We start from the raw sequence: 57,671 nt of genomic DNA on the forward strand, positions 1-57,671 counted from the left end.
TCGCGGTCAGGTTCATCTTCACCACGAGGCGTTTGTTATCGAAGAAAGACTCCTCTGCATTCAACCTGGCAGTCGTCCTTTTAAAGCTGCTGTTCAGCACAATACCTTCCTGGTCCATGTGGGAGAGGGAGGCTATGTAGCTGCCGGAAGGGGTGTTTTTAGCAAATGAAACGTTGTGGTTCTGCACGAACGCATTGCGGAAAATCACATCCTGCCAGTCGGTGTTGCCACCATGATCGAAAGCCGGGTTGGCCACCGCTTTACGGTATTCGTCGGCATTCATCACGTCCAGCTTTTTAATCACTTTAGACGTACCTACATAGGTGTCGTATGTAAGCGTGGCAGCACCTTTGCTACCGCGTTTGGTGGTGATGAGCACCACACCGTTGGAGCCTCTTGCGCCGTAAATAGCAGCGGCAGAAGCGTCTTTCAGGATGGTGATGGTTTCAATATCGCTGGTGTTCAGAAAGTTCAACGGGTTTTTAGGCTCGGAAGTACCCAAACCTACGTTCGGGCTGCCTGCGCTTACGTTATCGTTGCTCAGCGGAACACCGTCTACCACGAACAAAGGCGTGCTACCGCTACGGATAGAGCCTACGCCGCGGATAAATACGTCTACACCTGCTCCAGGCTCGCCGCTCGATTGTGCAATACGTACGCCGGATACTTTACCCTGCAGCATATTGTCTACGGAGATGTTTACGCCCTGTTTTATGTTATCTGCTTTCAGTTGTGTTAAAGCGCCCGTTACGTCGGCTTTGGTCTGGTTACCATAACCTACTACCACGATCTCACCCAGCTGGCTGCTGCTTTCGGTGAGCGTTAAACGCATGGGCGTGGTGGTGGCGGCTACTTCGAGCTGCGTATATCCCATGAATGTGATCACGAGTTTTTCACCTGCGGCCGCGTCGATGGTGAATTCGCCACGTTCGTTGGTGGTGGCGCCTTTTTTCGTGGAAAGGGATTTAACCGTTGCCCCGGGAATTGGTGTACCGTCGGCGGCTACCACGACGCCTTTTACAGGCACCTGTTGGGCGGCCTGTGCGTACATTCGGGAAACTGGCGCATTGGCCATCGCTGGTCCGGTGGCAGAAAGCCACGCTGCTACCATTACGAGAAACTGTCTGTTCATTGGCAAGCTACTATTGTTAAGAAAAGAATGATAATTCGTGGCCCTAAAAGGACTTTACGAAATGGTTGAGCAGTGTTGATTCGATGTCAGGTTCTTCTGCGATACTTACAGTACTGTTCCGGAAAGGCACGGGCAGAAGATGGCAGTGATTTGTTGCGTAATTACATTTGATTGTTGCTGAATAGCTAATTCGGATGCAATGATAGAACGCTTTCGGAAATCCCCTGTTAAGCCAAGGTTACGTTTATCTTACTAAAATGTTTCCTGCTGTTGGATGATGGCTGCGCGATAGTGGTGATGCCTGACTTGGATGGGCTTTTCAGGGATATTTAAGGGAGGCCCGTGAAGGCCTCCCGGATGTTTAGTGCACTTTTTTATAAGTAATATTCATCTCGCCACTGTAATCATTGAAGTCGAAGAAGAGTCCAAACGTATAAGGATCGTTCGCCTTGGTAAATTTCGTCGGGTAGCCTGCCTGGTTTACGGTCACTACCGGCTGCCTGCTGTTCACACTGAAGTCCATGGATAACAGCTGCCATACAGGATGGGTGCTGAACAGGCTTTTGGCGGAGCCGTAGGTGTAGTTGTACTCCACCGGACCGTGAGGCCTGTCTGTATGGATCAACTTGTACAGGTTGCCCGCCTGGTTGTACTTGAATTCGTACAGGCGGCTGTCGTGGTACACTTCCTCCAGGCGCGTAATACGGCCTTTAAAGTCATACTGCATGTTCCATACAATGTTGAGGAACAACGAGTCCTGGCCCTCTGGTACCTGTGGCGTCCAGTCGGGGCCAATGAAACCGAGACTGTACACGGTGTCGGTACTCGGTAGTTGCTGGAAGCCTTTGTAACTGTAACGGTGCCAGGTGTTGAACCAGTTTTCGCCTTTCCAGTAATACACGGCATCGGTAAGGCGGCCAAAGTGGTCGTACTTGAGGTGTACCTGGGTTTGTTCGTAATAATTGAGGTTACGGGTTACATCTACCGGCAGACCGCGATGGTCATAATGGTACACAAGGGTGTCATACCCTACACCCGTAAAATTGCCCCAGATCTTGTCGATCTGTTTGCTTTTGTGGAAGGGGTTCGGCTCTTTGCCGCAGGAACTGATGGCTGCCAAACATACGGCAGCAGCGAACATCCTGAGAAATGTTTGTTTCATTTGCAATTTGGGTTTAAATGGTAAAGCATGGATTGATGAATTATATAGCTGTCGCGGGCGTTAGCTTTGGGGTAACGGGCACAACAGGGAACAATGACGACAAATACGATGATGCGCTTACTCAGGGTCCTATCAATAAATTTCAGGCAAAATTTGGAGGCAGATGTATCGGGTGTTAACGCAAATAAAGATAGAGAAAGAAATAACAAATGCAAATAATATTTGGCCGAAATGCCAGTTTTTGAGGGGAAATAGGGCTTTACAGGATTAAGCGTTAATTTTGCAGATAAACCTGAACGATTTTGAGTGCGTCCGTTTTCCTGATCACACCGCCTTTTACGCAGCTGAATACGCCTTACCCGGCAACAGCTTACCTGAAAGGCTTCCTGAATACTAAAAATGTTTCCTCCTTTCAGGCGGACCTCGGTATAGAGGTAACGCTTGCGCTTTTTTCCCGCAAGGGACTGGAGGCGCTGTTCGCACGCATTCAACCACGCGAAGGTATCACTGATAATGCCGCCCGCATCCTGGCCTTGCAGGATGATTATATTCATACGATCGACGATGTGATCCTGTTCCTGCAGGGTAAAAATCCCACGCTGGCACACCGCATCTGTAAACGTGACTTCCTCCCGGAAGCGTCCCGCTTTGCGCAGTTAGAAGATCTTGACTGGGCTTTCGGCTCGATGGGCACGCAGGATAAGGGTAAACACCTGGCTACGATGTACCTCGAGGATTTGTCCGACCTGATCATGGAATGTGTGGACGAGCATTTTGGTTTCAGCCGCTATGCCGAACGTCTCGCGCGTTCTGCCAATAGTTTCGATGAATTGTACGCAGCGCTGCAAAAGGAATACACGTTTGTAGACGAGCTGATGATGCAATTGCTGGAAGAAAAGATGCAACGGGTGCAGCCGCAACTGGTGGCTATTTCCGTTCCGTTCCCGGGTAATTTATATGCCTCGCTGCGTTGCGGACAATGGATCAAACGTCACTTCCCGCAAACCAGGGTAGTGATGGGCGGCGGTTTCGCGAACACGGAACTGCGTTCGCTTTCCGACGCCCGTGTGTTCGAGTTTTATGATTTCATCACGCTCGACGATGGCGAAGCGCCGATCGAAAACCTGTTGAAACACGTACAGGGCGGAGCAGGGCAGGAGTTGCTGAAACGCACGTTCGCGCTGGTCAATGGCGAAGTCACGTACTTCAACAATGCTTCCTGCGCCGATTACAAACAAGGCCAGGTCGGTACGCCCGATTACCGCGACTTGTTACTGGATCAATACATATCTGCGATAGAAGTCGTAAACCCCATGCACCGCATGTGGAGTGATGGCCGCTGGAACAAGCTGACCATGGCGCACGGCTGCTATTGGGGCAAATGTACTTTCTGCGATATCTCTCTCGATTACATCCGCGTATATGAACCCATTGCGGCTTCGTTGTTATGCGACCGCATGGAGGAAATTATCGCCCAAACCGGGCAAAATGGTTTTCACTTCGTGGATGAAGCCGCCCCGCCTGCACTGATGCGCGCCCTGGCATTGGAAATCATCCGCAGGAAACTAAATGTCAGCTGGTGGACGAACGTGCGCTTTGAAAAAAGCTTTACCCGCGACCTTTGCCTGTTGCTGAAAAAATCGGGCTGCATCGCCGTTTCCGGTGGACTCGAAGTAGCCTCCGACCGCCTGCTGGAACTGATCCAGAAAGGGATCACTGTTGCGCAGGTCGCGCAGGTGAACCGTAACTTTACTGAGGCTGGCATTATGGTGCACGCCTACCTGATGTACGGCTTTCCGACGCAAACCGAGCAGGAAACGATCGACTCGATGGAGATGGTGAGGCAGATGTTCAAAACGGGCATCCTGCAATCTGCCTTCTGGCATTTGTTTACGATGACGGCACACAGCCCGGTGGGCATGGATCCAGCCAGGTATAAGGTGAAAAAGGAAACGGAACTGATAGGCGCTTTCGCTAACAACGATATCGTACACGTCGATGAAACCGGCGCAGATCATGAAGCATTTGGTTTCGGTTTGAAGAAGTCGCTGTTCAACTACATGCACGGCCTCTGCCTCGACGATCCCTTGCAGAAGTGGTTTGAGTTTAAAGTACCCAAAACCAAAGTAGCAACGGACTACATCGAAAAGAGCCTGGTAGAGGACATTTACGTAGCTCCGAAACCTACTACCAAAGTGGTTTGGCTGGGCAAGAAGCCGGGCGTAGAACACTTTACGAAATCAAAGAAGGGCCAGAGCTGGGAAATGACCTCACTCACCTTCCAGGACCGTAAAGAGAAAGCCAACATCAGCGTGAGCCAGCCGCAGGGCATATGGCTGGCGGAAATGCTGGAGAAGTTATCTGTCAATAACCCCAAAACCTACACCCTGCAGGAAGTAAAAGACAGTTACGCCGCCGCCGGTTTCGACGACTTTGAATTGTTTTGGGACAATAAGCCGGTGAGCACGTTGTATAAATTTGGTTTGTTAAAATTATGAGGATCAATAGGTACGCGCAGGAAGGTAAATCCGACAACTACCAGCATGCAGAAGCCCGCGGCCTCCTGAAGGCCGGAGAAGCCGCCGCGTTGCTGACAAAACGTTTCGGTACAAAGATCGCCGCCGCCGAGCTGACCGTCTTTTCCAAAGAATGGCACCACGCCGGTGTATTCAGCGGAAAGGGTGGGAGCGTGAAAGGTCGCCGCGTGTACTTCTTTTCCCCGGAACAGCTGGAACAGATCTCCCTGAACGCTATTCTCGCTAACCGCCTGAAAACGAAGCCCGAGCCCGACAACGAGATCGTGCAGGGATGGTACATCCAGTTCTTCAAAATGACGGATCCTGCTACGTATAAGCGGTATTCCAAACCGTTCGTCGGCATCTACAAAGGCCCGGCCAGTAAGAAGCCGAAAGGATTCAGACCCCTGTCGGACGAAGCGTTCGAAATTGCGTTGAAGCAGCGGGGCAAGGCGTTGTTGCCGGGTGAAGTGCCGAAGTTTTAGGTGGTTTCGCGAAGGCAGCGCACGAGGTTTGAAGACATTCGCTCGTCGTCATTATAACCGCAGGGAAGCAAATATCCGCTTCAGTCTTCGCGTTTCGAACAAGGGGTGACGACTCGCGGCTCGATCGTCCTAATCGTCGTTACCGCTCCGGTCTCCACGAATGCCTACCGTAGATCTAACACACGAGGGTGGCTTCACTGCGTTCGCCATGACGAATGATGGCGAGAGCGTGATTTAGTCCCCCCATAAGCCACTCCATCCAGCCGCTCGTCAAATAATCCTATTTTCTGAGCAAAATTTGTAACAGACACTTGCTAAAGTGTCGCATACCGTTTAGCCCCACGCCACCACTATATTTTCCGGGATCACCAGTAGAAAATCGGTTTAGCAGCGGATTAAGTGTTTAGTTGCCGATATAAAAATACGACCACTCATCAGGATTAATTCTTGTTACAGGAAGAGTATATTTATTTTGCCGTCTATGGTACTAAGATCGAAAAACAATTTTATTGGCCGATCGCTCCGGATCGGCTTTTTATGTGCATGCGGCGCAGGCTTCGCTTTTTCGCAGGCCAGTGCGCAAAGCCAGTTGCCGCTGCAGGATTTTTCCTCTTTCAAAAATGCCGGTAAAAGCTGGCAGATTGTGGGCGATGTGAATACAGAGCAGGGAAAAGAGAACAGCTTCAAAACCACCGGCGGAACCGGTATCCTCGTTAATCAGCCTACAAAAAAGGCACATGGTGAAGACTTGTTCTTCAACCTGGAACATGGCGACATCGACCTGGAACTGGAGTATATGATGGCGGCAGGTGCCAACTCCGGTATTTACCTCCAGGGCCGTTACGAACTGCAGCTGCTCGACAGCTGGGGTACAGTGGCTCCCAAACCCGGCGACAACGGCGGTATCTACGAACGTTGGGACGATAGCAAACCAGAAGGTCAGAAAGGTTACCAGGGCTACGCTCCCCGCCAGAACGCCAGCAAGGCGCCCGGCCTGTGGCAGAAACTGAGAGTGTCTTTCCAGGCGCCGCGTTTCGACGCTTCCGGTAAAAAAATAAGCAACGCCAAAATGCTCCGCGTAGAGCTGAACGGTGTGCTGATCCACGAAAACATCGAACTGTCTGGCCCCACCCGTGGCGCTGTTGGCGGTAACGAAGTAGCTGCCGGCCCGCTCCGCATCCAGGGCGACCATGGTGCCGTTGCGTTCAGGAACATTATTATCAAACAATACGATAAAGCCCGTCCGGAACTGTCGGCCCTGCAATACAAGGCTTACAAAGGCCGTTACAGCCGCGACACGGACTACAGCAAAGCAAAAGCGGAAGCAACAGGTACATCTAACCTGCTCACCGCCAATGCTTCTCATCTTTCCCAGGAATACACCCTCGTTTACAAAGGCACACTCAACGTGAAAGAAGCCGGTGAATACCAGCTGGAAATGGCGGTGCAGGGTGGTAACGGTTTCATCATCGTTGATGGTAAACCGGTGCGTAACAGGGTTACATTGCCTGCAGGCAACGTTCCGGTGGAAATTATCTACTCCCGCACCGGTGACTGGGGTAACCCGACACTGGGGCTGAACATCGCTGGTCCGGGTGTACGCTCGTTCTACATCGGTGATGTGATTACGCCGGACGATACCGATCCGATAATCTTATCTGCCAATACCAACACGATCCTGAGAAGCTTCATCGACGTACCGGGTTCGCAAAAGATCACCCACGCCGTTTCTGTAGGCAGCCCGCTGAAGGTAAACTACACGTACGACCTCGATCACGGTATGCTGGTGCAGGTGTGGAGAGGCGAGTTCCTCGAAACTACGCCGATGTGGCACGAACGCGGTAACGGTACTTCCCGCCCGATGGGGGCACTGCAGCGTTTAGGTAAACCGTTCTTCCAGCTGGGTAAACTGGCAGGTGAACAGGCTGCCTGGACCGCCGACTCCACCGGCAGCGGCTATCGCCCTAAAGGTTATGTACTCGACGAGCAGGACAGGCCTACGTTCAAATACCAGGTATATGGCGCTTCGGTAAATGACCAGGTGCGTGTATCGGAAGATGGCCATGGCATCGTACGCGAAATCAGCGTAACAAACGCTCCATCCGACCTGTACGCTAAACTGGCAGAAGGCGCACAAATTGAATCCATAGGAAAGGACCTCTACCTGGTGGACGGTAAAGCTTACTTCCTGCAGGTGCAGGACGCAGGCGGCGCTAAACCACTGGTACGCGAATCCGCAGGCGTAAAGGAACTGATCGTTCCGGTACGCGGCAAACTGAGCTACTCCATCCTTTTCTAACTTTTAAGACCGAATCAACATAATGAAAAATATAATCAGGAAAGCAGCCTGTTTCTTATTGCCACTCGCTGCCACCCTTACACAACTGCCTGCCTTTGCACAGGAAACGCCGAAGGAAGAAGACTATTTCAGGATCATGAAGCTGAGCGCACCCGAAGGCATTTTGCTGGAAGTGGGCGGTCTCACCGTTCTGCCTGGTGGTGAACTGGGCGTGGCTACCCGCCGCGGCGATGTTTACATCGTTGAAAACCCGACGAGCAATCGTCCGTTCTTCCGCAAGTTCGCAAGCGGCCTGCACGAAATCCTCGGCCTGGCCTGGAAAGACGGTGCACTGTACTGCGCACAGCGTGGTGAGCTCACCAAACTGGTGGATTCTAATATGGACGGCAAAGCCGACATTTTCGAAACCGTATATGCCTGGCCGTTATCCGGTCACTACCACGAGTATAGCTTCGGCCCGAGACTGGCCCCCGATGGCTCTTTCTTCGTGAGTGGCAACGTAGCTTTCGGTAACGAAGAGTGGTGGCGTGGTGAAAGCCGCGTTCCATGGCGTGGTTGGATGATGCACATTTCCGCAGACGGCAATATGGAGCCTTGGGCTACCGGTATGCGCTCTCCCTGCGGTTTGGGCATGATCGACGGTGAACTGTTTTACTCAGAGAACCAGGGCGACTACATGGGCTCCGGTGGTGTTTGGCATGTAACTAAAGGCGCCTTCGTAGGCCACCCTGCAGGTTTACGCTGGACCGGTATGGCAAACTCCCCGCTGAAACTGACTGCGGAGAAGTTCAACTCCATCGTGGACGAACGTAAAGTGAAAAACGAACAAGGTCGCTATATCAAACCAGAGAACGTACAGAACGAAAAGTTCCAGATGATGTTCGAAGTAAAAAGCCAGGTGCCAGAACTGCGCACGCCAGCTGTATGGCTGCCGCACGGTATCCTGGGTATCTCCAACTCCGAGATCCTGCCTATCCCCGAAGGTAACTTCGGTCCGTTCGGCGGACAGGTACTCGTAGGCGACCAGGGCCAGAGTAAGATCATGCGTGTGGTAATGGAAAAAGTAAACGGCGAATACCAGGGCGTAGCATTCGACTTCCGCCAGGGCTTCCAGTCGGGCGTACTGCGTATGGCATGGGCTCCGGACGGCTCCCTGTTCGTTGGTGAAACTAACCGTGGCTGGGGCTCTGCCGGCGACGCGAACGAAGGTTTGCAGCGCCTGGCCTGGAACAACCGCATCCCGTTCGAAATGAAAACCGTAAAGGCCATGCCTGATGGTTTCGAGATCGAGTTCACCCTGCCGGTTGATAAAAAATCAGCACAGGACCTCGCATCTTACGCGGTAGAAAGCTTCTCTTACAAATACCACCCGGTATATGGCAGCCCGACTGTAAATACCGAGAAATGTGAAGTGAAAGGTGTGAAAGTATCCGAAGACGGCCTCAAAGCCCGCATCATCGTTGATAACCTGCGCCAGTACTACATTCACGCGATCACCCTGAATGGCGTACGTGCGGAAGACCTGTACTATTCACTGGTACACCCAACCGGTTACTACACACTGAACAACATCCCAGCCGGCGCTAAACTGTCGATGGCTGGCGTAAGCACCCGCAACTCCGAGAAGGAAGCTGCTGCTAAGGCTAAAGCCTCCGAAGCTGCAAAACCTAAAACAACGCCTGCTAAAACGGATGCCGCTGCTAAACCAGCTGCCCCGGTAGCTTACACCTACGAGCAGGTAAAACCGCTGCTGGCCAAATACACTTGCGCCGCTTGTCACAATGCTGATAAAAAGCAGGTAGGTCCATCTTTCCGCGACATCGCCAAAAGAAAGTATAGCAACGAAACGATCGTAAAACTGATCTACAATCCTAAGCCTGAAAACTGGCCTGGCTACGCGACAGAAATGCCGCCAATGCCGCAGGTCCCTAAAGCCGATGCATTGAAGATCGCGAGCTATATCAACTCTTTGAAATAGATCGCTGGTATCCAGATATTAGAAAGCCCCGCGCGTTTGCGCGGGGCTTTCTTTAACGGCGAAGGTAAAGCTACTTCAACTTATAAGCCGCCACCGTCTTCGCATTAAACGTCGGTACATACACGATCCGTTTCTTCGCATCATACCCGATATCCGCCGCATTGATCTTCTCCGCAGATGTATTCAGCAGCGTTTCCACTTTACCATTGGCATGCACGTAAAATATCCAGCCGCTCCAGGATGTAACGAGGTAATCGCCTTTACCAACAGGCTCGATGCCGTCGCCGCCTTGTGGTAACGATGCGATGTTGGTGATCTTTTTATCTTTATCAGCTTTCACGAAAGACTTGCCGGCAGCGATGATCAGGTCGGTGCCTGCCGCTTTGAGGCCGTTAAGACCTTCGAGGTTTTCGAGGTAAAGTGTCGGATTATCGTTCTCAATGCGCCATACCTTGCCGGACTTGGAGTCGGACACGTATACGATGCCGTCAGCATCCACCGTGAGGTCGTTCAGGCCCTGCGCTTCTTCCCAGGCAATGTTTTTCTCGATCGCACCTTTCTTCAGATCTACTACGACCACCGCGTGTACATCAGCCACATACAGGCGGTCGCCAAAGATGGCCAGGCCTTTTGGAGAGTGTAAACCGGTAATGAAAGTAGAGTCGTAGCCAGTACCATCGGGCTTTAAACGGGCAACGCCGCCGGTAGCATCGAGCGCCCATGGCGAACCATTAATCAGGGAAACGTATAAAGTGCCTTTGCCATCGTCCAGCACAGATTCAGGTACGGCGATGATGGGCTTCGTTTCCCATATTTTTTCAAGTTTGTGCTGGGCAGTCGCAGAAAGGGAGAAGGTACTTAGCAATAAGAGTAATGTCTTGTTCATAACGCAGATGAGGTTTACCGGTAAGATAAGCTTTCTGCCGCTTAACCGCAAGCATTGCGCCAGCATTGCATATATGATTCGTGCGCGTTATATTACAGTATTCAAATCCTCGTTATGACCAATACGGTTAACCTTCGCCCCTGGACCTACGGAGAAATGTTCGCCCTGCGTTTTTGCACGGTGTTTTTTGTTTTCTATATCATCCCGTTCCCGCTGGATATCATTCCTGGGGTGGAAGTGCTCTGGGAAACTATCATGCAACACCTGGTTCCCTGGGTGGCCCAGGCAGTGCTGCATGTGGAGATCACGGTTTTCGAAAATGGCAGTGGAGACACCACTTATAACTATGTAGAAATATTACTCATGTTTTCTACCGCGCTGATCGCTGCGAGCTTATGGTCGCTGCTGGACAGGCGGCGCTGGAGTTATCATGCGCTGCATTACTGGCTGCGTGTGCTGGTACGGTATTACCTCGCCTACAATATGTTCCGTTATGGCTTTATCAAGGTGTTTCACCTGCAGATGGGCACGCCTTACCTCACGCAGTTGATCCAACCTTTCGGGGATAAGTCTCCCATGGGACTGGCCTGGTCGTACATGGGTTTTTCCCCTGGTTTCAGCGCATTTACGGGTTGGGCGGAAGTACTGGCCGGGGCGTTGTTATTGTACCGTCGCACGGTAACGATCGGTGCAATGGTGGGCATTGTGGTAACGATCAATATCATGGCCGTGAACTACTTTTTCGATGTGCCGGTAAAGCTGTTTTCCACCACGTTGTTCCTCATGTCGGTGTTCCTGCTGGTGCCGGACCTGCAGCGGCTCGCCAATATGCTGCTGTTCAACAAACCGGTTGAACCTAAGGTGTTTCAAACCCATATAAAACAACAATGGTTAAAGGTGGTGTTGATGACGTGCAAAGGGCTTTACATCAGCTTCGGCATATTTATGCTGCTGGAAATGGGGGCAAGTGGGGTGCGCAAGTATGGCGACAGGCGCACCAAACCGCCGCTATGGGGTATTTACGATGCATATCTCGTGGTGCGTAACGGCGATACCATACCGCCGCTTCGTACAGATTATACCCGTTGGAACCGTATTGTACTTGATTTTAATGATTGGGCCACGGTGTATTTTACCAACGATAGTATGAAAGGTTTTTCTTTTGAGGTAGATACATTGAAGCATACCGCGGTCGTATACACGCCGGATGCGCCGGATTATAAGTCGACGTTGCATTACATAGCGAAGGGCGACAGTCTTACGTTAACGGGTAAGTACTTTAATGATTCGATTTTGATTAGTTTTACAAGACGCGATCATCGCTCTTTCCAGTTGATGAACCGCGGCTTTCACTGGATCAATGAATATCCGTATAACCGATGACGCAGGAGCACACAGAATATGATGCAATTATTGTAGGTGCAGGGCCTAACGGCTTGTCCGCCGCCATTACCATGCAGCGGCAGGGACTGCGTACGCTATTGCTCGAAGCCAAAGAAACCATTGGCGGCGGTGCCCGTAGTGCGGAACTTACGCTACCCGGCTTCGTACACGACATCTGTTCCGCTGTGCATCCACTGGCTGCGGGTTCGCCGTTCTTCCGGCAATTGGACCTGGAGCAGTTCGGTCTCGAATATATTCGCCCGCCTGTACTGGCCGCCCATCCGCTGGATGATGGCTCCGCAGGCGCCTTATACCGCTCGTTCGATGAAACTGCCACAGGCTTCGGTGCGGACGAGCAGGCCTACCGCGACTTATTTGCGGATATGAACGAATACTGGCCATCTATTGCAGGGGATGTGTTAGGCCCGCTGTCCATACCCCGCCACCCGTTACAGATGGCGAAGTTTGGGTTAACGGCTTTACGCAGCGCGGCGAACGTGGTGAAACGTTTTAAAACACCACAGGCACGGGGCTGGTGGGCGGGTGTTACCGGGCACTCAATGTTGCCTTTGTCTGCCGCCACTACGGCCGCCGTAGGCAGCGTACTGGCCATGGCGGGTCATCATTATGGCTGGCCGGTGCCGAAGGGCGGTTCGCAAAGCATCGCTAACGCGCTGGCTGCCTGTTACACCGCGCTGGGTGGCGTCATCGAAACCAATGTGAAGGTGAACAGCATTACGCAACTGCCTTCTTCCAAAACGGTGTTCTTCGACCTTTCGCCCAAACAGGTATTGTCGATCGCAGGCCCGAAATTATCGGCTTTGTATCAGCAACAACTAAAGCGCTACCGCTACGGCATGGGCGTGTTCAAGATCGACTGGGCATTGGATGGACCGGTGCCTTTTACATCGGAAGTATGCCGCAACGCGGGAACGGTGCACCTGGGCAATACTTTCGAAGAGATCTCAGCCGCAGAGCAGGCAGTGTGGAACGGGCATTACACGGAAAAGCCTTTTGTACTGCTCGCCCAGCAAAGCCTGTTCGATACGGGCCGCGTGCCGGCCGGGAAGCAGGCGGTATGGGCCTATTGCCACGTTCCCAATGGCTCCGCGCGCAACATGACGACGGAGATTGAAGCGCAGGTAGAACGTTTCGCACCGGGCTTTCGCGATCGTATTTTACGCCGGCATACGATGAACGCACCACAAATGGAAGCCTACAATGCCAACTACATCGGGGGAGATATTAACGGCGGTGTACTGGACATCACGCAGCTGTTCACCCGACCGGCTTTAAGATTATCACCTTACCGCACAAGTGCTAAAGGATTGTATATTTGTTCGGCTTCCACACCGCCCGGCGGAGGGGTGCATGGCCTTTGTGGTTACCATGCTGCCAAAAGGGCTTTGAAAGATATTTTTAATACAGTTTTATAACCACGCTTGACTACTCATGAAACGACTACTCGCCAGCATTGCTGCGCTATTCCTGTGCACGACAGTTTTTGCACAAACCGAAACCTTTACCAATCCATTATTGCCCGGTGGGGCCGATCCTTATGCGTTTTACAAGGACGGATTTTATTACTACACGCATACGACGGGCAATCGTATCATCATTAAAAAAACAGATAATCTCGCCCGGCTGAAAGATGCGGAACAGGTAACGGCGTACACTCCGCCAACCGGAACGATGTATTCCAAAAACCTCTGGGCGCCGGAAATCCTTTTCCTGGAAGGGAAGTGGTACATCTACTTTGCGGCAGATAATGGCAGGAACGAAAACCACCGCATGTACGCCCTGGAAAACAGCAGCGCCGACCCGATGAAAGGCACCTGGACGTTCAAAGGTAAAGTAGCGGATGCCACCGACAAATGGGCCATCGACGGCGATGTGTTCAAATGGAAGGGACAACTGTACATGATCTGGTCCGGATGGGAGGGTGATACCAACGGGCAGCAGAACATTTATCTCGCTAAAATGAAAAACCCCTGGACTATCACGGGTAAAAGGGTAAAGATAGGGGAGCCTACTTACGATTGGGAAAAACATGGCGACCTGAATGCAAAGGACGACGTGCCGCATGTGAACGTAAATGAAGGCCCGCAGGCGCTGGAACATAACGGCCGCCTGTTCATCGTATTCTCCGCCAGCGGCTGCTGGACTGACTACTACGCGCTCGGTGTCATGAGCCTAAGCGGCAAGAACCTCACCGACGCGAAATCCTGGAAGAAATCACCACAACCTTACTTCAAGCAAAACAAAGAGAACGGTGTATATGCGCCGGGTCACAACTCCTTCTTTAAATCGCCCGATGGTAAGCAGGACTGGATCCTGTACCATGCTAACGATGAACCGGGGCAGGGTTGTGGCAGGCATCGCTCACCGCGTATGCAGCAATTCACCTGGGATAAGAACGGCTTTCCCGTATTTGGTGAGCCGGTAAAAAGGGGCGTGGTGCTACCCATTCCCACGGGTAACTAAGCTACCCTGAATTTGACAAGTGATGCCTTGATCCGGTCAAAATTGGCGCGGAGGGGAGATGTACTTTTGTGAGGTGAACACCCGGTTTTGTGTAATACTGACCATCATCAAATTAATTGTATGTCTTCTATCCAGTCAAAAACCATTTTGTTCGTAACCGGCTGCTTTGTAAGTCACCATTGCTGGGACAACTGGGCCGCATTTTTCGAGAGCAGCGGGTATAAAACCGTGTTGCCTGCCTGGCCGAATAAAGAAGGCGAACCTGCCTCGCTCCGTAACAGTATGCCTGCTCATTCCATCGCTGGTTTGCGCATGACGCAGGTAGTGGAACACTATGCCGCCATTGCCCGCCAGCTGCCGGAAAAACCGATTATCATCGGGCATTCGTTTGGTGGGTTGATGACGCAGATCCTGATCAATAAAGGCCTGGGCGCTGCAGGCATCGCTATTCACTCGGTGCCGCCACAGGGCGTGCTGCCGATCGAATTTAGTTTTTTGAAATCGACATTCGGTGCCCTCGGGTTGTTCACGCCATTGAACAATGCCTACCTGATGAGCAGGAGCACCTGGAAATACGCGTTCACGAACGGCATGCCGCCGGAAGTGCAGCAGTCCACGTACGACGCGCTCACCATCCCGGAATCGAAACGGCTGGCCCGCGACGGTTTAACTAGTGCTGCGCACGTAGATTTCAAGAAGCCGCATGCCCCGCTGCTGATCCAGGCCGGCTCAAAAGATCATTGTATACCGGCATCGTTAAACAGGCGCAATTTTAATAAATATAACACCCCCGGCTCCGTAACCGAGTTCGTAGTGAAGGAAGGCAGGAATCACTTTGTACTGGGGCAATCCACCTGGAAAGAAGACGCCGCGTACATACTGAATTGGATTAAAAAACATTAGTTGGTGAGGAAGTAAAAAGGGCTGACCAAAAAGTATTGGTCAGCCCTGATTTATTCGGATACCTGATGGAGACATGTCATCGCTAAGCGGTGCACAAAGCCTTCATTTTACTTTTGGTCAGGGCCTGATAGGTTAGAAATCGCCCGTAGCGCCACCGCCAACACCAGAGCCGCCACCAAAGTTCCAGGGCTTTTCCGGTGTAGTGGTCGTACTCATGGTTTGTGCAATGACGAGCGATTCGAGGTGTAGTTTCTCCATTTGTTCCGAAGCATCGTCTTCTTCTTTTGTAAAGCCGTGTCTAGGCGTTTTCAGGTAACGGATGGCGCCCAATGCAATAACAACAAGGCAAATGCCGGATAGCAGCATGACCGTTTCGATCGGCATGATCTCATGATAGTAGCGTACCGTATAAACCGCAGCGGCTACGAGCAGCATGCCGGCACCGAGCATTACGCGGTTTTTGTTGCGGAGTCCGAGCAATAAGTATATAGCAGGGATGGCAATTGTTGTGATCCAGAAAAGCCAGGCCAGTGGCGGTACATATGCCGATTGGCTGCCGCCGGTTGCGACCTCGTACGCGGCTGCGTTGTAGTAATCATCGCGGGCCAGTTCGGTGACGATGAAGTAATTCAGGCTGCCGTACAGCGACAATAATGCGCAAAGCTGTAATAACAGTAAACAATTACGATAATGCCTGAAGCGCCATGGGCGGGATAACCGGTGGAAGAGCAGATAAGCACCCAGTGATACGATAGCGATGATAAATGGCGCGAAAGCGCTTAATACGGCGCTTGTATCCAGCGAAAAATATACTGTCGCAATGAGTGCTGCGTAAGCAATGACGCTCATCGGGAGGTCTGCAAAACGCAGGGCCAGGTAGGCCGCGCCGATCATAATCACTGCACTTATCTGTGATTCGCTGTTTGCAATTTCCTGTGCAAAAAAGAAGGTGACGAAGGCCAGGCCCGCGCCCCACATCAGCGCTGTATCTACGCCTGATTTATGATGCTTGGTTCCGCGGATGAAAAATTCACAGGCGGCATACAATGCGATGGTCAGAAAGATGCAGAAATTGGCCACGCTGTTCGCGCTGCGAACGATGTCCATCAACAACATCAGTCCAACAGCAGCCAGTATGGCCACTGCGGTAACAATAAACAGCCCCGCGCGGATAAAGATGTGGGGACTGTAAAAATCGTCAGGATACGCAGCGTTAACGGCATTACGTTCCCCGGCGGTGATCAGGCGTTTTTTGTAGGCGCGTTCCACTTCGGAACGCATCAGTACCTGGTCGAGTGTTTGATGGTTATATGCGATCATGTAATTTCAAACGTTTATGTTCTCCCATCAGCCAGGCAATACAGCCGATACCGGAAAAAAGGAAATAGAAGAGGATGGCGAGCACGTCCCAGTCCATGTACCTGCCAATGGACATCAGGATGGTGATGGTTAGCGCAACATAGGAGTAGAGAATCGTTATCAGGACGAAATAAAACGACCGCTCTTTACGCGCCTGTAACAGGAAAAACACTGTCAAAGCCACAAGAGGCAAAAACCACAGCATGTTCTCAAAATACAGTTCAGCCGCTATCAATGCGATAAACATAATGTGTACGCCGAAGTTAGCATACGTAAACGAGAAATGCTGTTTCAGATCGCGTTCGCGGCTCAGGTAGGAGAGGGCCAGTAGTAAGGCCCCCAGTATAATGCCTGTAAAGATCAGCTGCTGGTCACCGAAATTATTGGCATTCAGTATATCCAATGGCGTTAGTGCGATGCCCATCCACGAACCCAGCGTAGTAATGGCCAGGCTTAGCACGCCGAGGTGATCGAAGTAATAGGCCGCAAAGAACAATATCACCATCGGGATGAAGGTGGAGGCACTGTAACCATAACCGAATACCGTGTACTGGGCCTGCAAGTACGTAATGAACGTGATCATGGTTAAGCAGCCCAGCAGCAGGATGTAGTCGAAAAATACGTTCGGCGACAATACTTTATGCCAGGAGAAGGGACGCTTCTGCCGGAAACAATAAAAGAAACATCCCGCGCTGATAACCGCAATCAGGAAGATGATCGCCAGGTGGCCAATGGTGTCGATGTTTTTGTAAATAAGCGTGCCCAGTCCGCCGCTTAATAGCAGCACGCCCAGGTACAGGAGGGTTTTTAGCTCCCAATGCAGGGAAAACAAGCGGTGCTTTTCTGCCGTTTTCACGTTTTGCAAAGAGGCGTCAGACAAATGTCCTTCGCGGTGGAGCCTTTCGAAAAGGTGCAGTTCCATAAGGGCGAATATATAGAACTTTATCTTAACCCATACATTTATAAGGCTTCACTCGTGCTGCTAAAGACAGTGAGCTGCCGGTGAAGGATGTCGGCATTGACGGTATATACTTTGCCCAGGTATTCGCCATCCAACTGGAAGTGCGCTTTTTCTTCGTGTGGATGGATACCTGCCTGGCCGATATGATCTCCGTTTTGGCCGGGTCGAATGGGCGGTGGCGAAACAACATTTTGAGCAGTTCCAGCACGGATATCTTTTTGATCAGCACCACTTCGAAAATGCCGTCGCTCAGGTCGCCATCCGGATTGATAAAGGCGCCCGTACCATACTGCCGCGCGTTGCCAAAAACGACCATAAATGCTTGTCGCTCCAGTTTTTCCGTACCATTATCGATGGAAATGTCCAGCAGTTGCTGGTGATACAGCGCCTTCAGGGCTACGCGGGCATAGCCGATTTGCCCACGGATGCCCGAGCGTTCAAAGTACTTTACCATCAACGCGTTAAGGCCGATGTCGCCCAGGTGAACGCAGTATTGGTCCTTATCCACCCTCACGACGTCTATCTTTTGGGTAATTCTTTTCACAATCACCTCCAGCGCTTCGGGCATGGTAAGCGGGAGCGACAGTTCGCGGGCCATACCATTGGCCGAGCCGGCAGGCAGTATACCCAGGGGGATGTCTGTACCGATCAACACTGTCGCTACACTACGCACGGTACCGTCGCCACCAACGGCTACTACGCCGTCTGGCTGCAGATCTCGCACCACTTGTTGCAGCGATAAACCTTTTTTACGGGCGGTGTGTAAATTAAAGAAGTGCAGGTCATAGGGTTTGTCCTGGAAAAAAGTGTGGATCAGATTTTGAGGATCATCTTTTCCACGGCCCGATTTCGGGTTGATGACAAATAGTAATTTTAACTTTTTGGCGCTTTCCATCAAAGTGGTTTAGGTATTGAATAGCTGGTTTTGCGTATGCAAATAAACAATGGATCAGATAATATCAAATTTAAAGCCGTAAAAAAAACGTTCCGGGAACGGCTGTTCGACTGGCTGCGATTAACCAGCCGCACCACGGTGCGTGTGTACCGGGGCTATGGCCGCGACGGACAACTGCAACTGTTCGGCCATGTGCTGGAACTGGGGCCGGTGCCGCCTAAACGTTACTCCCGCAACATTATCCGCAACTTTTTCGGCCTGATCCGCCTCTTTATTGTGCGCCCCAAGCCTAACGCCCGCGTGCAGCTGGTGTGGCAGCAAAAAACGATCAAGGCCGTAACTGCCGCCGATGGTTTCTTCCACTTTCAATGGACGCCCGAAATGCCCACCGATGCGGGCTGGCACGAGGTGAAAGTCGACCATATATCGGCCACCGGCAATACCGTGCTGGCTTCGGCGACCGGCAGCATTTTCATCCCGCACCGCACACAGTACGGCTGCATTTCCGATATTGATGATACCTTCCTGATCTCTCATTCTTCCCGCCTCGGCAAACGCCTGTTCGTGTTATTTACGCACAACGCCCGTACCCGTAAGCCCTTCGCAGGTGTGGTAGAGCACTACCGGATGCTGAGTTATGCGGGCAGCCATGAGGATACGCCTAATCCGTTCTTTTACGTGAGCAGCAGCGAATGGAACCTGTTCGATTACATCGTGGAGTTTACCCGTACGCACAAGCTGCCCAACGGTGTATTGTTGCTCAGCCAGCTCAAACACTGGTACCAGCTCCTGAAAACGGGCCAGAATAAGCACGGTACCAAGTTTACCCGTATCGCCCGTATCCTGGAGAGTTACCCAAACATGCGTTTTGTGCTGCTCGGCGACGATTCCCAGGAAGACCCCAATATATATAATGCCATCGTGAAACACTTTGGCAGCCAGATCATCTGCGTATATCTTCGCAACGTACGCAAGGCCAGTCGCCCGCACGTGGAAAACGTGAAAAAGGAAATCGAGACTGCCGGCGTTCACTGCTGCTATTTCCAGCATAGCGAAGAGGCCATAGATCACTCTCTCAGCATTGGCCTGGCGGAAAAACAAGTCAGTATTTAAAAAGGCAGGTAAACCAGCCTGGTAACCGGGTGCTGATCGGTAATGAGCAAGGCGCCTTGCCGGTATTGCAGCATACCTTCCCAGTTGTCGCAGTTGAACGTGAACGGCGCTATGGGCTTCACTTTGATGCCATTTGTCTGTACTTCCAGCTGGATGATGCGGGCCACGCAGTCCTTGTCCCAGTCTGCATATTTACCGTTCGGTTTCATCAGCTTTTCCGCTGGTTCATATTCTTCAAACTCGCCGTGGTAGTTGTAGTTGATGCCATATAATCGGCCATCCTTTTCATGCATATCGGTGATGCGGAAGTCGAAAGGCTGTACCGGAATGGTTTTCACGGTGGTCAGTGCTGTATCGATCAGCCAGCCAGTGCTTTTCTCCGCGAAATGGTTGAACTCGAACATGACGAGCAGTTTGTTTTGTTCCGGCAGATAGGTGATACTTTCATGGCCGGCTTCCGATAAGGGTTTGCCCTGCGCCTTCTTCAATTTGGGAAGGGCAATGATATGGGTAGTATCCATCCAGATCTTCTTCCCGCGGATGTGCCCTTTGATGACATAACCGCTGTCGTTGAACTCCGTTTCCACGGTCATGAACAGCTGATCGCGCACCACTACGCAGCCTTCCACGCCCTGGTAGCCTTTCAGCCTGGCGAGTACGGGGTAAAGGTTCTCAAACCGCAGTTCGTACAGGGTGTCCTTTGGTGTACGGCCGTCGAGCACGTCATTAATATAGGCTGTGTCGATCGCATAAATGTAGCGCGCGGGGTACTGCGGCATGAGGATGATACGGTCGCGGTAGGCAGCCATGCCTGAATATTCATGGTTGCGGTGAGCAATGGCACAGGGAAGCGGGATGTCTTTCAGCGACTTCTGCGCCGAGGCGGCGGAGCTGAGGAGCAGCAAAAACAGCAGGTATCTCATCCCGCCAAAATACACAATTCGCCCATCAACCGCATTCGTTTGTACCGTAGCCGATGTTAATTTAGTATAACCATTTTCGCTGCAATGACTCTTCAGTGGCGCTCGCGGGTGAAGGAATAAAAAAAATTGTTTACATGGAAAGTATTTATATTGCGGCAGAATACTCCCTGTAAATTTTGACGAAAGTTCCGGTACATATTAGCGAAGACTATCTGGTAGCACAACTGGTGGCGGGCGATCAGGAAGCCCGGCAGTTTGTCTATGATAAGTACTCGCCAGCTCTGTACGGGGTGATCCTCCAGGTGATCCCGGAAGAGAAGTTAGCCAACGATGTACTGGTTAGATTATTTGTTCATGTTTTTAAAAATGCAAAACTCTATACGACCTCCGGCCATTTTACCCTATTTGGCTGGTTAATGAAAGTTACCAGGGAATTTGTCACACAGGCCATTCCACCATCCATTAGTACGTCAGTGAACACCCAGAGCCCTATACTACGGCCGAAAGAAAATTCGTTAATTCAGTTCATGCGAAATCTGCCACCCGACGCCCAACGTATATTTGAATTATGCTACCGTAAAGGACTTTCGCAAGCTGCGGCAGCCAACGTGGTAGGGCTATCGGAAGAGGAAGTCTCTGTACTGTTACGATCGGCAATGGTGGAACTAAGAAAATTCATGCAAAAATAATTGGAAATCAAGGAATACATAGAGAGTGGGATCATCGAAAGTTTCCTGCTTGGACTAGCCACCCCCGATGAAGAGGTGGAGTTGCAGCAATTGAGAAGGGTATTCCCCGAACTTAATGTGGAAATAGCGATGGCAGAGCGTAGGTTAGAAAAACTCGCCTTCGAAGACGCCGTAGAACCGCCGGCAGTCGCCTGGGATAATATTCTCCAGCGCGTAAACTGGGAGGAAGATAACCGCGACTTCAAAAAGAAGACAAAAGATCAGCACAATTACTATATCAATGTGGAACCCCGTAAGGATGAACTCATTACGGTGCATAAATATTGGAAGTACGCGTTCGTTACCATTTTTATTCTTTCTAAAATATTCCTGCTCGGGGCCATCATCTACGGCCTGAAATATTATCGCGAGGTGAATGAAAACAGCCGTAAGCAACCCGCACCTGCACAAATAGAGCGAACAAGATAACTTTTACTTACAGCCAGCTTTCAATACCCGCTGCAATCTTTTGCAATAGCGGTACATCCGGATTTTTATATTCCGGCGGCACAATCACGCGCAGGCTGTTTTCCTCGTCTGGCTCAAATGTGACCCTTATTCCATCAATATTTACATAGAAATGTGCGGTATAACCCACTAAAGATGGTTGTACCTCAAACTGTTGTTCGCTGCCTTTGTGGGTGATGGTGAGCATAAACGGGTCCATACGGCAAATATACTACGCTGTGGCATATTTGTGCAGTAACACGATTTGCCCCAGGTGATAGGCCGCATGTTCCACCACGCCCTGCATGTAATAGTAGGAGCTGTGTTGCGTGTTGGGCACGAGTCCGTACAACTTTTCCTCCGGGTAATTCCGCATGGCGTCGGCCATCAGCTGAACAGAATGTTCCAGCCGTTTCAGGGTGTTTTGCCAGTTTTCTTCATTAGTATTCTCCGGCAGGTAAAAATCGGGCAGGTCGCCTTCCTGGTCCGGATTTTCGCCCCGCAACTTACGCATCACGTTCTGGTGCCAGAATATCAGGTGGTTCACAATTTCCCAGGTGTTGTTGCAGCCGTTCAACCGACGCAGTGCCTGTTCCGGCGTAATCGACTGTAAATGTTCGAGCAGGGTTACGTCCAGCCAGGGCTGACCACTATATAAATGTTCAATTGCTTCCGCCAGTACAATAGTGTGTGATGACATAAAAGGGTTTTTTTATTCATCGGTTGATCCAACAATTAAGCCATAATTACACTAAATTGAGAAAAATAACCAACTACGTTATGGAGCATCAGCAACTGGAAATCAACAAGAACGAAGACCAAATGCGTTTGATGGTAAGCGCCATGAAGCAGCGACTCGCCGTCATAGAACTGGGCGGCGGTAAAAAGAACCTCGAAAAAGTAAAGCAGCGCGGCAAGCTCAATGCCCGCGAACGTATCCAGTACCTGGTTGACCAGGACAGTCCATTTACCGAAATAGGCGCTTTTGCGGCTTATGAAATGTATGCCGAACATGGTGGTTGCGCAGCAGCAGGTACGGTTGCGGGCATCGGTTATGTAAGTGGCCGCCAGTGCATGATCGTGGCGAACGACATGACCGTAAAAGCGGGGGCCTGGTTCCCGATGACAGGCAAAAAGAACCTACGCTTGCAGGAAATCGCCATGGAGAACAGGCTGCCTGTTATTTACCTGGTCGACAGTGCCGGTGTGTACCTGCCCATGCAGGACGAAATATTCCCGGATAAAGAACACTTCGGCCGCATTTTCCGCAACAACGCGCGTATGAGTGCAATGGGTATTACCCAGATCGCCGCCGTAATGGGCAGCTGCGTGGCCGGTGGGGCGTACCTGCCGATTATGAGCGACGAGGTGTTAATGGTAGAAGGCAACGGCTCCATCTTCCTCGCGGGCCCATACCTTGTAAAAGCAGCGATCGGGGAAGATGTTGATGCCGAAACACTCGGCGGCGCGGTTACGCATACCGAAATATCCGGCATTGCCGATTACAAGTTTAAAACCGACGAGGAATGCCTCGATCATATTAAAAAGATTGTCAGCAAACTGGGTAAGCCGGAAGATGCAGGCTTTGATCGCATTAAACCGGTAGCTCCCACGAAACCAGCCGCAGACATTTACAGTGTATTGCCGCGCGATGGCAGCAAACCTTACGACATGAAAGACCTGATCGCACAGCTCACCGATGGGTCGGAGTTCGATCAGTATAAAGAAGATTACGGCAAAAGCATTTTATGTGGTTACGCCCGCATCGACGGTTGGGCGGTGGGTATTGTGGCTAACCAGCGCAAGATCGTAAAAGCCGCAAAGGTGAAATGCAGATGGGTGGTGTAATCTATAATGATAGTGCCGATAAAGCCGCCCGTTTCATCATGAACTGTAATCAAAAGAAAATACCACTCGTGTTCTTGCAGGATGTAACCGGCTTTATGGTCGGCAGCCGCAGCGAACACGCGGGCATTATTAAAGACGGGGCCAAGTTGGTAAACGCCGTCGCTAATTCCGTGGTGCCGAAAATTACGATCATCGTGGGCAACTCCTACGGCGCGGGCAATTACGCCATGTGTGGCAAGGCCTACGATCCACGGTTCATCTACGCCTGGCCCAGCGCGAAAATTGCGGTAATGGGCGGGGAGCAGGCGGCTAAAACCCTGCTGCAAATACAGGTCGCCGGACTGAAGGCCAGAAACGAAACCATTTCTCCGGAAGAGGAAGCGCGTTTGCTGAAAGAGATTACGGATAAATACAACGCACAAACCACTCCCTATTATGCCGCTGCGCGGTTGTGGGTAGATGCGATCATTGATCCGGCGGAAACGCGCAGTATCATATCCGAATCGCTGAAAGCCGCGAACCAGGCACCGGTGGAAGAGCCGTTTCGTACAGGCGTGATACAGGTATAGCACGTTCCGTATTTTTGGCTATTTTTGCCCGCTTAACTCAGGAAATTTGGCAAACCAGCAATTAGTTATTTATACAGATGGATCCTCCAGGGGAAACCCGGGACCGGGTGGTTATGGCGTAGTATTATTATGGGGCAGCATCCGTAAGGAAATGGCCCAGGGCTACCGCAAAACCACCAACAACCGCATGGAGCTGCTCGCCGTGATCGTTGCACTCGAAGCATTGAAAAAGGATGGGCAGGATATCATCATTTACACGGATAGCCAGTATGTCGTGAACTCGGTAGAAAAGGGCTGGATATGGGGCTGGGTGAAAACTGGTTTCAAAGACAAAAAGAACAAAGACCTGTGGCAGCGTTTTATCCCATTGTACCGCAAGCATAAAGTAAAATTTGTGTGGGTAAAAGGCCACGCCACCAATGCCGAAAATAATCGTTGCGACATACTGGCCACCGAAGCGGCCGACGGAGGTAATCACCTCGTAGATGTCGGCTACGAAAGCGGCGAAGCCAATTGATCGTTTAGCATACAGCATATGGACCGTAAGCATTTCTTATCAGCCCTTGTTACTGCCGGCGCGGCCATGCCAGCCTTTGGCGCCGTGGCTACTTTGTCTGACGAGCGCCCGACGCAGGTGCCGCCTTACCTGAAGGCTGGCAGCACGGTGGGTATTACTTCTCCCGCCGGCCACATTACCCGCGACGAAATAGCGCCTTCGGTAAAGCTGATGGAAAGCTGGGGATTTAAAGTAGTGATAGGCGATACGATCGGCAAAAGCGACTTCAGTTTCGGCGGTACCGACGAAGAACGTTACCGCGATCTGCAAAGGATGCTCGATGATCCGCAGATCGATGCGATCATGTGTGCCCGCGGCGGTTATGGCAGCGCGCGCATCGTCGACCGGCTTAGCCTGGAGAAGTTTAAGAAACACCCCAAATGGGTCATTGGTTTCAGTGATATTACGGTTTTACATAGCCACATTGCGAAACAGTGCAGCATCGCCACGCTGCACTCTAAAATGTGTAACAGTTTCCCGATCGACTTTTCCGCGGCAGACAGCATGGTGCAGGATACGATCCTTTCCATTCGGGATGCGTTAACCGGTAAAGCGATGCGTTACAACGCCGCTGCCGATCCAAACAACCGGATTGGCAAAGCAGATGGGGTGCTCGTAGGCGGTAACCTTTCCATGCTGGTGAGCGTGGCCGGCACCCGCTCCGAAATGGACACCAAAGGCAAAATACTATTCCTGGAAGAGGTGGGAGAGTACCTGTACAGCCTCGATCGTATGATGGGTAACCTCCAACGCTCCGGCAAACTCGATCAGCTGGCAGGGCTCATTATCGGTGGTTTCAACCGCATTAAACCGGATGATCCGGGTGAGGAGTTTGGTCGTACTTTGTACGACATTGTTTATGAGAAAGTAAAAGACTATAAATATCCTATTTGCTTCAACTTCCCGGTTGGCCACCAGCGTAACAACTACGCGTTGAAGTGCGGCGTGCGTCATCGCCTCGACGTAACGGCCGGTGGCGTGAAGTTGGAAGAAGTAAAACGCTAACCGTTACTTAGTTCCCTGCGGCAGCGGTTTACGCGGCAGTTTTTCCTCCCTTTGCGCGGTGTTGTATACAAACGCGGCCACAATCACAGCAGCTTGTTTCAGGTCATCGGCCACCAGGTGGTCATACGTATCCATATTACTATGGTGCGTACGTGTATTGTATTCTATCGGGTCCTGTATAAACTGGAAGCCGGGCAGGTTAATTCCGTCAAAAGCCTGGTGGTCGGTACCGCCGGTATTGTTGATGGTAACGGTGCCGGCACCCAGGTCCTTAAACGGTTCCAGCCAGGCGGAAAAGATCGGGCCGCAGTCTTTGTTTTGCTGCAGGTAGATGCCTCTTATTTTCCCGGTGCCGTTATCGAGGTTATAGTAAGCGGAAAAGTTCTGTCGCGAAGCCTCGTCCGGAAAGGTGTTGCGAACATACGCCCGCGAACCCAGAAGTCCTTGTTCCTCGCCACTCCACAGCGCAATACGGACGGTGCGGCGCGGCTTCACTCCAATCGCCTGTAAAATGCGCACGGCTTCCATCATCACCGCACAACCCGAGGCATTATCGGTGGCGCCGGTGCCCGCCTGCCAGCTGTCGAGGTGGCCGCCGAGCATCACAAGTTCCGGTTTCAGTTTAGGATCGCTGCCGGGTATTTCCGCGATCACGTTATAAGCTTTCGTATCCGCCGTGAAGAACTTCGTCGCCACGTCGAGGTCGAGTTTTACAGGGATGTTAGCTTTCAACAGGCGCACCAGCGGCATGTAGTCTTCCAGGGTGAGGGAGAGGGTGGTAAAGTTCTCCGGGTCAGCCGCCGCGTAACTGCCGCCGCCTTGTACGAAGATGGTGCCGTCGTGGTTCCGGCCGCCTGTCACCAAAATCGCCAGCGCTCCCTCAGCGGCCGCCATTTTGCGTAAGGCCGGGGTAATGATAACGGTCGTACGGTACTGCGCCCTCGCCTGTTCCAGCTCCCGACGGCGGGCAGCCGTATCGCCACGTACTACGCGTACGGATGCCGGGTCTTGCATGGCCTGCAGCTGCTCGTCCGTAAAACGGTTCGCATCTGGTTTAAAACTTTGTTTGTATTCGTCTGCGCGGTCGGTGATCAATATCTTCCCTTTCAGTTTGCCTTTGAGTGAAGCTATATACGCGGAATCGCTCCCGGTAATCAACAGCACCTGGGCGCTTCTGAGGCCCTTCGTGCCGGCCGTCCAGGTGAGCGGGAAGGCGATGAGCGGGCGATAATAGGGCGCGGTTAATGCCAGGTAGCTTTTAGAAAGTTCCCAGCCTTTACCGAACTCGCCCCATGGCTCCAGTCTCGCGTTCTGCAGTCCCCATTGCGTGAGTTGTTTCGTTGCGTAATCAGCTGCCCGTTTGTAACCCGGACTGTTCGTCAACCGCGGCCCGCTTACATCGGTGAGGCGAAAGGCGATGTCCATCACTTGTGAGCGTTCCAGTCCTTCTTCACGTATCTTCTTCATGATGGCGGCATCTGGCTGGTCCTGGGCGAATGCCAATATGGGCGAGGTGACGATTAAAACAAGCTGGCAAAGTTTTCTCATAAAAGGGCTTTATGTTGATTTAAGATAGTGAATATTTTCGGGGTAAATCTATGTGGAGTGTGGTGAAATGTGTCCGCAGTAGCGGCGCTGCGATCATTCCTTCCCGGTCGCCATTGCCGGCTTCGTGTAGTCACCGCGTTAAGGCGCCGGTCAGCTTTTTCATCCGTACAACTACGCAAGCGTATAAACCGCAGTTTATGCTGATGCCGTTGCCAGCGATAAGCAGCAATTTTGTAGTCATGACACAGGCCACCCCATCTCCCCAAATCCTATTCGCCCATACACCGCTCGATAGCCACCTGTATCCGATGACAGGCCTTGCTATGCATTTACTGGGGAAGGGCTACGATGTGCAATGGTACAGCAGTGCCGACCACGCGGAACATATACAGGCGCTGGGTATTCCGGTGCATGTTTTCACCAGCGCGCCGGGAACCGTGCGGCATAACAGCGATGAACGGTTGCCGAAACGCAAACGCCGGCGTACGAAAACCGCTAAACCGAAATTCGATCTGGAACGTTATATTGAACGTACTCCCGCATATTACAAAGAGCTTCAAACACTACGCGAAATATTCCCTTTTGATATGTTGATATGTGATACGTCGTTCACCGCCGGCTGTCTCATAAAAGAACTAATGGGCGTGCCGGTCATAGCCATCGGCGTGATGCCGCTCATTACATCCTCCCGCGACCTCGCACCGGCGGGCATGGGACTAACGCCGCCAGCTAACGCGGTAGAACGTATCAAATATGCAGCGCTGCGTTTCTTTGCCCGACACGTAACCTTCGCACGCGCACGCAAACTCGTTAACCGTATCTTCGCAGACCATGGCATGCCACCGATTGACGGACTGGTAGCCGACGCGCTCGCGAAGAAGTGTGATCTGCTACTGCAGAATGGTACACCTGACTTCGAATATCCGCGCAGTGATATAGGTAACAATGTCAAGTTTATAGGCGCACTGCTGCCTCATCGCAAAACAACACCTTTCGCCGATGCAGCCCGGTTAAGTTTATATGGAAAAGTGATCCTGGTGACACAAGGCACGTTGGATAACGACCCGGAAAAGCTGCTGGTGCCTGCACTGGAGGCGTTTAAGAATAGTCCGTACATGGTGGTGGCGACTACGGGCAGCTTTAATACCGAACGACTCCGCGAAAGGTTCCCGCAGAAAAATATACTGATAACAGATGATATCGATTTCGACCAGGTGATGCCAATGGTAGACGTATTTGTTAGCAATGGAGGCTACGGCGGCGTGATGCAGGCGATTAAATACCAGTTGCCGATGGTAGTCGCCGGCGTACAGGAAGGCAGGAACGAGGTTAGCGCAAGGGTGGCCTACTTTAAACTGGGTGTCAACCTGGCGATCGAAACGCCATCTGCTTCACAGGTGCGTACGGCGGTAGAAAAGGTGCTGAGTGATGGTTGTTACGTCCGCAATGTAAACCGGTTGGCGTTGCAGTTCCGGCAGTATGACGCGGGGCGGGCGGCGGCATGTTATGTACAGGCCTTACTCCATATGTACCAGCGAAAACGGGAGGGGGCTCAGCGAGTATTTTAAACTAAACATAAAAATGTCACCCGCATTGTTTATTATTGTTCCGTGATCTGCAGCCCCTGGCATTTCGGCGACTAAAAACGACAGTTCAGCTTCAGACGGGCGCAACGTACCGATTTACGTGGATGTTACAGTCTATTCGTGTTTTTATTTCGGAAATATTGATCTAATTTGTTTCCGGCCAAAGTCTAGGACAAAATTAATACCCGTTACCGCGTCTCATTTATGAAGTATCTTACCCGATATTGTTGCATTGTTTTGTGTTTAACCGCATTTACGGCTTCTGTGCATGCACAGGTGCAGTCGGTCGACACCAGCGTGAGGCAGTCTGCCATCCGTAGCACCGAAGCGCTTTACCACCAGGTAATCGGCGGACAATCACGGCTGTACAATGGCAGCGAGTACGTACCGTTCCCGTTCCCCCTTAACGAAGGCATCCCGTTTTTCATCTCCGATTCTATGAAGGTCGGCGATGTGTCGTATGACGGTATGCATTTCCGGCAGGTGCCGATGATGTTCGATATGGTGAAAGACCAGTTGATCGTACAGGAATCCGGGAGCTTTTTTAAGATTTATCTCGTGAATGAAAAGATAGCGCAGTTTTCCCTGCTGGGCCATACATTCGTTCGCATCGTGCCCGATAGTGTGAACGCACGCACGATGACCACGGGCTTTTACGACCGGGTATACCAGGGTAAAACGGGGGTATACGTGAAGCGTCAGAAGATGATCCAGGAAACGACTAACAATGAAGGTATTCGCCGTACGGTTAACGACATGATCCGTTACTACGTGTTGATGGATGGTAGGTATCACCCCGTTAAGAAAGAAAAATCGGTACTGGCGCTGTTGGGCGATGAGAAAAAAGAAGTGCGCCAATACCTGCGGAAAAACAAAGTCCGTTACAAAAAAGACCGCGCCACTGCCCTTGCGCGCACAATGGCCTATTATGATCAATTGACAAAGTAAATCATGCTTTTACGCCTCCACCTGCTTTGCATTTCCCTGCTACTGATGATGAGCTCCGCAAGCGCACAAGCGCCCCCCGAAAAGCTGATCACCGCCGACTTTACCGACTTGTCGGTAGAACGTTTCCTGCTATCGCTGGAGGCCCGCACGGGAAACCGCTTTTTTTCGACACCGCCCGCCTCGACAGTGCCCGCATCACGCTTAGTGTGAAGGATGCACCGCTTTCGCAGGTGCTGCAAAAAGGACTCGCGGGAACGTCGCTGCACTACGCGATCGATGGTAACCGGGTATACATCACGAAGGAACGTACGATCCGGCTCGCATTGCCCGATGAGTACTTCGCCCGCAAAACCGCGGACCCGGCTACACCTAAGAAGACAGATGAAGTGATCGACTATCAGCAGGGCGCAAAACCCGTTCAGGAAGCGACGCTCGAAAATAAATTGTATGCCATCGGTACGCCCGGCGCCAGCAGCGATCCTACGGTGAATCTGGCCGGTTACATCCGTAATACACAAACCGGCGAACCGGTAATCGGGGTATCGGTGTATGTAGATAAGCCCAAACGTATTGGCGTGGCCACCGATCAATATGGATATTACTCTATTAACCTGCCGCGCGGCCGTCACATCCTGCACATCCAAAGCATCGGTATGCGCGATACGCGCCGCCAGATACAGCTGAACGACCATGGTAAACTGAATATCGAACTGCAGGAGCAGATCATCTCCCTGAAACACGTTACGATTACCGGTGAAAAAGCGGGTAACGTACGCGGCACGCAAATGGGCGTGGAGAAGCTCAGTATCAAAACAATTAAACAGGTGCCAACCGTGTTTGGTGAGGCCGACATCCTGCGTGTAATGCTCACGCTCCCGGGTGTTAAATCGGTAGGAGAGGCCAGCACGGGCTTCAACGTACGTGGTGGTGCCGCCGATCAAAACCTGATCCTGTTCAATGACGCTACGATCTATAACCCATCGCACTTCTTCGGTATGTTCTCGGCCTTTAACCCGGAAGTGGTGAAGAGTGTAGAACTGTATAAAAGCAGCGTGCCCGCTAAATACGGCGGCCGCCTGTCTTCGGTGCTGGACGTAGCCGGCCGCGAAGGTAATAAGAAGAAGTTCGCCGGTGTAGGCGGTATCGGACTACTCACCAGCCGCATCAACCTGGAAGGACCGTTGATCACGGACCGCAGCTCATTCGTATTTGGTGCGCGCACCACTTACGCCAACTGGATGCTGAACCTGTTGCCACAGGAATATGAGGACAGCAAGGTGAACTTCTATGACGTTAACCTGTTGCTCAGCCACGAAGACAAAAAGAAGAAGAACACGTTCTTCCTCACCACTTACCTGAGCCGCGACCGTTTTAACCTGAACAGCGATACGACTTACGGTTATGGCAACAAAAACATCTCTTTCAAGTGGAAACACATCTTCAATAGTAAATTCTCCGGCACGCTTACTACCGGCTACGATTTCTACGATTACAATATTAACAGCGATGCGCTCAAGCTGGAAGCGTATAAGATGAAGTTCGACATCGGCCAGGGTAACCTTAAGTTTGATTTCAACTATTACCTGAACGCGCAACACACGCTGGACTTCGGCGTGAGCAGCATCCTGTACAAACTGCACCCCGGCAGCTTCGAGCCGGTGGGTAAAGAATCGCTGGTAGTGCCGGACATAATGGCCCCCGAGCAGGGATTGGAAAGCGCGGCTTACCTGTCTGACCGCTGGACGATCACCGACGGCATTTCTCTGGACGCAGGCATTCGCTGGTCGATGTTTAATTACATCGGTCCGCGTACGATCAACTACTACGCACCCGGACTTTCACGCTCAGACGCTACTTTAGTCGAAAGCAAGGCGTACAACCGTGGCGACTTCATCAATAATTACAACGGCCCGGAATTTAGAGTGGGCGGCCGTTTCGCAACGGGCCCGGCTTCGTCGATAAAGGCTTCTTACAACACTTCGCGCCAGTACATCCATATGTTGTCCAACACAACGGCCATTGCGCCTACGGATGTGTGGAAACTGAGTGATCCGAATATAAAACCGCAGCGTGGCGAACAGGCGTCGCTTGGGTTCTATAAAAACTTTAGATCGAATACGATCGAAACCTCCGTGGAAGTGTATTACAAAAAGTTGCACGACTACCTTGATTATAAGAGTGGTGCCTCACTGGTACTGAATCACAAGCTGGAACAAGATGTGATCAACACGAAAGGTAAAGCATACGGTGTTGAGCTGATGGTGAAGAAACTTACCGGTAAACTCAACGGCTGGATCAGTTATACCTACTCACGTACCTTGTTAAAAGTAGATGATCCCACTACGACGGAAACCGTGAACCAGGGCAACTTTTATCCCTCCAACTACGATAAGCCGCACGACGTGACCATGGTAGGTAACTACCGTTTTTCGCACCGCGTAAGCGCATCAATGAATACTACTTACAGCACCGGCAGGCCTATCACATTGCCCATCGGCAAGTTCGAATACGCGGGTGCGGTTCGTACCCTGTACTCTGACCGAAACGCTTACCGTATCCCGGACTACTTCCGTATGGACCTGTCGCTGAACATAGAGGGCAATCACAAGGTGCATCAGAAAACCCATAACTCGTGGACGTTCGGGGTGTATAACCTCACCGCACGGCGAAATGCTTATTCGGTCTACTTCGTGTCAGAAAATGGTTATGTAAAAGGATATAAGCTGTCGATTTTCGGCGCGGCCATTCCATTTGTAAACTTCAATATCAGATTTTAAGATATGGGCAACCGATTAAAACATATAGTGCTGTTCGTGTTCGCGCTGGCCCTTGGCTACGGTTGTAAAGATCCGTATACGCCGGATATTACCACCCGCAACCTCAACTATCTCGTGGTAGAAGGGCAGATCATCAACGGTCAGAAAGAAACCCGCATTAAACTGAGCCGCACCGCGATGATGGCCGATTCGGCCTATGTGCGGGATGAGAATAACGCGATCGTACGAATTGAAAGCGATAACAACCAGACCGTTGAAACGGTGAAGGTCGGTGATGGCTTGTACAGCGCCGGCATATTAAACCTGGATGTGAACCAGAAGTATCGCGTTTATATTCAGACGTTGGACGGTAAGGAGTACACGTCCGCGTTCGTGAGCATTTATAACAATCCGCCCATCGATAGCGTTAACTGGCGCTGGGATGCCAGCGAGGGTGTAAAGGTATTTGTGAACACCCATGATCCTAACAATAACACCCGCTATTATCGCTGGGAGTATGAGGAAACCTGGCAGCACGACGTGTATTTTGAATCTTCTTTGAAATATTTACCACAGCCCCCGCGGTTGATCGATCGTCCGCTGAATGAAGCATTGCCATTGCGCTGCTGGCAGTACGAAAACTCTTCCAGCATCATTCTGCACTCTACACAAAGGCTGGCAAACGATGTGGTGAAAGATAAACAAGTCGCGCTGGTGCCGAATGGCTCGTGGAAGTTGGGGGTGAAGTATACGATCCTGGTACGTCAGTTTGCGATGGACAAACAGGCACTGGATTATTGGCAGATGATGAAGCGTAATACCGAGTCACTCGGCTCCATATTCGATCCACAACCGTCGGAGTCACGCGGTAATATCACTTGTGTGACGAACCCTTCTGAGCCTGTGATCGGCTGGATAAGTGCCGGATCTGTGCAGGAAGAACGCATCTGGATCAGGCGGTCTGAAGTGCCGGGCTGGCGTTACGCGCTGACCTGTGAAGAGTATGATATATCGCCTAACCCGGACAGCCTCCAGTTCTTTTTTGAAGGAGGTATGCTTACACCGATATCCCAGGACCCGCTGACAGGACGCGTAAAGGCGGTGGCGCCGTATTGTGCCGACTGTTCCGTACGTGCAAATCCTGTACGCCCATCTTACTGGCAATAACTGTTAACGACATCAGCACAATGATAAAAAAACTGATTTATTTACTCGCTATCGCAGTACTGCCGCTGCAGCTATCGGCGCAGTCCGTGTTGCAGTCGTCCCTGGATGAATACCGCAGAAAGGTGTTCCAGGAAAAAATATATGTACATACCGACAAAGAGTTTTATCTCGCAGGTGAGATCATGTGGTTTAAAGTGTACAATGTCGATGCTTCCTGGCATCGCCTGGCCGATATCAGTAAAGTGGCATATGTGGATGTTTTAGACCCCCAGGGCCGCCCGGTGATGCAGGCTAAAGTGGAATTGAAAGATGGCATTGGCAGCGGGTCTGTATATGTGCCGGTGGTCGTGAATACGGGCACCTATAAACTACGCGGCTACACCGCCTGGATGAAAAACTTCGATGCATCAGGATATTACGAAAAGACCGTCACGTTCGTTAATTCCCAGAAAATACTCGACGAACCCGCCACAACAGGGGCCAGGCTGCAGGCGCACTTTTATCCCGAAGGTGGTTATCTGGTAAAAGACCTGCAAAGTAAGGTTGGTTTCACGATCAGAGATGCCCGTGGCAATGTGATAGCGGCTACCGGCGCAGTGCTCGACCAGTTCAATGATACCGTGGTTACCTTTAAACCCGGAAAATATGGCGCAGGTAATTTCCTGTTCACCCCGCGTGAAAATCGTGTGTACCATGCCGTTATACAGGCTCCGGGCGTTGCTGCGGAACGGGCGGCCCTGCCGGAGGTACGTGCAGCTGGTTATGTGATGAGCCTGCGTACAGAAGGTAATAACATTCATGTTTCGGTGAATGCTGCCAATGCTCCTGGCGATGGCGTTTACCTGCTGGCGCATACCCGGCAGGTGGTGAAAGTGGGGGAGAGTAAGTCGCTGCAGGCGGGCAAGGCTGAATTTATCATCGATCGTAATAAGCTGGGGGACGGGGTTACTCATTTCACAGTGTTTAATATGGACAGGCAGCCGCTATGCGAACGTTTGTACTTTAAACGTCCTGCCACGTTTGATATTAGTGCTACGGCAGATAAGCCACAATATGGCATCCGCCAGCCTGTTAATCTCACACTGAACGCCAGGGACGCCGCCAGTATGTCAATGGCCGTGTACCGGCTCGATTCGCTGCAGCAGTTGAGCGGCGACGACATCACCACTGCTTTATATTTAACAGCTGATATCGGGGGATATGTACCCAATGCCTCCGCTTACCTGAACGATGAGGCGGCGATGGACGACCTGCTGCTTACACGCGGCTGGAGGCGTTTCCGCTGGAGTGATGTAACTGGTCCGGCTAAACCTGCCTTTCAGTATGCGCCGGAGTTTAACGGGCACCTCATCACCGGTAAAGTGATCGATTCGCGTAATGGCAGGCCCACTGCAAACATTGCCACGTTCCTTTCCATTCCTGGTCCAACGGTCGAGTTCTATACTTCTTTAAGCGATAAACAAGGTTCGGTGAGATTCGATGTGCGTGACTTTTACGGTCCTAACGAGGTAATCGCACAAACCGACGGGCAGAAGGATAGCATGTATCGCATCGAGCTGAATAGTCCTTTTTCGGATAGTATCGTTCCGGGTACATGGCCGCAAACCGTGCTTACCGATCAATATGCGCAAACCCTTACCCGCCGCAGCATCAACATGCAGGTACAGAATATTTTTACGGGAGAATTAATGAAGCGTGTGAACCTCCCGTTAATCGATACCTCCGCGTTCTACGGTAAACCCGATGCACGTTATATGCTCGACGACTACACCCGCTTCGTGACCATGGAGGAAGTGTTGCGCGAGTATGTGCTCGGCATCAACGTACGCCGCCGCAATGGCAAGTTTGTGCTGTATGCGCTGGACATGCCCACCCGCAACTTCTTTTCCGGCAACCCGCTGGTATTGCTCGATGGTGTGCCCATGTTCGACATGGATAAAGTGCTGGCCTACGATCCGCTTAAAGTGCGTAAGATGGAAGTGCTCACCAAACGTTATTTCCTCGGCAACCTGTACTTCGACGGCGTAGTGAGTATGACCACCTACAAAGGCGATATTAATGGCTACGAGCTGGATGCCAATGCCACGGTATTAGATTATGAAGGATTGCAGGTACAGCGCCAGTTTTACGGTCCCGATTACAGTACGGACGAACTGCGGGCCAGCCACTTACCGGATTACCGTAATCAGCTGGCCTGGCGGCCGGAAGTGGAAAAAGAAAGTACCCAAACCTTCTACACCTCCGATCTGCCAGGAAGGTACGTAGTCGTGTTGCAGGCGCTTGGTGAGAATGGCGCTACAGGAAGTAAAACACTCTATTTCGACGTGAAAGAATAAAACCCTGCCCGCTTCATCTCAGACAGCGGGCATTTTTATGTTAATACCCTTGTGTAATTTATTTAATATGTTATCTTTGAACGGAAGCCTGATATAATTAACCATAACGTACGAGCTATGACAAGTAAGCGGACCGGTTTGGAGCAGCAGCTTAAAGACGCACAGCAAAAGGCGGAAGAACTGTTCGAAGAAGCGGCACGGCGCGGACTACTTTGCGCCGGCCAAACGGAGAAAGACCTAAACAGCAGGATGTATGAACTGGCCTTTGAGCTGTTCGGCATCCACAAGTATTGGCACAAACGTATTGTGCGGGCGGGTATTAACACCCTGGAGCCATACGACGAAAACCCACCTAATCTCATGATCCGGGAAGATGATATTCTTTTTCTCGATTTCGGGCCGGTGTTTGAAGATTGGGAGGCCGACCTCGGTCGCACCTTCGTACTGGGTAACAATGCGGAAAAGCTGCGACTTACCCGCGATATTGAAGAAGCCTGGCAGCGGGGCTGCGAGTACCTGCATACACATCCGCACATTACGGGTGCTGAGTTTTATCAATATTCGGTGGAACTGGCCCGCAGTTATGGCTGGGAGTTTGGCGGCGCGATCGCCGGGCATATTATAGGTAACTTTCCGCATAAAGAAATACTGGGCAGCGAAGTGGAGAACTACGTACACCCAGGTAACCACCAGCCGATGAACGAACCGGATAAGTTCGGCAATCCGCGGCACTGGATTTATGAGATCCACTTTGTGGACAGGCAACTGCAGATAGGCGGTTTTTATGAACAGCTGGCCATTATCGAATAAATGAAAAAGGCGTCCGGTAAAGACGCCTTTTTTGCTATTTCAACAGTTTGATAATTTCTTCCGATTCTTCCCGGTCCCGCGCAATATCATAAGGTCTTTCGCCATTTACGTCCTTCGCATTTTTGTTAGCGCCATGGCGCAATAACAGTTTCACCATATCGTATTGTTGTTCGCCTTCTGCTACCTGGATGTGCAGCGGCGTTTCATCATCGATGGATTTAGCGTTTACGTTAGCGCCCAGCTGGATCAGCGTTTCCGCTACCTCCGGGTACAGCACCAGGTGCAGGGGCGTCATACCTTCGTCGTTTTGCGCGTTCACGTCGGCACCCAGTCCGGCCAGGTAGGTAATCAGCTGTGGGTCCTCAGCCAGTGCTGCTGCGTGCATGATCGAAAACTCGTATTCGTCCTTCTCTTTCAATAGCTCGGGTTGCGCTGCCAGTATCGTTTTTACCTCCTCAATGTCGCCGATTTCCGCAGCATGGTACAAATTCGTGAATGTATACATGGATGTTTATTTGCCGTAAATATAAGGTCGCATATCCCTAAATCGATCAGATGTGTATATGTTTTACGAAAGTTTAATGTCTGCCTGGGGTGGAATGGTCTTTGTTGTAAAGATGCAACCGGGCGCATGACTTCCGTGTTATAGCAACGGCCCCATTAACTTCTAAATTACCTGTTATGCAATACAAAGACAATAAACGTTCGAGGCCCCGCGCGGGCGCACTGTATGAAAGCAGCCGCGTAATGAATGTAAGCAAAGCCGGTCGCGTAGCATCTGCTACCGCAGGCGCCATGCTATTATGGGGCGGCATCGATAAACTTCGCAGTTCCCCGTTTAGCGCATTATTAAAAGTGGTATCCGGCAGTTACCTGCTGTACCGCGGAATATCCGGCAATTGTCCGTTGTCGGCCATGTTCCTCGCCGATGATGAAGTAAGGCATACGCCTGCCGTAAACATCCGCACAGAATTTATTGTGAACAGGCCAAGGGCGGAGGTTTACCAGGCCTGGCGACAACTGGAAAACCTGCCTCAGTTCATGAAACATATTAAATCAGTAGAACTCATCAGCGGTACCCATTCCAAATGGACCGCCAAGCTGCCCGGCGGCTTCGGCGACTTCGTATGGGATGCGGAAATAGTGCTGGAAGAGACCAATAATGTACTTGGCTGGCGCTCCTTACCAGATTCCATGATCGAGAATGCCGGTAAAGTGGTGTTCGAAGATGCGGAAGATGGCGGCACTCACCTGGAAGTGATCATTACTTACAGGCCGCCTGCCGGACTGATCGGCACTGGTATCGCGAAGCTCCTGAATGCGAATTTCGAGAAACTGGTGGCCGAAGATGTGCATAATTTTAGACAATTCGTAGAAGAAGGCATTTCCGTAAAAGAAACGCCTGTGCAGAAAACTACCTTCCGTAATAAATCCAGGGAGGAAGGCTTAACCTTATAACCTTCTTTCGGTTGAAACCTCTCGGCGCCATGTAAAAAGATCACCCCTGATTTTTTGCAAGGTGGCCGGGAGGTTTGTTGTTTTTGGGAGCCGGCAAAAAAATGCAGCGTGCTTACGCAACGCTGCGGTTTGCGGACGGAAACCCACACTACCTGGTTAGAGGTCCGCAAGGCTGTTGGCCAGGGCAATGTCGTCCTTGGTGAGGCCAGTACTGTCGCACAGTTTCCAGAATAAACTCTGGGCTATGATCGCCGCGTCGAAGTCACGGCGCGGGTCGTTCTCATATATGCGTTTCCGGTTAAAAAGGCTGTAGAAAGCTTTCAGCGGGGCCTGGTCGTAAACCGGGCCTATGCTGTAATGATCGTCTCCCTGGGGCATTTCGCGGCCGGGGTTCATGCAAAGGGCGCCAATTCTCACGTGAAGGTCCTCGCCAGCCGGAACGGTAAACGTGATCGGCCTGGGAACTAACCCGTTCTTCACGTTGGCAGATGCTGCCACGAACACAAGTCCAGCCGGCAGGGTGACGGTTATAGCGGAGGAGGAGCTGTTATGCAGGCTTACACAAAGCGCCACCCGGGCGTAGGTCATGCCGTAACTGTGCGCCTCGGGCATTTCGCAGTTGCCGCCGTGAATGCCTTTGAGCATTACACCTTTCGGTAGCTGCCACGACTTACCGGCAGGTACACCGCTGGCCATACGGGCATTGGCCGCCTGGGTACGCGCAGTAGTCGCGGGCTTGGCAGACCGCACCGTTTTTTCCTTTTCGCAACCGGCGGTGGCCAGTAGCAGTACCGATAGACATGTTAATACCGTATTCATCAGCAGTGGCTTTAGGGGTGAAACGCGAATGAATCTGCAACAAAAGTCTCCTTTTCTGCCGGTTTGTGCAAGATTCGGTCGAATGAACTGCCGGAATTTGTGATTGAACTGCGTATATTTTGATTACCCGGTAACGGGCACCCAATTAAATTGTACTTTTGCGGCCATTCAATCCGATTCGAATATGACAATAGCCGCCAGGGGCAAAGTGGTTACGATTAACTACACGATCAAAGACAGCCAGGGTCAGCTGCTTGATACCAACGATGGACAGGGCCCCGTTTCCTATGTACAGGGTGCCAACAAGTTATTAGCCGGTCTCGAACGCGCACTGGAAGGTAAAAAAGCCGGTGACGCGATCACCGTTAAGCTCTCGCCCGACGAGGCTTTCGGCCAACGGGTCGACAACCTGATCCGCACGCTCCGCCTGCAGGACCTCGAAGTCGGTGACGAGCCGCTCGAACCAGGTGAAATTATCACCCTTGGTGAAGAAGACGGCGCCTGGATCGTAGTGGCGATTGAGGAAGATACGGTATACCTCGACGGCAATGACCCATGGGCGGGCAAAACGCTCCACATCTCGGCGCAGGTATTGGGCGTGCGGGATGCTACCCCGGCGGAGGCCAAGTCAGGAGAGGTAATGGAATAGTAAATGCATCTGCATAAATGGAAAGCCCCGTGTAACAACTGCACGGGGCTTTCTACTACTGATATTTTTTAGCCAGCTCCTCGTAAATATTCTCCCCCCAGTCAGGGTCCAGCTGCGATTTAGGTTTGAATGACGCATACTTCTGCGCCGCCTGTTCCACCACGGGTTTCGCCTTTTTCTTACCACCACCGAACATCGCCGGGGTGTGATAGATCACCAGCGCCTTCACGAGGTACGCCCGCGGGTTAGCAGGATTAGCCTCAATCGCCCGCTCCGCGTACTTCTTGCTTTGCGATCCCAACGTTACGCCACGCGAATGCTGTGCATTGATCTTCGCACTCATCCAGTACGCCATCAGGGTAAGCGTTTCAGAGTGGGAGGGCTGCATGTCCAGCGCTTTCTTCACATGGGCCTCTGCTTTGTCGCACAGTGCCTCCGGACTATCAGACTTGAATGAAGCTTGTGTATTTGCCCATCCTGCATAGTACTGCAGCAGCCATTCCTTAGGATGCTCGTTCGCCAGGCCGGATATCTTATCGGCAGACTGCTTCCAGACGGAGACAGATGCAGAATTATCCAGCGTCTTAAGCTCGGCGGCCAGCGACTGTTGCCAGTTATTTGTGGTATCCTGGGCTAACAATGGGGTGCTCAGCAGGAGGGTGTACAGCATGTAGGTTAAGATCTGTTTCATAAAACAAAGTTTTCGTTGCTGTCTATACGAGAACTAATTACGTACCAAAACAAAAATGCCGCTCCTTGTGGGATGCGGCATTCTTCTCTGGGGAACTAAACGGGGATGGCGGATTATTAAAACTTAAAGCTAATGCCCACTTTGGTCCAGGTTACATCGTAACCCAACTCGGCAAAAGCAGACAGGTTGCTGGAGAAAAAGTAACGACCACCAACGATGATGCTACCGTAAAAATGGGTGTACTTGTCTTTGTACGTATCTCCGTCCCATTTAGACTTGTAATTCTCGAAACGCAAGCCAGTTTGTACACCACCGTATACATCATACTTCTCGGTGTTCAGCTGCTCCCAGTGGTAAGTACCACGTATACCGATCACGGTGTTGGAGTAACTGTTTTTGTAAGTACCATAAACTTCTCCGTTGTTGCCTTCAAACTTGTCGGAAATCTTGCGGTAGCTAACGATACCACCTACTGCCAGCAAACCCGGACCCAGTTCTTTCGGGATCACGCGTTCAAAAGATACACTTACAGCCGGGAAGCCTTTGTAACCGGATGCGTAGGAGTAGGCAGAGCCAAAACCAATGCCCACGTTTACAAGATTGTCGCCACCTTTTAACTGGGCGTTTGCTTTGGGGGTAGACAAGCCAACGATGAGGGCTGCTGCGAGCGCGAGGCGCTTTACGTTCATTTTCATGATCTGATATTATTGAGGTTTTAAGTGCGTATTCCGTATTTGCGATTGCAAAAGTAACGGCGCACGACGGGGCTTCCTTCAGTAGTAATACTGAGAAATGTAAATGAGTGTTTCCGCGATTTAACTGCGTGGTTGGTTTATTGCAGATGCTGGCGCGATGCGGCTGTCATCCAGGCCTGTTCTAAGTATGCTTTGGCGCGCGGCGTCGTGGCATCCAGCTGGATCGCTTTGTTGAACAAGGCAATGGCCGCACCGTAATGTTGTATCTGCATATAGTAAAGCCCCATGTTCCTATAGGCGTAAGCGTTAGTCGGGTCTAATTCAAGACTGCGTTCGATGAGTCGTTTGCCTTCTTCCAGTTCGCCTTGCATCAGGTGGGCGTAGCCACGATTGTCGTAAGCAAAGGCCAGCTCGGGCGCCAGGTCTATCGCTTTTTCAAGGTGAACGGAAGCTTCCATGTATTCGCCTTTTTCCGCCAGTTCATATCCGAGATTGTTCAGCACTACTGCGTTTTCAGGATCTGCATCCAGCGCGAGACGATAATGTTTCATGGCCGTTTCAGGATCGTTACCGCGACTGGCGAGGTAGCCCGCGTGAAAGTGATCGGTGGCATCAAAGCTGGATATTTTTCCCAGTGTTTGCAGGCATTGCGCGGCTTCGTCATGCTGCCTGTTCAGCAACAACGCACTGCAAAGGGCACGTAACAATATCTCGTTACAAAAGCCCTGCTGCACAATGTAATTCAGCTCGTAAGCCGCATCGCGATAGTTCTCGGCGCTGTAATGACGAAAAGCAGTGGTGATATTTTCATGAAAACGGCGGGTGCGAATGGTAAACAAAATCATGTATCCATCATTATAAAACCGATGCCCTTTCTTGTCTTTGATGGTACGCGGCAACAGGTTCATCACCAGGTCGATGACTGCAAAGAGCAATACGGTAAAGCCGATCAGCCTGATGGCCGGAATGTGTTCGTAGTTCAGCACGGCGATCAACGATACGATGGCCAATGATAATGAAAACACCGCACCACCATAAAGAATAGTGAGCTGCTGCGCATAACTGTTCTCGGCCCGCGAACCGCGACAAATGCCCGAAGGTTTCATCAGCAGTAACTGCGTAAGCCGGATGTAACAATGTAATCTTCCGAAACGTAACTTCAACGACTTGTCGTAGTCGCCATGCGAACCAATAAACATCTCCACTTTCCCCTCTTTAGAAAATGCCAGCATCGGGAGCGCATGCCCCAACTCGTGAAAAAAGGTGGTAACCGGGTTAATAATTACGATCAGAAGATAGATTACCAAAAACGTCATTACAATCGTCATAGGGATGAATTTTGGCAGTACGTAGTGGAATTTACACCTAAGATGCGAAAACGCACATTTTCCATAGTCATAATAATGTTAAAATATATAATATGTATTGTATTGAAAACAGTATCAAGGCGTTTGGGCGAATTTGTAAGTGGCGTATATTTGCTGTCCCATGTATGCAATTGTCGATATAGAAACTACGGGAGGGCACGCGAGTGCCAGCGGTATAACGGAAGTGGCTATTTTTATCTCGGATGGCATAAGGGTGGTAGATCAATACCAGACCCTGATTAATCCCGGCGTAAAAATCCCTACATATATTACGGCCCTCACCGGTATCACCAACGAAATGGTGGCGGATGCGCCTTATTTTGAGGATGTGGCGGGCGAGATATTTGCCCTGCTAAAAGACCATATCTTTGTCGCACATCACGTCAACTTCGATTACTCGTTCCTGAAATTTCACCTGGCACATTACGGTTACGACCTCAATACGAAGAAGTTATGTACCGTAAGGCTGGGCCGTAAAATATTCCCCGGTTTCCCTTCGTACAGCCTGGGCAACCTTTGCCGTTCGCTGCAAATTCCTATCCTTAACCGGCACCGCGCCGGTGGCGATGCGGAAGCGACGGCCAAACTGTTCGCCATGTTGGTGGAAGCGGACGCGAACGGCGCTATTGCCGCTGCGTTAAAACCAAGCTCCAAAGAACATTTTCTGCCGCCCAACCTGCCGGTGGAACAGGTGCGCGCCTTACCCGGACAACCGGGCGTGTACTACTTCCACGATGAAAAAGGAAAGGTGATCTATGTAGGAAAGGCCAAAAACATCAGCAAACGCGTCAACAGCCATTTTACGGGCAACAATGCGGGCAGGCAACGCCAGGAGTTCCTGCGTAATATTCACAGCATCAGTTACGAGGCCACCGGTACCGAGCTGATGGCGTTTATCCTCGAATCGCTGGAGATCAAACGCCTGTGGCCCGCATACAACTATTCACAAAAACGCATCGAGGCGCGTTTCGGCTTTTACCTGTTCGAAGACCAGCAGGGATATCTGCGCCTGGCCATCGAAAAGCGCCGCAAACACACCGCGCCGATATACAGCTTCAACCTGATGGTAGATGGCCGCAACCGCCTGAAATCATTGGTAACAAAGTTCGAATTGTGCCCACGTCTTTGTTTCCTGCAAACGGATCCTAACTGCGTAGGCCGTGCCGAACATACCTGCCATGGCGCCTGCGACAAGGAAGAGGCGCCGGAAACGTACAACAACCGCGTGCTGGAAGCAATCCAACACCTGCAGGACGAGCAGCCCTCGTACATCATTATGGGCAACGGCCGCGGCGTAGGCGAACAAAGCTGCATCCTCATGGAGCGCGGCCGCTTCTACGGCATGGGCTACCTCACACGCGAAGTACAAATCACCAGCATCGACGGACTCAAAGACTATCTCACACCTTACCCAGAAAATGAGTACATCCTCAATCTTATCCGCCAATACGCGGTAACAAAGGGTTTAGCGAGTTTAACTGCTTAGGTACGGGCATTGGTCCGCTACTCATCCGCCGTTGTGTCACTCACTTCAACGGCAGGTATCCTGATCATCCTCATCCGCTACCTTGACGTAAGTCGTTTCGCTACGGCACGCGCCCCACTACCTTTATGACAGCAACCTAAAGCATACTGTCATGAAAATACAACAGTTCGAAGACCGGCCACTGGCACACTATTCCTACGCCATCCTCAGCGAAACCGAAGCAGAAGTCATACTCGTAGACCCTTCCCGCGATATCACACCTTACCTTCATTTTGCCGCTGCGAACAACGCACGCATTACAGCGGTGATAGAAACGCATCCGCATGCAGACTTTGTAAGCGGTCACCTGGAGCTGCATCGCCACACAGGTGCAACGATCTACATATCCCGCAGGGCAGGCGCGAGTTACCCGCATACGACTTTCGATGAGGGGGACGAGATCAGCATCGGGGAATTAAAATTAAAAGCCCTCAATACACCCGGCCACTCGCCGGACAGCATCTGCATTGTACTGGAGCTGCAATCCCAACCGGTAGCCGTATTTACCGGAGACACGCTTTTCGTAGGCGATTGCGGCCGGCCCGATCTCCGCGAGCACGCCGGTAATATCACCGCCGATCGCCACCACCTGGCGGGCGAAATGTATCATTCCCTTCGTGATAAACTCGCCTTGCTGCCCGATAACGTAACGGTCTATCCCGCCCACGGTGCCGGCTCCCTTTGCGGTAAAGCGCTGGGCAAGGAGCGTAGCAGCACGATCGGTACGGAAAAGGCGAGCAACTGGGCCCTGCAGGAGATGTCCAAAGCGCAGTTCATCAACGAGCTCACCAGCGAGCAACCTTTCGTACCGGCCTATTTCCCGTACGATGTAGCCATGAACCTTAAAGGTGCAGAAGGATTGACCACCGCGTTACGACAGGTCCCGATGGCCGCAGTAGAAGTGGATACAGACAAAGGCCTCACCATCATCGACGCCCGTCCCGCAAAGCTGTTCAAACAAGGCTACCTGGCCGGGGCTATCAACCTGCAGGACGGTAACGGCTTCGAAACCTGGCTGGGTACACTGGTAAAGCCCTGCACAGAGTTTTACCTGGTGGCAGAATCCCGCGAAAAGTTACAGGCGCTCGCCGCCCGCGCCGCCAAGATCGGGTACGAACCTTTCATCCGCCAGGCATTTGTGTTGCAGCCGCCCGCTCACATGGAGCCGCTCGACATTGAGCACCTGCAGGAAAACGAAAACGACTACACGATCGTGGATGTGCGCAACGCCTCGGAAGCCGCCACGCAGCCCATCTTCCTGAATGCCATCAATATCCCGTTAAGTGAACTGCCCGACCGGGTAGGCCTCATCCCCGCCGGAAAACCGGTGGTGGTGCATTGCGCCGCCGGTTACCGCAGTGCGGCCGGCAGCAGTATCATTGCTAATGCTTTACGTAGTAAAACAGTGGTATACGATCTTGGGGAAGCAATTAAGCAATTTAGCGCCCCTGTGTTACAGTAAGGCGTTGTTTCCTCCAAACAAGAAGGGCGGCCCCTGTCAGGTGGCCGCCCCTTCGCTATATTTCTTGTTCGTGATGACTACGCACGAAGTTTGCTTCATTTCATTCGCAATGACGATCAAGGTACTGTCGTCTCCCCACCGTCATTATAAGCGCTGGCGAAGCAACCCTCCGCTAAAGTCTTTGCTAAATTCACTACTCGCTCAATTCCTGCCAACCTTCCTTCACTTTATCCTCCACCAGCTTCTCCAAACCCGCCACGGCCGCCTGTGAGCTCGCAAGCGTCTTCACCTGCAATTGCCCTTTCGCGCCGTTTTTGCCACTTCGGATAATCAGTTTCGCGCCATCGGTGGCAACTTCCCAGAAACGGCCGGTCTGTGTAAACCGACGGAACGTTAACGCATCATAAGCGCCCACTGTAGCCACGGGCGCCACGTCCGGGAACAGGCTTTGCGGCGTAACCGGGGTGGCCACCACTTCTTCCTTAATATGCTGCAGCTTTTTCAAAATGCTGTCCATCACCCGCTGCGGCTGGTGCAGCCAGTCTTTCGCAAACACGGTCATTGTACGCCAGCCTGCGTTTTCCAGCAGGGCAGGGCGTTGGTAGTATTGTTCGATCACATCGGGATTGCTGTAATAGGTTTCATCATCAATGATAATGCTCAATGTGTACGCAGGATCATCGGGTGTGATCTTCACGGCGAGCGAGCAACGGAAGCCCGACTGGCCCACTTGCTCGGCTACGGTAAAGCCGCGCTGCTCGAGTTGATGGCGTACCTGCTGACGTATAACGGCTTCGCCTGTACGTTGCTTGTGTACGAAACGTTGTGGTAACAACCCGTCGAGTATCTGGCGCGCCTGCTGCATGTTGCCGCTGCTTACGTTCTCCGCATAATGCAGGAAGCGTTTAAAATAGTTGGCGCCGGCGTTGTATTCATTGGTAATCTGGCTGTGTTTGATGCTCGCCACCACGGCCATATGTTTGCGCGCACGGCTGAAAATTACGTTCAGTCGCTTCTCGCCACCTTTTTTATTGATCGGACCAAAGTTCATGGCCATTTTACCACGTTTGTCCGGCGCGTAACAGATGCTAAGGATCATGATGTCACGCTCATCGCCCTGCACGTTCTCCAGGTTCTTTACGAACAGGCCGGTGAACTGGTCGTCGTCGGTCCGTTCCTGCGCTTCTTCGAGCAGTTGTGCAAATTGTTTGTCCTTCGCGGCAAGCGCTTCCAGCGCGGCTTCAATGGCTTTCTGCTGCTCCTGGCTAAAGGCCACAATGCCAATGCTCTCGCGGGTTTGCTGTTGCAGCAAAGCGCGTATCATTTCTGCAATGTAGGCAGCCTCGCCGGCGTTGCTGCGTTTCACATACTGACCATGTGTAATGAAGTGGTAACTGATGCTGCGGTCGAACAACGCGGCGGTGTGGGCTGCGGCATCTTCGGGCGACTTACTTTCTATCGCGGTTTTTTCGAGATGATGAATAGATCGGTCGGGGATGGTGAGCAGGCTTGCATCGTAAAAAGCGTGGTTGCTGTAGCTGATCAGGGTTTCGTACAGACTGCGATAATGCCAGCCGAGCATCACACTTTGCATCTTACGTGCACCCTGTACGAGCAGGCTGTCGGCATCGGCGCTCAGTATGTCGTCGTCCTCATCATCGTCGTTCACCTCCAGGTCGTCCGGATCGCCGGTTTTAGCGGCAAAGAAGTCTGTCGGTGGCATTTGTTTTTCATCCCCTACGATAATGGCCTGTGGCGCACGATAGAGGGTAGGTACGCCTTCTTCCAGGGTGATCTGGCTGGCTTCGTCGAATATCACGGCGTCGAAGAAGGAGATGTCCAGGGGCAGACTGTCACTCACGCTTAAAGGACTCATCAACCAAACGGGTTTCAGGTCTTTTAGCACTAAGCCACTCTCTTTTTCTGCCAGCTCACGGATGCTTTTGTACCGCATACTTTTAGCGAACTCGTTCTCCAGGATACGGCGGCCTTCCATGTACGATTTCTTAAACGCCTGCTCATCTTCCTGCAACTGCGATAACGCGCGATTACTAATGTCCACGTGATGCTGGAACTGCTGGCGTATGTTTGCACGGATGCAGTCGGCGTTGAGTTTCAGCAGTTGTTTGTAACAATGCCTGATTTCTCCTACCGCCTTCTCAATCGCCAGGCTATCGGTATTGGCAAAACTTTTATTGTATTGATAAATGTGTCGCAGTGTTTTGTGCGCCATGTTCGCCTCCAGCTGATCGGGTGTGAACGGCATGCGGCGTACGGCTTGTTTCATGCCGTCGGGCATGTTCACATAGTTTCCCAGCGCGGGCAGCAAGTCGTCGAGCGAATCGGCATTGATACTGATGTTCTCCAGGTCGTCCAGCAGTTCCTGTACAGACGGGCGCGTTGGATCGGCAAGGCATTGGCGTAATTGCTGGTCGAGTTTGTTGAGTATTTCGTGCAGACCTGCCAGTTGTTTCACCAGCTTGTTCGCGTCCGGATGTTGCAGCAGGTATTGCAGGCTGCGATCGTCCAGTTTCAGGCGCATCCGCTCTATCGCGAGGCGTGTCATATCGAGGTTGTCAATGCGGTATTGCTGTTGTAGCTGCCTGTACAACTCATTCACCCTTTCCGTTGCATCATACTCTGATTTGAGCTGCGCTAACACCGCACTGTAAGCTGGTTTCACGGCATGTTGCGAAAAGTCGTAGCTATCTTCCAGCTGCGCCTTCAGTTGCCGCCACGTGCCGTTGAGGAAACGGAGGAACGCATCTTCCTGTTCCCTTGCCACTTCCAGCGCATGCAGGGTATCCTGCTGGTTAAACTTACGTTTCCAGTGGCCGTTCTGCGCAGCAATAGCGGCCTGCGATTGTTGTGCTAATTTATATTGTGTTACTTGTTGGTCGAATTGTTGCGCAGCCGCGTTGGCAGGATCCACCAGCCCAAGGTTGCCTGTTTCGGCCAGCGGCTGTAACAGCGTCGCGTGCAGCACCAGTTGCCGGATGCCTTCTATACTGCCCGCATATGCCGCATCCACCTGGTTCTGTTGCACCACTTGTATCACCGCATCCAGCAGTTGTTGGGTTTGCGCCAGCAGCTGTTCCAGCAGCGCGTGCGGCTGCGGTGAACTGAACACTTGTTCGTTCAGATGGCTCACCGGATGTTCCGCAAAAGCGGGCGAGGCGCCGCTGTCTTCCAGCGCTTTTCCCAGTTGCTCCACCACCTGTCCAAACTGCAGCCATTGCTGGTAATGCGGTAATTGCTCCTCGTCCTTTGGCTGCAGTTGCTGCAATAAAGGGCGCATCGCAATTACCTTTTCAATAAGGCGATGCACCGTAACGCCTGCCAGGTCTTGCTCCCCGGCGTTGATGTTATGGTATTGTTCCAGCAGCTGCACCTGTTCCTGCATGTTGTGCAGTAACGCACTCCGTTTCAGGTTGATGCTGTGCAGGTCCATCTTCTTCTGGAGGAAATCTTCGTAGGTCGCTTTCAGGTTGCGGATAAAGGAACGTTTGTCACCCTGACTATCATGAATATAACAACACAATTCATCCAGCCCCTGTTGCTTCAGGCGATGGTATACCACGTCCAGCGCGGCACGTTTTTCACATACGAACAACACGGTTTTGCCCCTCGCTACAAAGTCGGCCAGCAGGTTGGTGATGGTCTGACTTTTACCGGTTCCCGGAGGGCCTTGTATGATATAACTTTCACCGGTACGCGCCTGCGATATCGCCCGCGCCTGTGTAGGATCGGCATTGATTACATGGAACCACCGGTCGGGCGGCGGCGCGTCGGGAGCGCTGTTCTGCAATGGCCTGGGTTGTGCGCTGAACAGTTGTGTAAACACTTCGTGCGTCACATCCTGTTCCATCACGCTGTTGTAATCGCGTACGAGGCTCATTTTCTTATAATTGAAATTGCCCAGCACGATGTTACATACGTCGAAGTCCCAGCGGTACGGATTACTTTCCGATTCGGCCATGGTAAACATTTCCTTCTCCGATACGGGATCGGTAATCAGCTGCGGTGCCGCTTCGGCGGTCACTGTGGCTACGGCCGTCGTGTCGGGCGGCAAGCCAGGTTTATTCAGCCTTTTCAGGTATTGGTTAACGGTTTGACGTGCTTCTTTGTAAACGAGGTTGATGCGTGGTTTATCGGCGTATTGCAGCACGATACCACGGTTGGCACCCTCTATCTGTACTTGCAGCAACTGGTAAAACTGTTGCAGGCTCATGTCGTCAAGGTCAATAAAATCGGGCAGTTTAATGCCATACAATTCATGCAGGAAGTTGGCCAGCACGGGATTTACCTCCGCTTCATTGGCCGTTACTTTCAGCATATACTGATCTTCGGTAACGCTCTTTTTCTTTTTCAATTCCACCGGGATGAGGAGCAGCGGACTTTGTATGCGCTCGTCCGCCTCATCGCGCAGGTTATGCCAGTTCAGGAAGGCGATCACCAGTTTCAGCTGGCTGAACCCAAATTCCTGTATGTCATGTTGCGCTTCCACACGAATCTTGTTCAACGCCGCCGGCAGGTAAGGATGATCGTCGAACCGCAGGTATTTGTTGAGCGACATATCCTTCATGTCCTTCACATTCGCGGCGATATCGTCGTTCCAGGTGAACAGCAGTTGCGGACGAATACTCTGGTAATGCAACACCATCGGCACGCTGCTGATGGTGAGGTTCACGAAACGGGCGTTCGATTTATAGTACAGCAGGCGGTTACGGCGGCTTGTATCGAACAGGCGGTTACGAAGTTTGTTGAGGATAAACGCATTGCGATCGTTGCGCGGCGTTTGTCCCCAGCCGGCTACTTCCGCCAGGTCGATCTGTTTTTCAGGATCAAAGTCGCGGTAATGCTCCAGCCGGTGAATTGCTTCGTACAAATCCTGCGTGCGTTTATGGCGGTCCAGCTCCGTCATTTCCGCGATCAGCGTGCCGATAGCGGGATGTATACGTTGTTTATAGCGGGAGGGATGGGAGCGGTGCGTGACGAAGAGCTGCAGTTCTTTATCGTCATAAAGGTCCAGCCCCATCGCAATGCTGCCCAATACAAGGCCCAGACAGAAAATATCGGTCTGTTCGTCATGATGGTCCAGCAGCATTTCATAACTCTCGTAACCTGGAATGTATGCCGGGTGTTTCACCGCTTGCTGTACATCCGTTTGTATGCGAAGACTCACCGTTTGTTCGTCGGTCACTTTCAGTTTATCTACCACTTCAAAATGAGGCGATTGCGTACGCGTGAGGGCGTTAATAGCAGGCAGGTTAAACTGCGGCACGCCGGCCATTTCTGCGTTAATGGAAAGTTCCTGCCCGTTGGCAATCAACGCTTCCTCCCGCCCGAAAGGGGCGACGAGCTGGTCTTCATGGATCTTCAAAACCGTACGGAACAGCGGTAACACACTGGCTATCACATCATCTGTCGTGTAATCCCCGTGTTCAAAAGCCGTCATCAAAAATTGCCTGAATGTTTGTGTCATAGGTGCCATTGCGATAGCGCAAAAATATAACGTTTTTTATTGTTTTGTGGTATCTGCGCCTGATCCCTTTTCAACCGCCGTTGTGTCACTCACTTGTACCTTTCTTCCGCTAATGGGCGAATAAAGAAAAAGCCGCCGAAGTGAGTGACACAACGGCGGCTCAAAAGTAGTACCATAGCGGGTTACCCTAAAAATTGCAACTCCCCGAGCCCCTTATACAAACCCTCGTCCTTCATCATCAGCTCTTCATGCGTGCCGCCTTCAACGATGGTACCTTTGTCCATGACGAGAATGAGGTCGGAGTTGCGAATGGTACTGAGGCGGTGGGCGATCACAATGCTGGTGCGGCCTTTCATGAGTTTTTCGAGCGCGTCCTGCACCAAACGTTCTGATTCGGAGTCGAGGGCAGATGTGGCTTCGTCGAGAATTAATATTTTCGGGTCTTTCAACACTGCACGGGCAATGGCAATACGTTGACGCTGGCCACCGGAGAGTTGTACGCCACGTTCACCCACTACGGTATCCAATCCTTCAGGGAAACCTTGAATAAAATCCCATGCATTGGCCTTTTTAGCGGCATCGATAATAGCAGCTTCGGGCGCAGATGTGTCGCCATAGGCAATGTTTTCGCGGATTGTACCGCCGAACAGGAACACATCCTGCGGCACCACGGCCATCTGTCGGCGAAGATCGCTCAAGTCGAAGCTGGCAGCGGGCTGTCCGTCAAACGTAATCTGACCGGCTTCGAGGTCGTAGAAGCGGAGTAACAGCGATACCACGGTCGACTTACCCGCGCCACTGGGGCCTACAAGGGCCACCTGCCAGCCGGCCTGCGCTTCGAAATTAATATCATGTAGTACGGAAATGTCTTTACGACTCGGGTAGCGGAAGCTTACGTTATGGAATGCTACTTCGCCTGTGATCGGCTGTTTGATGCCACCTTCCAGTTCTATCGGTTCGATGGGTTCGTCAAGTATCTCTAATAAGTTTTCAGTAGCACCGATGCTTTTCTGCAGGCTGGAGTAGATGTCGGCCAATCCGCTGATAGAACCGCCGATAAAGCCGGTGTATACAACGAAACTAAACAGCGGGCCGATGAGCAGGTCGCCACTCGCCATCAGTAAGGCGCCGCGCCAGATCACCGCCACCATTGCACCGAACAGGCCGAGGATGATGAAGGAGGCAAATACGCCTTGATACTTACCAACGCGCATGCCGGTACGGGCTACTTCGTCAGTTTTCTTTTTATATCGGTTGATCTCGAACAGCTCGTTAGCAAAGGCTTTCACGTTAAAGATGCCCTGCAGCGTTTCCTCCACGATCGTGTTTGAATCTGCTACTTGTCCCTGTGCCTGTTTCGAGAACTTACGAACCGACTTACCGAATACCACCGCCACTACGCAAATCACGGGGATGATCGCCAGCATGAAAACCGTGAGCTTCCAGCTGGTGAGCAGCAGCAGTACAATGCCGCCGATGATCATAATGAGCTGACGGATCAGTTCTGCCAGGCTGGTGGTAAAGGTGCTCTGTAACTGAGATATGTCTGCAGAGATGCGGCTGTTCAACTCGCCCACGCGGCGTTCGGAGAAAAATTTCATCGGTAGACGGATCAGGTGCGCGTAGGTCGCCTGCCTGAGTGATGCCAGGGTTTTCTCTGTTACGTTCACGAATATGTTGATCCTGAAAAAGGAAAAGGTCGCCTGTGCTACGAGTAAGCCCACGAGTATCAGTGCCGTCTGGTTAATTTGCGAAACCGCAGTTACACCCATGCCTGCATTTACGAGCCTGCCCAGCATAGCCGGGAACAGGAGCGTGGCCGAACTGGAGAGAAATAACAATAATAATCCCAGTGAGAACTGCCACCGGTAAGGCTTTGCGTATTGATATAACCTGGTTAGTTTCTTTAATCCCGAGGTAGTGATGCGTGGTTTCTTAGCGGCTTGTTCCATATAACGTTGTAGACGAGCAGCAAACCTAAATATTTTAGGGCAGAACTTCCTGTTTCCGCCCCCTGATCTTCAGGAATATGACGAACAACAGTGATTCCGCCAGCATAAACAGCAAATACCAGGGTGTATCGGGATTAAAATCAGCCGTGAGCCAGTAATACAACAACGCAAACACGGCTGTAATCGCTCCCGTAACCGCAATTACAAATTTTGCCTGCACGCGCCATACGAACCGATGAAAGGCCTTCGGCCGCTGCTCGTCCACCACAGGCTTGTTCAGCTTGCGCGCGAGGTAGCTGTTCTCCATCACATCGAACAGCCATGGCACTATCTGCAAGGCTGCCAGTGCCCAAAAGAACCAGGCACCTACAGATGGTTTCATCCTATCGGCAGCAATACAACACAGCAGTGCGATGCCGGGATATACGGCCAGCATGAACAGGTAGTCTGCCGCTAAATGCCTGCGCACAGCCCGTTTCGCCGTGTCGGGCATGGTAAGTACCATGTTGACGAGCTCGCGTTCAGAAACCGGCAGCTCCAGGTCCATAATGCTGAAAGGCACGTTTGCACCGGCTTTGCAGATGCAGAATTGCTTCGCGATGCGCGACATCACGTAGCTGGTAATGAGAAATAAGGTGAAACATATGGCGAAGTAAAACCACAGGTTCGCGGTCATACAGGTAGTGCAAATCATAAAGTAGCAGTTAAGGTTTGTTGAATGGGTTTTACGGTGTTCAACTTGTCGAACGCTTCGCGACGATCGGCTTTATACCCTTCCCAGTCGAAGCTTTGCAGGAATTGACCGGCCGCCTGCGCGCCTTTCACGAACAAGGCCACTTTCTTTTCATCACTGATAGAGAAGTCGAGCCAGTTAAATTCGTGCACATCGATGCGACCGATGCCTTTTTTGAACAGGCTGTTTTTTAGTAAAAAGTCTTTGTCGTAATAGTAACGAATGGTGTTAAACATGCGTCCCATATAGCCGCCCAGGCCCATGTCGCCCGTTTGTTGCCGGCTCTTTTCCTTATCCTTCGGGTCCACATCATCGAGGTCGATGCCGAACGTGGGCAGTCGTGGTACTTCTATTTTTGGATTGTAAAAGATGTTGATGGGAAAGTTCGACAGTATGCCGCCATCCACAAACCGTACGGCACTCGGAATATCAGCCGGGTCGGTGAGCAAATGTTTCATCCAGCTTTTATGGATCTTCGCTTCATCACGCGGAATGTCCTGTATAATCGACGATTCAAAAAAGATCGGGATCGACATCGAGGCGCGTACAAACTGCGCAGGGTGCAGCGTTTTTTCATCTGTCGTAAATAAGTCCCACATTTTCGGGAACTCGATTTTGTTCTGCGTCACAATATCAGAGGTAATCAACGTCACATCCGGCCCCAGGTCCTTCAACGACCCGCCGTTGCGCAAGTGCATGCCTGGCGGGGGCGTGCCTGCCTTCGCGATAAAATCAGATACTGTTTGCACCCCATGTTCCTGCATAATATCCCGCACCCAGTCCTGGAAGTCCTTACCCGGGTTCACGCCAAAACCTCTGTCCTTAAAGCGTTTCAGCAGCATGTTGAAATACATTAGTCCTGTAAGCACACTTACGACGAGCAGCCCCGTAAACACAAAACTGAACTTACCGATGATTGCGAAGGCCGGTACACCTTTCAGTCCTATGCAGATGATATTGAGCAGCACTAACGCCACCAAAGCCAATGCGGTGCCTGTAATCAGCTTCTTCACATTTTTGAAATAATGTTCCTGCGTAATCACCTTGCGGATGACCTTTCGTGCGAACGGATGCCCGTCCACAAAGTCGAACAGGTCTTTGCTGCACAGATACCTGAGTACCTTCTCTGACTTCGCTTCCTGTTTACTCCCGATCACCGCCATCATCGCCGTATTGATCGCCCCTGCGCTGGTACCGGCCAGCCGCATAAAACGGATGCCTGCCTGTTCGAGAATGTACGTGTAACCGACCAATGCCACGCCGAGTACGCCGCCGCCTTCCTGTACGAGATGCACGTATTGGTTGCCCTGGTCGTCGAGCGTATCGCTGACGATAAGTTTGTCCATGTTCGGTGTTGGATTGCTTTTGTCTTCAAACCGTTGGTGAAGCTGTTGGAGAACGTTTTTTACGTCGGCATTGTCGGTAAAGGCGCTCAATGCCATTGCCGGCCGCGTGGAACTTTGGGATCGCGTCATTTTGGGGTGGTTTATGGAACTAAGATAGGGAATATGTTGAGAAATAGCAAGTTAGGGTGCTGCATCCTCCCAACATCCTTCGAGGATCCTTGCCACTGCCTAGGTTCATCCTAGGTTCAACCTTCGTTCAACCTTCGTTCAAGTTAGGCTCACAAGCCTAGGGTTAACGAACGATTAACGAACCATAAGCCTAGGATGAACGTAGTTAACAGCAAGGATGCCCGAAGGATCCAGCAACGATGTAGGGGGCATCTTCACTAAATCCGAATACACTATGGCAAGAAGTGCAAATCCATTATTGATGGGCGTTTCTGGCAGTATCGCTGACCAGTTGACGATCAGGAACATTGGTGGCAAGACCTTCCTCTCAAAAAAGGTGGGGAAGCGTCAAAAGCCGGCTACGAAAAAGCAGCTCAAAAACGAAAACAAGTTTGCGAAGGCAAATGAGATCATTAGTGAGCGATATGCCGACCTGGTATTACGCGAAGAAGCACGGTTGCGGCTGAAGGTGCCGTCGGGCAGGCCGGTTTTCAGGGCGATGTTAAAGGAGTATTTAGAGGAGCTGAAGAAGGAGCATCAATAAAAAGGGCCATCCACCGGATAGCCCTCTAAAAAATATCAGCCTCTGAACGGCCGGAAGTTCGCTTCGTGCGCGATGGCCAGCATGTCTTTGTCGCCGCTGCTATCGCCGTAAGCGTAAATCTTTTCGTAGTCTTTTACGTCAAGCGTGGCATTGATGCGGCATACCTTTTCGTTGCCATTGCAGTTCAGGCCTACGAGCATGCCGGAAACGTTACCGTTATCCACTGCCAGTTTGGAGCCAATGCACTCGATGCCCATTTCGCGGCACCAGGGCGCTACCCAGTTCTCGGCGGAGGCGGTCACCACGATCACGCGGGTGCCGTTGGCTTTATGTTGGGCTATTTCCTGTAACGCACCGGGGCGAATCATCGCGGGCAGCGCTTCCTTGCAGAAAGCGTCGCAGCCCTGCTGGAATTTGGTGAGCGGCATCCCTTTAAAGTGATAACGCAACATCAGTTCCTTGGTACGCTGGTTGGAGAGGAGTTTCAGTTTGAACATCACCAACACTGGTGCCATCACCAGCCAGCCTGCGACCAGGGCAGGAGTGCCCTTCTGGAAACGGATAATTTCCCAGAGGGTGTCTTTTGTGGTAATGGTACCGTCGAAATCGAAAAAGGCAATCGCTTTCATCAGAGCTTCAGTTTTTTGAACATGAACTCAGGAACACTCCTGATGATCAGCATGATATAACGCCAGAACCATTTCGTATAGATGGTGTTCTTTTTCTTTTGTACGGCCTTGTAAATGTCGTTGGCCACCTGTGCAGGTTGCGCCGTGAGGATGCCTGGCAGTTGCAGGTTCTCGGTCATGCGGGTAGCTACGAACCCGGGTTGTACGCTCATCACGTGTACGCCTGTATGAAATAAACGGTTACGTAGACCGGAGAGGTACGCGGTAAAACCCGCTTTGGCGCTACCGTACAGGTAGTTGCTCTGCCTGCCGCGTTCACCGGCTACGGAGCTGATGCCGACGATGAGGCCCTGTTTTTTGGCAGCATAATCTTCCGCTACCACATTTAAAATAGATACTGCACCGGTGTAGTTGGTATGTAAAATACGGGCGGCCTCGTTCCAGTCAGCCTGGCCTTTCTCCTGGTCGCCCAGGTAGCCGAATACACAAATAGTAATGTCGGGCTTTACGGCCAGGTTGTTATAAAACGCGCCATGAGACGCAAAGTCGAGCGCATCGAACGTGAGGGCTTCGGTCTTAACGCCATAACGGATCGCCAGGTCGTTCTGAAGGGCGGTCATTACGCTGGCGTTACGGCCGGCAAGTTGAATATCGTATTTTTCGGTAGCAAATTTCCGCGCGATCGCGACGGCCATGTCGGAACCTGCTCCCAATATCAGCACTGTAGGCATAAGTATAACTCGTTATTTAAAGAAACTTTGATCCGTTGGTAAATAAATGATGACGTAAAAACTCAGGATCCAAAGGAGAATGGTTAATTGAACAAACCGGTCCTTGTACAGGATTTTGGTGGGTGAGCCGGTATTGTTCTCTACATAAGTGATCTGCAGATAGCGCATTAAGCCCGCAATCACGAAAATACAGGTATAATATAAACGGTAGGTGCCGAAGCGCGCAATAGTTTCGGGCGCCATACAATACATCAGATAAGCCACGATGATAATCGCCGATACCAGTCCGAGCGATACGTTGAGGAAGTCCATATTATATCCCTTGGATGCCTTACGCATATCCACCCCGGATTCCTGTTTCAACAGCACATCATCACGGCGTTTGGCAATGGCCAGGAACAGCGCGAGCAGGAACACCATGATCATCAGCCATTCCGACACGGGGATAACAGACGCCACACCGCCGGCTTTCACCCGCAGCACGAAGCCGATCGATACAATAATAATATCCAGGATAGAAATATTCTTTAACCCGAACGAATATCCGAGGTTTAATACGAAGTAGATGCCGAGAATGAACAGGAACTTTTCCCGTACAAGATAGCCCATCAACATACCCAATGCCACACAAACG

49 protein-coding genes (2 of these 49 cut by a window edge) are annotated in these 57,671 nt (G+C 51.5%); 27 read left to right on the forward strand and 22 right to left on the reverse strand.

Annotation, left to right across the window (positions count from 1 at the left end; all coding sequences use genetic code 11):
* Both MKQ68_RS07905 and MKQ68_RS07910 read right to left on the reverse strand, forming a co-directional pair.
* Nucleotides 1–1,132 carry the 5' portion of a SusC/RagA family TonB-linked outer membrane protein gene (locus MKQ68_RS07905; protein ID WP_264282821.1) on the reverse strand. 1,883 nt of this gene lie to the left of the window's left edge, so the window shows 1,132 of its 3,015 coding nt (coding positions 1–1,132); it begins with the start codon at nt 1,130–1,132; its stop codon lies off the left edge, out of view.
* Between the two features lie 361 nt (nt 1,133–1,493).
* Complete coding sequence (locus MKQ68_RS07910; protein ID WP_264282822.1) at nt 1,494–2,294, reverse strand: hypothetical protein; 801 nt, start codon at nt 2,292–2,294, stop codon at nt 1,494–1,496.
* A gap of 302 nt (nt 2,295–2,596) precedes the next feature.
* Here MKQ68_RS07910 and MKQ68_RS07915 point away from each other — a divergent pair, with 302 nt between their 5' ends.
* The 4 genes from MKQ68_RS07915 to MKQ68_RS07930 all read left to right on the forward strand — a co-directional run bounded on the left by MKQ68_RS07915 (nt 2,597) and on the right by MKQ68_RS07930 (nt 9,572).
* Nucleotides 2,597–4,792: a B12-binding domain-containing radical SAM protein gene (locus MKQ68_RS07915; RefSeq protein WP_264282823.1), complete on the forward strand. Its 2,196-nt coding sequence runs from the start codon at nt 2,597–2,599 to the stop codon at nt 4,790–4,792.
* Entirely contained in the window at nt 4,789–5,295 is a 507-nt protein-coding gene (locus tag MKQ68_RS07920) for a hypothetical protein (RefSeq protein ID WP_264282824.1), read from the forward strand. Before MKQ68_RS07915 ends, MKQ68_RS07920 begins: the two co-directional genes overlap by 4 nt.
* 481 nt (nt 5,296–5,776) lie before the next feature.
* Nucleotides 5,777–7,594, forward strand: coding sequence for a 3-keto-disaccharide hydrolase (locus tag MKQ68_RS07925; protein WP_264282825.1), 1,818 nt, complete (start codon nt 5,777–5,779; stop codon nt 7,592–7,594).
* Between the two features lie 22 nt (nt 7,595–7,616).
* Nucleotides 7,617–9,572 (forward strand): c-type cytochrome, encoded by a 1,956-nt coding sequence (locus MKQ68_RS07930; RefSeq protein ID WP_264282826.1) that lies wholly within the window; start codon nt 7,617–7,619, stop codon nt 9,570–9,572.
* Between the two features lie 70 nt (nt 9,573–9,642).
* Here the strand turns inward: MKQ68_RS07930 and MKQ68_RS07935 are convergent, their stop codons facing one another.
* A complete protein-coding gene (locus tag MKQ68_RS07935) occupies nt 9,643–10,458 on the reverse strand; it encodes an ATP-binding protein (protein ID WP_264282827.1) in 816 nt (271 codons plus the stop codon).
* 114 nt (nt 10,459–10,572) lie between these two features.
* On the opposite strand from MKQ68_RS07935, the gene MKQ68_RS07940 reads away from it, so the two are divergent.
* The 4 genes from MKQ68_RS07940 to MKQ68_RS07955 all read left to right on the forward strand — a co-directional run bounded on the left by MKQ68_RS07940 (nt 10,573) and on the right by MKQ68_RS07955 (nt 15,228).
* Nucleotides 10,573–11,841: a hypothetical protein gene (locus MKQ68_RS07940; protein ID WP_264282828.1), complete on the forward strand. Its 1,269-nt coding sequence runs from the start codon at nt 10,573–10,575 to the stop codon at nt 11,839–11,841.
* Nucleotides 11,838–13,277, forward strand: coding sequence for a phytoene desaturase family protein (locus MKQ68_RS07945; RefSeq protein ID WP_264282829.1), 1,440 nt, complete (start codon nt 11,838–11,840; stop codon nt 13,275–13,277). Before MKQ68_RS07940 ends, MKQ68_RS07945 begins: the two co-directional genes overlap by 4 nt.
* Nucleotides 13,278–13,293: 16 nt before the next feature.
* Entirely contained in the window at nt 13,294–14,325 is a 1,032-nt protein-coding gene (locus tag MKQ68_RS07950; protein ID WP_264282830.1) for a glycoside hydrolase family 43 protein, read from the forward strand.
* A gap of 120 nt (nt 14,326–14,445) precedes the next feature.
* Entirely contained in the window at nt 14,446–15,228 is a 783-nt protein-coding gene (locus MKQ68_RS07955; protein WP_264282831.1) for an alpha/beta hydrolase, read from the forward strand.
* A gap of 132 nt (nt 15,229–15,360) precedes the next feature.
* On the opposite strand, the gene MKQ68_RS07960 is transcribed toward MKQ68_RS07955, so the two are convergent.
* The 3 genes from MKQ68_RS07960 to MKQ68_RS07970 are packed head-to-tail and all read right to left on the reverse strand — an operon-like array spanning nt 15,361 to nt 18,443.
* A complete protein-coding gene (locus tag MKQ68_RS07960) occupies nt 15,361–16,548 on the reverse strand; it encodes a hypothetical protein (RefSeq protein ID WP_264282832.1) in 1,188 nt (395 codons plus the stop codon).
* Nucleotides 16,535–17,509: a DUF2157 domain-containing protein gene (locus MKQ68_RS07965; RefSeq protein WP_264282833.1), complete on the reverse strand. Its 975-nt coding sequence runs from the start codon at nt 17,507–17,509 to the stop codon at nt 16,535–16,537. The genes MKQ68_RS07960 and MKQ68_RS07965 overlap by 14 nt, the downstream gene beginning before the upstream one ends.
* 25 nt (nt 17,510–17,534) lie before the next feature.
* Nucleotides 17,535–18,443, reverse strand: coding sequence for a diacylglycerol/lipid kinase family protein (locus tag MKQ68_RS07970; RefSeq protein ID WP_264282834.1), 909 nt, complete (start codon nt 18,441–18,443; stop codon nt 17,535–17,537).
* 36 nt (nt 18,444–18,479) lie between these two features.
* Between MKQ68_RS07970 and MKQ68_RS07975 the strand changes: the two genes are divergently transcribed.
* Nucleotides 18,480–19,556: an App1 family protein phosphatidate phosphatase gene (locus MKQ68_RS07975; protein WP_264282835.1), complete on the forward strand. Its 1,077-nt coding sequence runs from the start codon at nt 18,480–18,482 to the stop codon at nt 19,554–19,556.
* Here MKQ68_RS07975 and MKQ68_RS07980 read toward each other — a convergent pair.
* A complete protein-coding gene (locus tag MKQ68_RS07980) occupies nt 19,553–20,479 on the reverse strand; it encodes a hypothetical protein (RefSeq protein ID WP_244838049.1) in 927 nt (308 codons plus the stop codon). The two genes, MKQ68_RS07975 and MKQ68_RS07980, sit on opposite strands and share 4 nt — an antisense overlap.
* A 176-nt stretch (nt 20,480–20,655) precedes the next feature.
* Between MKQ68_RS07980 and MKQ68_RS07985 the strand changes: the two genes are divergently transcribed.
* Together MKQ68_RS07985 and MKQ68_RS07990 are read left to right on the forward strand one after the other, a co-directional pair.
* A complete protein-coding gene (locus tag MKQ68_RS07985; RefSeq protein ID WP_264282836.1) occupies nt 20,656–21,168 on the forward strand; it encodes an RNA polymerase sigma factor in 513 nt (170 codons plus the stop codon).
* The gene (locus tag MKQ68_RS07990) at nt 21,169–21,636 is read left to right on the forward strand and encodes a hypothetical protein (protein WP_264282837.1); all 468 of its coding nucleotides are present in this window, start codon (nt 21,169–21,171) and stop codon (nt 21,634–21,636) included. It begins immediately after the preceding gene.
* 7 nt (nt 21,637–21,643) lie between these two features.
* On the opposite strand, the gene MKQ68_RS07995 is transcribed toward MKQ68_RS07990, so the two are convergent.
* Together MKQ68_RS07995 and MKQ68_RS08000 are read right to left on the reverse strand one after the other, a co-directional pair.
* Nucleotides 21,644–21,874, reverse strand: coding sequence for a hypothetical protein (locus MKQ68_RS07995; protein WP_244838042.1), 231 nt, complete (start codon nt 21,872–21,874; stop codon nt 21,644–21,646).
* 12 nt (nt 21,875–21,886) lie between these two features.
* Nucleotides 21,887–22,354, reverse strand: a complete 468-nt coding sequence (locus MKQ68_RS08000; protein ID WP_264282838.1) for a DinB family protein — start codon at nt 22,352–22,354, stop codon at nt 21,887–21,889.
* An 80-nt stretch (nt 22,355–22,434) separates the two neighbouring features.
* Between MKQ68_RS08000 and MKQ68_RS08005 the strand changes: the two genes are divergently transcribed.
* Genes MKQ68_RS08005 through MKQ68_RS08020 form a run of 4 tightly spaced genes read left to right on the forward strand, consistent with a single transcriptional unit; the run spans nt 22,435 to nt 25,632 of the window.
* Nucleotides 22,435–23,502, forward strand: coding sequence for an acyl-CoA carboxylase subunit beta (locus MKQ68_RS08005; protein ID WP_264282839.1), 1,068 nt, complete (start codon nt 22,435–22,437; stop codon nt 23,500–23,502).
* 38 nt (nt 23,503–23,540) lie between these two features.
* Nucleotides 23,541–24,071 (forward strand): carboxyl transferase domain-containing protein, encoded by a 531-nt coding sequence (locus tag MKQ68_RS08010; RefSeq protein WP_264282840.1) that lies wholly within the window; start codon nt 23,541–23,543, stop codon nt 24,069–24,071.
* Nucleotides 24,072–24,117: 46 nt separating this feature from the next.
* Nucleotides 24,118–24,588: a ribonuclease HI gene (rnhA, locus tag MKQ68_RS08015; protein ID WP_264282841.1), complete on the forward strand. Its 471-nt coding sequence runs from the start codon at nt 24,118–24,120 to the stop codon at nt 24,586–24,588.
* A gap of 18 nt (nt 24,589–24,606) precedes the next feature.
* Entirely contained in the window at nt 24,607–25,632 is a 1,026-nt protein-coding gene (locus MKQ68_RS08020) for a S66 peptidase family protein (protein WP_264282842.1), read from the forward strand.
* Nucleotides 25,633–25,635: 3 nt separating this feature from the next.
* Here MKQ68_RS08020 and MKQ68_RS08025 read toward each other — a convergent pair whose 3' ends face one another.
* A complete protein-coding gene (locus MKQ68_RS08025) occupies nt 25,636–27,180 on the reverse strand; it encodes a M20/M25/M40 family metallo-hydrolase (RefSeq protein ID WP_264282843.1) in 1,545 nt (514 codons plus the stop codon).
* A 197-nt stretch (nt 27,181–27,377) separates the two neighbouring features.
* Here MKQ68_RS08025 and MKQ68_RS08030 point away from each other — a divergent pair, with 197 nt between their 5' ends.
* The 7 genes from MKQ68_RS08030 to MKQ68_RS08060 all read left to right on the forward strand — a co-directional run bounded on the left by MKQ68_RS08030 (nt 27,378) and on the right by MKQ68_RS08060 (nt 36,783).
* Nucleotides 27,378–28,748, forward strand: coding sequence for a glycosyltransferase (locus tag MKQ68_RS08030; protein WP_264282844.1), 1,371 nt, complete (start codon nt 27,378–27,380; stop codon nt 28,746–28,748).
* A gap of 222 nt (nt 28,749–28,970) precedes the next feature.
* Nucleotides 28,971–29,714, forward strand: a complete 744-nt coding sequence (locus tag MKQ68_RS08035; protein WP_264282845.1) for a hypothetical protein — start codon at nt 28,971–28,973, stop codon at nt 29,712–29,714.
* A 3-nt stretch (nt 29,715–29,717) separates the two neighbouring features.
* Nucleotides 29,718–29,924: a hypothetical protein gene (locus MKQ68_RS08040; protein ID WP_264282846.1), complete on the forward strand. Its 207-nt coding sequence runs from the start codon at nt 29,718–29,720 to the stop codon at nt 29,922–29,924.
* Nucleotides 29,921–32,491: a TonB-dependent receptor gene (locus MKQ68_RS08045; protein ID WP_264282847.1), complete on the forward strand. Its 2,571-nt coding sequence runs from the start codon at nt 29,921–29,923 to the stop codon at nt 32,489–32,491. Before MKQ68_RS08040 ends, MKQ68_RS08045 begins: the two co-directional genes overlap by 4 nt.
* Nucleotides 32,492–32,494: 3 nt before the next feature.
* Complete coding sequence (locus MKQ68_RS08050) at nt 32,495–33,637, forward strand: DUF4249 domain-containing protein (protein WP_264282848.1); 1,143 nt, start codon at nt 32,495–32,497, stop codon at nt 33,635–33,637.
* A 20-nt stretch (nt 33,638–33,657) separates the two neighbouring features.
* On the forward strand, nt 33,658–35,973 hold the full coding sequence (locus MKQ68_RS08055) for a hypothetical protein (RefSeq protein ID WP_264282849.1): 2,316 nt from the start codon (nt 33,658–33,660) through the stop codon (nt 35,971–35,973).
* A 117-nt stretch (nt 35,974–36,090) separates the two neighbouring features.
* Complete coding sequence (locus MKQ68_RS08060; RefSeq protein WP_264282850.1) at nt 36,091–36,783, forward strand: M24 family metallopeptidase; 693 nt, start codon at nt 36,091–36,093, stop codon at nt 36,781–36,783.
* A 34-nt stretch (nt 36,784–36,817) separates the two neighbouring features.
* On the opposite strand, the gene MKQ68_RS08065 is transcribed toward MKQ68_RS08060, so the two are convergent.
* Entirely contained in the window at nt 36,818–37,288 is a 471-nt protein-coding gene (locus MKQ68_RS08065; protein ID WP_264282851.1) for an ankyrin repeat domain-containing protein, read from the reverse strand.
* A 176-nt stretch (nt 37,289–37,464) separates the two neighbouring features.
* On the opposite strand from MKQ68_RS08065, the gene MKQ68_RS08070 reads away from it, so the two are divergent.
* The gene (locus MKQ68_RS08070) at nt 37,465–38,241 is read left to right on the forward strand and encodes an SRPBCC family protein (protein ID WP_264282852.1); all 777 of its coding nucleotides are present in this window, start codon (nt 37,465–37,467) and stop codon (nt 38,239–38,241) included.
* A 156-nt stretch (nt 38,242–38,397) separates the two neighbouring features.
* Here MKQ68_RS08070 and MKQ68_RS08075 read toward each other — a convergent pair whose 3' ends face one another.
* A complete protein-coding gene (locus tag MKQ68_RS08075; protein WP_244837994.1) occupies nt 38,398–39,060 on the reverse strand; it encodes a hypothetical protein in 663 nt (220 codons plus the stop codon).
* A gap of 184 nt (nt 39,061–39,244) precedes the next feature.
* On the opposite strand from MKQ68_RS08075, the gene MKQ68_RS08080 reads away from it, so the two are divergent.
* A complete protein-coding gene (locus MKQ68_RS08080; protein WP_264282853.1) occupies nt 39,245–39,709 on the forward strand; it encodes an FKBP-type peptidyl-prolyl cis-trans isomerase in 465 nt (154 codons plus the stop codon).
* A 55-nt stretch (nt 39,710–39,764) separates the two neighbouring features.
* Here MKQ68_RS08080 and MKQ68_RS08085 read toward each other — a convergent pair whose 3' ends face one another.
* The 3 genes from MKQ68_RS08085 to MKQ68_RS08095 all read right to left on the reverse strand — a co-directional run bounded on the left by MKQ68_RS08085 (nt 39,765) and on the right by MKQ68_RS08095 (nt 42,423).
* On the reverse strand, nt 39,765–40,400 hold the full coding sequence (locus MKQ68_RS08085; protein ID WP_264282854.1) for a tetratricopeptide repeat protein: 636 nt from the start codon (nt 40,398–40,400) through the stop codon (nt 39,765–39,767).
* A 116-nt stretch (nt 40,401–40,516) separates the two neighbouring features.
* Nucleotides 40,517–41,095 (reverse strand): hypothetical protein, encoded by a 579-nt coding sequence (locus MKQ68_RS08090; protein WP_244837990.1) that lies wholly within the window; start codon nt 41,093–41,095, stop codon nt 40,517–40,519.
* A 137-nt stretch (nt 41,096–41,232) separates the two neighbouring features.
* Complete coding sequence (locus tag MKQ68_RS08095; protein WP_244837988.1) at nt 41,233–42,423, reverse strand: tetratricopeptide repeat protein; 1,191 nt, start codon at nt 42,421–42,423, stop codon at nt 41,233–41,235.
* A 160-nt stretch (nt 42,424–42,583) separates the two neighbouring features.
* Here MKQ68_RS08095 and MKQ68_RS08100 point away from each other — a divergent pair, with 160 nt between their 5' ends.
* Nucleotides 42,584–43,948 (forward strand): exonuclease domain-containing protein, encoded by a 1,365-nt coding sequence (locus tag MKQ68_RS08100; RefSeq protein ID WP_264282855.1) that lies wholly within the window; start codon nt 42,584–42,586, stop codon nt 43,946–43,948.
* Between the two features lie 151 nt (nt 43,949–44,099).
* Nucleotides 44,100–45,449 carry an MBL fold metallo-hydrolase gene (locus tag MKQ68_RS08105; protein WP_264282856.1) on the forward strand — a complete coding sequence of 450 codons (1,350 nt, stop codon included), beginning with the start codon at nt 44,100–44,102 and terminating at the stop codon, nt 45,447–45,449.
* A gap of 193 nt (nt 45,450–45,642) precedes the next feature.
* On the opposite strand, the gene MKQ68_RS08110 is transcribed toward MKQ68_RS08105, so the two are convergent.
* The 4 genes from MKQ68_RS08110 to MKQ68_RS08125 all read right to left on the reverse strand — a co-directional run bounded on the left by MKQ68_RS08110 (nt 45,643) and on the right by MKQ68_RS08125 (nt 55,094).
* Nucleotides 45,643–50,934 (reverse strand): AAA domain-containing protein, encoded by a 5,292-nt coding sequence (locus tag MKQ68_RS08110; RefSeq protein ID WP_264282857.1) that lies wholly within the window; start codon nt 50,932–50,934, stop codon nt 45,643–45,645.
* 182 nt (nt 50,935–51,116) lie between these two features.
* The gene (locus MKQ68_RS08115) at nt 51,117–52,886 is read right to left on the reverse strand and encodes an ABC transporter ATP-binding protein (protein ID WP_264282858.1); all 1,770 of its coding nucleotides are present in this window, start codon (nt 52,884–52,886) and stop codon (nt 51,117–51,119) included.
* Between the two features lie 34 nt (nt 52,887–52,920).
* Nucleotides 52,921–53,580: a hypothetical protein gene (locus tag MKQ68_RS08120; protein ID WP_264282859.1), complete on the reverse strand. Its 660-nt coding sequence runs from the start codon at nt 53,578–53,580 to the stop codon at nt 52,921–52,923.
* Nucleotides 53,577–55,094 (reverse strand): patatin-like phospholipase family protein, encoded by a 1,518-nt coding sequence (locus MKQ68_RS08125; protein ID WP_264282860.1) that lies wholly within the window; start codon nt 55,092–55,094, stop codon nt 53,577–53,579. The genes MKQ68_RS08120 and MKQ68_RS08125 overlap by 4 nt, the downstream gene beginning before the upstream one ends.
* Nucleotides 55,095–55,368: 274 nt before the next feature.
* Between MKQ68_RS08125 and MKQ68_RS08130 the strand changes: the two genes are divergently transcribed.
* On the forward strand, nt 55,369–55,677 hold the full coding sequence (locus tag MKQ68_RS08130) for a hypothetical protein (RefSeq protein WP_264282861.1): 309 nt from the start codon (nt 55,369–55,371) through the stop codon (nt 55,675–55,677).
* Nucleotides 55,678–55,712: 35 nt separating this feature from the next.
* Here the strand turns inward: MKQ68_RS08130 and MKQ68_RS08135 are convergent, their stop codons facing one another.
* The 3 genes in view from MKQ68_RS08135 to MKQ68_RS08145 are tightly spaced (at most 12 nt apart) and all read right to left on the reverse strand, a layout consistent with a single transcriptional unit that may run on beyond the window.
* A complete protein-coding gene (locus tag MKQ68_RS08135) occupies nt 55,713–56,306 on the reverse strand; it encodes an HAD family hydrolase (RefSeq protein ID WP_264282862.1) in 594 nt (197 codons plus the stop codon).
* Nucleotides 56,306–57,037 carry an SDR family oxidoreductase gene (locus tag MKQ68_RS08140; RefSeq protein ID WP_264282863.1) on the reverse strand — a complete coding sequence of 244 codons (732 nt, stop codon included), beginning with the start codon at nt 57,035–57,037 and terminating at the stop codon, nt 56,306–56,308. Before MKQ68_RS08140 ends, MKQ68_RS08135 begins: the two co-directional genes overlap by 1 nt.
* A gap of 12 nt (nt 57,038–57,049) precedes the next feature.
* On the reverse strand, nt 57,050–57,671 hold the 3' portion of the coding sequence (locus MKQ68_RS08145) for a decaprenyl-phosphate phosphoribosyltransferase (protein WP_264282864.1). It continues 266 nt past the right edge of the window; the window shows 622 of its 888 coding nt (coding positions 267–888); its start codon lies off the right edge, out of view; its stop codon occupies nt 57,050–57,052.

It is taken from the genome of Chitinophaga horti, assembly GCF_022867795.2.
Classification (GTDB): Bacteria; Bacteroidota; Bacteroidia; order Chitinophagales; family Chitinophagaceae; genus Chitinophaga; species Chitinophaga horti.

Coding starts and splice junctions, on each gene's coding strand:
- MKQ68_RS07910 (WP_264282822.1), bottom strand. CDS start 2,294: ATGAAACAAACATTTCTCAGGATGTTCGCTGCTGCCGTATGTTTGGCA.
- MKQ68_RS07920 (WP_264282824.1), top strand. CDS start 4,789: ATGAGGATCAATAGGTACGCGCAGGAAGGTAAATCCGACAACTACCAG.
- MKQ68_RS07925 (WP_264282825.1), top strand. CDS start 5,777: ATGGTACTAAGATCGAAAAACAATTTTATTGGCCGATCGCTCCGGATC.
- MKQ68_RS07930 (WP_264282826.1), top strand. CDS start 7,617: ATGAAAAATATAATCAGGAAAGCAGCCTGTTTCTTATTGCCACTCGCT.
- MKQ68_RS07935 (WP_264282827.1), bottom strand. CDS start 10,458: ATGAACAAGACATTACTCTTATTGCTAAGTACCTTCTCCCTTTCTGCG.
- MKQ68_RS07940 (WP_264282828.1), top strand. CDS start 10,573: ATGACCAATACGGTTAACCTTCGCCCCTGGACCTACGGAGAAATGTTC.
- MKQ68_RS07945 (WP_264282829.1), top strand. CDS start 11,838: ATGACGCAGGAGCACACAGAATATGATGCAATTATTGTAGGTGCAGGG.
- MKQ68_RS07950 (WP_264282830.1), top strand. CDS start 13,294: ATGAAACGACTACTCGCCAGCATTGCTGCGCTATTCCTGTGCACGACA.
- MKQ68_RS07955 (WP_264282831.1), top strand. CDS start 14,446: ATGTCTTCTATCCAGTCAAAAACCATTTTGTTCGTAACCGGCTGCTTT.
- MKQ68_RS07960 (WP_264282832.1), bottom strand. CDS start 16,548: ATGATCGCATATAACCATCAAACACTCGACCAGGTACTGATGCGTTCC.
- MKQ68_RS07965 (WP_264282833.1), bottom strand. CDS start 17,509: ATGGAACTGCACCTTTTCGAAAGGCTCCACCGCGAAGGACATTTGTCT.
- MKQ68_RS07970 (WP_264282834.1), bottom strand. CDS start 18,443: ATGGAAAGCGCCAAAAAGTTAAAATTACTATTTGTCATCAACCCGAAA.
- MKQ68_RS07975 (WP_264282835.1), top strand. CDS start 18,480: ATGCAAATAAACAATGGATCAGATAATATCAAATTTAAAGCCGTAAAA.
- MKQ68_RS07980 (WP_244838049.1), bottom strand. CDS start 20,479: ATGAGATACCTGCTGTTTTTGCTGCTCCTCAGCTCCGCCGCCTCGGCG.
- MKQ68_RS07995 (WP_244838042.1), bottom strand. CDS start 21,874: ATGGACCCGTTTATGCTCACCATCACCCACAAAGGCAGCGAACAACAG.
- MKQ68_RS08000 (WP_264282838.1), bottom strand. CDS start 22,354: ATGTCATCACACACTATTGTACTGGCGGAAGCAATTGAACATTTATAT.
- MKQ68_RS08005 (WP_264282839.1), top strand. CDS start 22,435: ATGGAGCATCAGCAACTGGAAATCAACAAGAACGAAGACCAAATGCGT.
- MKQ68_RS08010 (WP_264282840.1), top strand. CDS start 23,541: ATGAACTGTAATCAAAAGAAAATACCACTCGTGTTCTTGCAGGATGTA.
- MKQ68_RS08020 (WP_264282842.1), top strand. CDS start 24,607: ATGGACCGTAAGCATTTCTTATCAGCCCTTGTTACTGCCGGCGCGGCC.
- MKQ68_RS08025 (WP_264282843.1), bottom strand. CDS start 27,180: ATGAGAAAACTTTGCCAGCTTGTTTTAATCGTCACCTCGCCCATATTG.
- MKQ68_RS08030 (WP_264282844.1), top strand. CDS start 27,378: ATGCTGATGCCGTTGCCAGCGATAAGCAGCAATTTTGTAGTCATGACA.
- MKQ68_RS08035 (WP_264282845.1), top strand. CDS start 28,971: ATGAAGTATCTTACCCGATATTGTTGCATTGTTTTGTGTTTAACCGCA.
- MKQ68_RS08040 (WP_264282846.1), top strand. CDS start 29,718: ATGCTTTTACGCCTCCACCTGCTTTGCATTTCCCTGCTACTGATGATG.
- MKQ68_RS08050 (WP_264282848.1), top strand. CDS start 32,495: ATGGGCAACCGATTAAAACATATAGTGCTGTTCGTGTTCGCGCTGGCC.
- MKQ68_RS08055 (WP_264282849.1), top strand. CDS start 33,658: ATGATAAAAAAACTGATTTATTTACTCGCTATCGCAGTACTGCCGCTG.
- MKQ68_RS08060 (WP_264282850.1), top strand. CDS start 36,091: ATGACAAGTAAGCGGACCGGTTTGGAGCAGCAGCTTAAAGACGCACAG.
- MKQ68_RS08065 (WP_264282851.1), bottom strand. CDS start 37,288: ATGTATACATTCACGAATTTGTACCATGCTGCGGAAATCGGCGACATT.
- MKQ68_RS08070 (WP_264282852.1), top strand. CDS start 37,465: ATGCAATACAAAGACAATAAACGTTCGAGGCCCCGCGCGGGCGCACTG.
- MKQ68_RS08075 (WP_244837994.1), bottom strand. CDS start 39,060: ATGAATACGGTATTAACATGTCTATCGGTACTGCTACTGGCCACCGCC.
- MKQ68_RS08080 (WP_264282853.1), top strand. CDS start 39,245: ATGACAATAGCCGCCAGGGGCAAAGTGGTTACGATTAACTACACGATC.
- MKQ68_RS08085 (WP_264282854.1), bottom strand. CDS start 40,400: ATGAAACAGATCTTAACCTACATGCTGTACACCCTCCTGCTGAGCACC.
- MKQ68_RS08090 (WP_244837990.1), bottom strand. CDS start 41,095: ATGAAAATGAACGTAAAGCGCCTCGCGCTCGCAGCAGCCCTCATCGTT.
- MKQ68_RS08095 (WP_244837988.1), bottom strand. CDS start 42,423: ATGACGATTGTAATGACGTTTTTGGTAATCTATCTTCTGATCGTAATT.
- MKQ68_RS08100 (WP_264282855.1), top strand. CDS start 42,584: ATGTATGCAATTGTCGATATAGAAACTACGGGAGGGCACGCGAGTGCC.
- MKQ68_RS08105 (WP_264282856.1), top strand. CDS start 44,100: ATGAAAATACAACAGTTCGAAGACCGGCCACTGGCACACTATTCCTAC.
- MKQ68_RS08110 (WP_264282857.1), bottom strand. CDS start 50,934: ATGACACAAACATTCAGGCAATTTTTGATGACGGCTTTTGAACACGGG.
- MKQ68_RS08115 (WP_264282858.1), bottom strand. CDS start 52,886: ATGGAACAAGCCGCTAAGAAACCACGCATCACTACCTCGGGATTAAAG.
- MKQ68_RS08120 (WP_264282859.1), bottom strand. CDS start 53,580: ATGATTTGCACTACCTGTATGACCGCGAACCTGTGGTTTTACTTCGCC.
- MKQ68_RS08125 (WP_264282860.1), bottom strand. CDS start 55,094: ATGACGCGATCCCAAAGTTCCACGCGGCCGGCAATGGCATTGAGCGCC.
- MKQ68_RS08130 (WP_264282861.1), top strand. CDS start 55,369: ATGGCAAGAAGTGCAAATCCATTATTGATGGGCGTTTCTGGCAGTATC.
- MKQ68_RS08135 (WP_264282862.1), bottom strand. CDS start 56,306: ATGAAAGCGATTGCCTTTTTCGATTTCGACGGTACCATTACCACAAAA.
- MKQ68_RS08140 (WP_264282863.1), bottom strand. CDS start 57,037: ATGCCTACAGTGCTGATATTGGGAGCAGGTTCCGACATGGCCGTCGCG.